The organism is Halomonas sp. C10-5, assembly GCF_057169305.1.
The window spans coordinates 2,141,119-2,196,356 of sequence record NZ_CP175665.1 but is presented as its reverse complement, the minus strand read 5'-3'; the positions used below and the strand labels follow the sequence as shown (position 1 = coordinate 2,196,356).

General features: G+C 67.2%; 51 protein-coding genes, 1 other RNA gene and 1 pseudogene (2 of these 53 only partly in view). 37 read left to right on the top strand and 16 right to left on the bottom strand.

All coding sequences use genetic code 11. From position 1 onward, the window contains the following. From zapE to ACJ7IV_RS10215, 8 genes are all read left to right on the top strand, one after another. Positions 1-514, top strand: partial view of a cell division protein ZapE gene (gene zapE / locus ACJ7IV_RS10250; RefSeq protein ID WP_483864296.1) — the 3' end only. Its footprint begins 656 nt before the window's first position; only the last 514 of its 1,170 coding nucleotides appear in the window; its start codon lies beyond the left edge, outside the window; it ends in the stop codon at positions 512-514. A gap of 262 nt (positions 515-776) precedes the next feature. Continuing rightward, positions 777-1,205 (top strand): 50S ribosomal protein L13, encoded by a 429-nt coding sequence (gene rplM, locus ACJ7IV_RS10245; protein ID WP_213313064.1) that lies wholly within the window; start codon positions 777-779, stop codon positions 1,203-1,205. A 13-nt stretch (positions 1,206-1,218) separates the two neighbouring features. Continuing rightward, entirely contained in the window at positions 1,219-1,608 is a 390-nt protein-coding gene (gene rpsI / locus ACJ7IV_RS10240) for a 30S ribosomal protein S9 (RefSeq protein ID WP_483864295.1), read from the top strand. Positions 1,609-1,825: 217 nt separating this feature from the next. Then, the gene (gene petA, locus ACJ7IV_RS10235) at positions 1,826-2,425 is read left to right on the top strand and encodes a ubiquinol-cytochrome c reductase iron-sulfur subunit (protein ID WP_483864294.1); all 600 of its coding nucleotides are present in this window, start codon (positions 1,826-1,828) and stop codon (positions 2,423-2,425) included. Continuing rightward, positions 2,425-3,684: a cytochrome b gene (locus ACJ7IV_RS10230; RefSeq protein ID WP_483864293.1), complete on the top strand. Its 1,260-nt coding sequence runs from the start codon at positions 2,425-2,427 to the stop codon at positions 3,682-3,684. The genes petA and ACJ7IV_RS10230 overlap by 1 nt, the downstream gene beginning before the upstream one ends. After that, positions 3,684-4,451, top strand: coding sequence for a cytochrome c1 (locus tag ACJ7IV_RS10225; RefSeq protein WP_483864292.1), 768 nt, complete (start codon positions 3,684-3,686; stop codon positions 4,449-4,451). The genes ACJ7IV_RS10230 and ACJ7IV_RS10225 overlap by 1 nt, the downstream gene beginning before the upstream one ends. Before the next feature lie 139 nt (positions 4,452-4,590). Beyond that, positions 4,591-5,217: a stringent starvation protein SspA gene (sspA, locus tag ACJ7IV_RS10220; protein WP_161432380.1), complete on the top strand. Its 627-nt coding sequence runs from the start codon at positions 4,591-4,593 to the stop codon at positions 5,215-5,217. A gap of 50 nt (positions 5,218-5,267) precedes the next feature. Then, positions 5,268-5,756, top strand: coding sequence for a ClpXP protease specificity-enhancing factor (locus ACJ7IV_RS10215; RefSeq protein ID WP_483864291.1), 489 nt, complete (start codon positions 5,268-5,270; stop codon positions 5,754-5,756). A gap of 79 nt (positions 5,757-5,835) precedes the next feature. Here the strand turns inward: ACJ7IV_RS10215 and ACJ7IV_RS10210 are convergent, their stop codons facing one another. From ACJ7IV_RS10210 to ACJ7IV_RS10195, 4 genes and pseudogenes are all read right to left on the bottom strand, one after another. Beyond that, the gene (locus ACJ7IV_RS10210; protein WP_483864290.1) at positions 5,836-6,417 is read right to left on the bottom strand and encodes a BON domain-containing protein; all 582 of its coding nucleotides are present in this window, start codon (positions 6,415-6,417) and stop codon (positions 5,836-5,838) included. Then, positions 6,414-7,007 carry a phosphoheptose isomerase gene (locus ACJ7IV_RS10205; RefSeq protein WP_110281837.1) on the bottom strand — a complete coding sequence of 198 codons (594 nt, stop codon included), beginning with the start codon at positions 7,005-7,007 and terminating at the stop codon, positions 6,414-6,416. The genes ACJ7IV_RS10210 and ACJ7IV_RS10205 overlap by 4 nt, the downstream gene beginning before the upstream one ends. Positions 7,008-7,031: 24 nt before the next feature. Further along, positions 7,032-7,401 (bottom strand): annotated as a pseudogene (locus ACJ7IV_RS10200) (YraN family protein). Then, entirely contained in the window at positions 7,385-9,136 is a 1,752-nt protein-coding gene (locus ACJ7IV_RS10195) for a penicillin-binding protein activator (RefSeq protein WP_483864289.1), read from the bottom strand. Before ACJ7IV_RS10195 ends, ACJ7IV_RS10200 begins: the two are co-directional and overlap by 17 nt. Positions 9,137-9,187: 51 nt before the next feature. On the opposite strand from ACJ7IV_RS10195, the gene rsmI reads away from it, so the two are divergent. From rsmI to lpxC, 17 genes are all read left to right on the top strand, one after another. Then, positions 9,188-10,051: a 16S rRNA (cytidine(1402)-2'-O)-methyltransferase gene (rsmI, locus tag ACJ7IV_RS10190; protein ID WP_483864288.1), complete on the top strand. Its 864-nt coding sequence runs from the start codon at positions 9,188-9,190 to the stop codon at positions 10,049-10,051. Positions 10,052-10,311: 260 nt separating this feature from the next. After that, positions 10,312-10,664: RNase P RNA component class A (gene rnpB, locus ACJ7IV_RS10185), an RNA gene on the top strand. 55 nt (positions 10,665-10,719) lie between these two features. Next, entirely contained in the window at positions 10,720-11,673 is a 954-nt protein-coding gene (gene rsmH, locus ACJ7IV_RS10180; RefSeq protein WP_483864287.1) for a 16S rRNA (cytosine(1402)-N(4))-methyltransferase RsmH, read from the top strand. Between the two features lie 36 nt (positions 11,674-11,709). Next, entirely contained in the window at positions 11,710-12,033 is a 324-nt protein-coding gene (ftsL, locus tag ACJ7IV_RS10175; RefSeq protein WP_161432373.1) for a cell division protein FtsL, read from the top strand. Further along, positions 12,030-13,751, top strand: a complete 1,722-nt coding sequence (locus ACJ7IV_RS10170) for a peptidoglycan D,D-transpeptidase FtsI family protein (protein WP_483864286.1) — start codon at positions 12,030-12,032, stop codon at positions 13,749-13,751. Before ftsL ends, ACJ7IV_RS10170 begins: the two co-directional genes overlap by 4 nt. 32 nt (positions 13,752-13,783) lie before the next feature. Next, positions 13,784-15,286: a UDP-N-acetylmuramoyl-L-alanyl-D-glutamate--2,6-diaminopimelate ligase gene (locus tag ACJ7IV_RS10165; RefSeq protein WP_483864285.1), complete on the top strand. Its 1,503-nt coding sequence runs from the start codon at positions 13,784-13,786 to the stop codon at positions 15,284-15,286. Next, a complete protein-coding gene (locus ACJ7IV_RS10160) occupies positions 15,286-16,653 on the top strand; it encodes a UDP-N-acetylmuramoyl-tripeptide--D-alanyl-D-alanine ligase (protein WP_483864284.1) in 1,368 nt (455 codons plus the stop codon). The genes ACJ7IV_RS10165 and ACJ7IV_RS10160 overlap by 1 nt, the downstream gene beginning before the upstream one ends. Positions 16,654-16,662: 9 nt before the next feature. Then, the gene (mraY, locus tag ACJ7IV_RS10155) at positions 16,663-17,745 is read left to right on the top strand and encodes a phospho-N-acetylmuramoyl-pentapeptide-transferase (RefSeq protein WP_483864283.1); all 1,083 of its coding nucleotides are present in this window, start codon (positions 16,663-16,665) and stop codon (positions 17,743-17,745) included. Beyond that, positions 17,745-19,157, top strand: a complete 1,413-nt coding sequence (gene murD / locus ACJ7IV_RS10150; protein WP_483864282.1) for a UDP-N-acetylmuramoyl-L-alanine--D-glutamate ligase — start codon at positions 17,745-17,747, stop codon at positions 19,155-19,157. The genes mraY and murD overlap by 1 nt, the downstream gene beginning before the upstream one ends. Then, positions 19,154-20,371, top strand: coding sequence for a putative lipid II flippase FtsW (gene ftsW / locus ACJ7IV_RS10145; RefSeq protein ID WP_483864281.1), 1,218 nt, complete (start codon positions 19,154-19,156; stop codon positions 20,369-20,371). Before murD ends, ftsW begins: the two co-directional genes overlap by 4 nt. Next, entirely contained in the window at positions 20,368-21,456 is a 1,089-nt protein-coding gene (murG, locus tag ACJ7IV_RS10140) for an undecaprenyldiphospho-muramoylpentapeptide beta-N-acetylglucosaminyltransferase (protein ID WP_483864280.1), read from the top strand. Before ftsW ends, murG begins: the two co-directional genes overlap by 4 nt. A gap of 13 nt (positions 21,457-21,469) precedes the next feature. After that, the gene (gene murC, locus ACJ7IV_RS10135; RefSeq protein ID WP_483866574.1) at positions 21,470-22,927 is read left to right on the top strand and encodes a UDP-N-acetylmuramate--L-alanine ligase; all 1,458 of its coding nucleotides are present in this window, start codon (positions 21,470-21,472) and stop codon (positions 22,925-22,927) included. Further along, positions 22,924-23,853, top strand: coding sequence for a D-alanine--D-alanine ligase (locus ACJ7IV_RS10130; protein ID WP_483864279.1), 930 nt, complete (start codon positions 22,924-22,926; stop codon positions 23,851-23,853). The genes murC and ACJ7IV_RS10130 overlap by 4 nt, the downstream gene beginning before the upstream one ends. Further along, complete coding sequence (locus ACJ7IV_RS10125) at positions 23,850-24,575, top strand: cell division protein FtsQ/DivIB (protein ID WP_483864278.1); 726 nt, start codon at positions 23,850-23,852, stop codon at positions 24,573-24,575. The genes ACJ7IV_RS10130 and ACJ7IV_RS10125 overlap by 4 nt, the downstream gene beginning before the upstream one ends. A gap of 194 nt (positions 24,576-24,769) precedes the next feature. After that, positions 24,770-26,059 carry a cell division protein FtsA gene (ftsA, locus tag ACJ7IV_RS10120; protein ID WP_483864277.1) on the top strand — a complete coding sequence of 430 codons (1,290 nt, stop codon included), beginning with the start codon at positions 24,770-24,772 and terminating at the stop codon, positions 26,057-26,059. Between the two features lie 35 nt (positions 26,060-26,094). Beyond that, positions 26,095-27,273 (top strand): cell division protein FtsZ, encoded by a 1,179-nt coding sequence (gene ftsZ, locus ACJ7IV_RS10115; RefSeq protein WP_483864276.1) that lies wholly within the window; start codon positions 26,095-26,097, stop codon positions 27,271-27,273. 112 nt (positions 27,274-27,385) lie between these two features. Further along, the gene (lpxC, locus tag ACJ7IV_RS10110) at positions 27,386-28,297 is read left to right on the top strand and encodes a UDP-3-O-acyl-N-acetylglucosamine deacetylase (RefSeq protein WP_483864275.1); all 912 of its coding nucleotides are present in this window, start codon (positions 27,386-27,388) and stop codon (positions 28,295-28,297) included. Positions 28,298-28,410: 113 nt separating this feature from the next. On the opposite strand, the gene ACJ7IV_RS10105 is transcribed toward lpxC, so the two are convergent. Continuing rightward, positions 28,411-28,878 (bottom strand): DciA family protein, encoded by a 468-nt coding sequence (locus ACJ7IV_RS10105; RefSeq protein WP_213313079.1) that lies wholly within the window; start codon positions 28,876-28,878, stop codon positions 28,411-28,413. A gap of 99 nt (positions 28,879-28,977) precedes the next feature. On the opposite strand from ACJ7IV_RS10105, the gene ACJ7IV_RS10100 reads away from it, so the two are divergent. The 4 genes from ACJ7IV_RS10100 (at position 28,978) to ACJ7IV_RS10085 (ending at position 34,428) form a co-directional block, all read left to right on the top strand. Continuing rightward, positions 28,978-29,340: a hypothetical protein gene (locus ACJ7IV_RS10100; protein WP_483864274.1), complete on the top strand. Its 363-nt coding sequence runs from the start codon at positions 28,978-28,980 to the stop codon at positions 29,338-29,340. Between the two features lie 66 nt (positions 29,341-29,406). Then, positions 29,407-32,136, top strand: a complete 2,730-nt coding sequence (secA, locus tag ACJ7IV_RS10095) for a preprotein translocase subunit SecA (RefSeq protein WP_483864273.1) — start codon at positions 29,407-29,409, stop codon at positions 32,134-32,136. Between the two features lie 36 nt (positions 32,137-32,172). Beyond that, complete coding sequence (gene argJ / locus ACJ7IV_RS10090) at positions 32,173-33,390, top strand: bifunctional glutamate N-acetyltransferase/amino-acid acetyltransferase ArgJ (RefSeq protein WP_483864272.1); 1,218 nt, start codon at positions 32,173-32,175, stop codon at positions 33,388-33,390. Positions 33,391-33,471: 81 nt separating this feature from the next. After that, positions 33,472-34,428 (top strand): Nudix family hydrolase, encoded by a 957-nt coding sequence (locus tag ACJ7IV_RS10085; protein ID WP_483864271.1) that lies wholly within the window; start codon positions 33,472-33,474, stop codon positions 34,426-34,428. An 84-nt stretch (positions 34,429-34,512) separates the two neighbouring features. Here ACJ7IV_RS10085 and ACJ7IV_RS10080 read toward each other — a convergent pair whose 3' ends face one another. The 3 genes from ACJ7IV_RS10080 to ACJ7IV_RS10070 form a co-directional block, all read right to left on the bottom strand. Next, positions 34,513-36,033, bottom strand: coding sequence for an NCS2 family permease (locus tag ACJ7IV_RS10080; RefSeq protein WP_483864270.1), 1,521 nt, complete (start codon positions 36,031-36,033; stop codon positions 34,513-34,515). Between the two features lie 217 nt (positions 36,034-36,250). Continuing rightward, positions 36,251-37,438 carry an amino acid aminotransferase gene (locus ACJ7IV_RS10075; RefSeq protein ID WP_483864269.1) on the bottom strand — a complete coding sequence of 396 codons (1,188 nt, stop codon included), beginning with the start codon at positions 37,436-37,438 and terminating at the stop codon, positions 36,251-36,253. Further along, on the bottom strand, positions 37,439-37,777 hold the full coding sequence (locus ACJ7IV_RS10070) for a 4a-hydroxytetrahydrobiopterin dehydratase (RefSeq protein WP_282040455.1): 339 nt from the start codon (positions 37,775-37,777) through the stop codon (positions 37,439-37,441). It lies immediately after the preceding gene. A 125-nt stretch (positions 37,778-37,902) separates the two neighbouring features. On the opposite strand from ACJ7IV_RS10070, the gene ACJ7IV_RS10065 reads away from it, so the two are divergent. Further along, positions 37,903-38,523 (top strand): hypothetical protein, encoded by a 621-nt coding sequence (locus ACJ7IV_RS10065; RefSeq protein ID WP_483864268.1) that lies wholly within the window; start codon positions 37,903-37,905, stop codon positions 38,521-38,523. Here ACJ7IV_RS10065 and ACJ7IV_RS10060 read toward each other — a convergent pair. From ACJ7IV_RS10060 to cfa, 3 genes are all read right to left on the bottom strand, one after another. Further along, positions 38,512-40,482, bottom strand: coding sequence for a RecQ family ATP-dependent DNA helicase (locus ACJ7IV_RS10060; protein WP_483864267.1), 1,971 nt, complete (start codon positions 40,480-40,482; stop codon positions 38,512-38,514). The genes ACJ7IV_RS10065 and ACJ7IV_RS10060 overlap by 12 nt on opposite strands. Before the next feature lie 67 nt (positions 40,483-40,549). After that, positions 40,550-41,449 carry a GGDEF domain-containing protein gene (locus ACJ7IV_RS10055; protein WP_483864266.1) on the bottom strand — a complete coding sequence of 300 codons (900 nt, stop codon included), beginning with the start codon at positions 41,447-41,449 and terminating at the stop codon, positions 40,550-40,552. 194 nt (positions 41,450-41,643) lie between these two features. Then, the gene (cfa, locus tag ACJ7IV_RS10050) at positions 41,644-42,795 is read right to left on the bottom strand and encodes a cyclopropane fatty acyl phospholipid synthase (protein WP_483864265.1); all 1,152 of its coding nucleotides are present in this window, start codon (positions 42,793-42,795) and stop codon (positions 41,644-41,646) included. A 133-nt stretch (positions 42,796-42,928) separates the two neighbouring features. Between cfa and ACJ7IV_RS10045 the strand changes: the two genes are divergently transcribed. Both ACJ7IV_RS10045 and cobA read left to right on the top strand, forming a co-directional pair. Beyond that, positions 42,929-44,413: a sodium-dependent transporter gene (locus ACJ7IV_RS10045; protein ID WP_483864264.1), complete on the top strand. Its 1,485-nt coding sequence runs from the start codon at positions 42,929-42,931 to the stop codon at positions 44,411-44,413. Further along, positions 44,410-45,243 (top strand): uroporphyrinogen-III C-methyltransferase, encoded by an 834-nt coding sequence (gene cobA, locus ACJ7IV_RS10040; protein WP_282040461.1) that lies wholly within the window; start codon positions 44,410-44,412, stop codon positions 45,241-45,243. The genes ACJ7IV_RS10045 and cobA overlap by 4 nt, the downstream gene beginning before the upstream one ends. On the opposite strand, the gene ACJ7IV_RS10035 is transcribed toward cobA, so the two are convergent. The 4 genes from ACJ7IV_RS10035 to ACJ7IV_RS10020 are packed head-to-tail and all read right to left on the bottom strand — an operon-like array spanning position 45,240 to position 48,968. Beyond that, positions 45,240-46,343, bottom strand: coding sequence for an ABC transporter substrate-binding protein (locus ACJ7IV_RS10035; RefSeq protein ID WP_483864263.1), 1,104 nt, complete (start codon positions 46,341-46,343; stop codon positions 45,240-45,242). The genes cobA and ACJ7IV_RS10035 overlap by 4 nt on opposite strands. Beyond that, entirely contained in the window at positions 46,340-47,713 is a 1,374-nt protein-coding gene (locus ACJ7IV_RS10030) for a sensor histidine kinase (protein WP_483864262.1), read from the bottom strand. Before ACJ7IV_RS10030 ends, ACJ7IV_RS10035 begins: the two co-directional genes overlap by 4 nt. Continuing rightward, positions 47,710-48,375, bottom strand: a complete 666-nt coding sequence (locus ACJ7IV_RS10025) for a response regulator transcription factor (protein WP_483864261.1) — start codon at positions 48,373-48,375, stop codon at positions 47,710-47,712. Before ACJ7IV_RS10025 ends, ACJ7IV_RS10030 begins: the two co-directional genes overlap by 4 nt. After that, positions 48,372-48,968: a helix-turn-helix domain-containing protein gene (locus ACJ7IV_RS10020; protein WP_483864260.1), complete on the bottom strand. Its 597-nt coding sequence runs from the start codon at positions 48,966-48,968 to the stop codon at positions 48,372-48,374. Before ACJ7IV_RS10020 ends, ACJ7IV_RS10025 begins: the two co-directional genes overlap by 4 nt. A gap of 206 nt (positions 48,969-49,174) precedes the next feature. Between ACJ7IV_RS10020 and ACJ7IV_RS10015 the strand changes: the two genes are divergently transcribed. From ACJ7IV_RS10015 to ACJ7IV_RS10000, 4 genes are all read left to right on the top strand, one after another. Further along, positions 49,175-50,161 carry a Bug family tripartite tricarboxylate transporter substrate binding protein gene (locus ACJ7IV_RS10015; RefSeq protein ID WP_161432348.1) on the top strand — a complete coding sequence of 329 codons (987 nt, stop codon included), beginning with the start codon at positions 49,175-49,177 and terminating at the stop codon, positions 50,159-50,161. 5 nt (positions 50,162-50,166) lie between these two features. Beyond that, on the top strand, positions 50,167-50,613 hold the full coding sequence (locus tag ACJ7IV_RS10010) for a tripartite tricarboxylate transporter TctB family protein (RefSeq protein ID WP_282040467.1): 447 nt from the start codon (positions 50,167-50,169) through the stop codon (positions 50,611-50,613). Beyond that, positions 50,613-52,139, top strand: a complete 1,527-nt coding sequence (locus ACJ7IV_RS10005) for a tripartite tricarboxylate transporter permease (RefSeq protein WP_483864259.1) — start codon at positions 50,613-50,615, stop codon at positions 52,137-52,139. Before ACJ7IV_RS10010 ends, ACJ7IV_RS10005 begins: the two co-directional genes overlap by 1 nt. Positions 52,140-52,275: 136 nt before the next feature. Further along, positions 52,276-53,727, top strand: coding sequence for a phospholipase D family protein (locus tag ACJ7IV_RS10000; protein WP_483864258.1), 1,452 nt, complete (start codon positions 52,276-52,278; stop codon positions 53,725-53,727). 31 nt (positions 53,728-53,758) lie between these two features. Here the strand turns inward: ACJ7IV_RS10000 and ACJ7IV_RS09995 are convergent, their stop codons facing one another. Next, entirely contained in the window at positions 53,759-54,685 is a 927-nt protein-coding gene (locus ACJ7IV_RS09995) for a YihY/virulence factor BrkB family protein (protein ID WP_232910918.1), read from the bottom strand. Positions 54,686-54,865: 180 nt separating this feature from the next. Here ACJ7IV_RS09995 and ACJ7IV_RS09990 point away from each other — a divergent pair, with 180 nt between their 5' ends. Then, on the top strand, positions 54,866-55,238 hold the 5' portion of the coding sequence (locus tag ACJ7IV_RS09990) for a spermine/spermidine synthase domain-containing protein (RefSeq protein WP_483864257.1). 302 nt of this gene lie beyond the right edge of the window; the window shows 373 of its 675 coding nt (coding positions 1-373); it begins with the start codon at positions 54,866-54,868; the stop codon falls past the right edge of the window.

The window sequence follows — 55,238 nt, the reverse complement described above, 5'->3', positions numbered from 1 at the left end:
CGTCAACGTCGATTCGGGCATCGACTACCGGCTGCGTGCCCTGGAGCGAGCCGAGATCTTCCACTCGCCCCTCGACGAGGCCGCCGAGGTGGAGCTGGCGCGTAGTTTTCGCGAGATCGCCGGCCATGACGGCGAGGTCGATGTGCCGCTGGAGGTCAACCATCGGGTGCTGCACGCCCGGCGGCTCCATGACGATGTGGTGTGGTTCGAGTTCCGTGAGCTGTGCGACGGCCCGCGCAGCCAGAACGACTATATCGAGCTGGCCCGGGAGTTCCACTCGGTGCTGGTTTCCAACGTGACCCGCATGAGTGGGGCCACCGACGACCAGGCGCGGCGCTTCATCAATATGGTCGATGAGTTCTACGACCGCGGGGTCAAGCTGCTGATGTCCGCCGAGGCGCCCGCCGAGGCGCTGTATGCCGATGGCCGCCTCGAGTTCGAGTTCCAGCGTACGCTGTCGCGATTGCAGGAGATGCAGTCCCACGACTACCTGGCGCTGCCCCACAAGCCCTGACCTGGCCCGGCTTCGCCGGGCCAGGAGTTTGAAGAGCGGCGCTCCGCGCCTGGAAGCCTGAAGCTTGAAGAAAAACCATGACCCCAGAGTTAGTGGGATCATGCTGCCTTCCAGCTGGCATTGCCTCGGGTGGGTCGATTCGTGTAGACTTCGCGCGCTCTACTCGTTGTCTTCGCCTGTTGAAGACAACCAAGAAGAATAGGGATGGTTCCATGCCGGCCCGCCGGCGGCAGAACCCAATACACTTGATTGGTGAGATTCCATGAAGACGTTCACTGCCAAACCGCAGTCCGTCGAGCGCGACTGGTACGTCGTCGACGCTACGGACAAGACGCTCGGCCGTCTGGCCACAGAGATCGCTCGTCGCCTGCGCGGCAAGCACAAGCCGGAGTTCACCCCGCACGTGGATACCGGCGACTACATCGTCGTGATCAACGCCGAGAAGGTGAAGGTCACCGGCAACAAGGCCGCGGCCAAGACCTATTATCGCCACACCGGCTACCCCGGTGGTCTGCGTTCCATGACCTTCGACAAGATGCTCGATCACGCCCCCGAGCGTATCATCGAGAGCGCCGTCAAGGGCATGCTGCCGAAGGGCCCCCTGGGCCGCGCCATGTACACCAAGCTCAAGGTCTACGCCGGCGCCGAGCACCCGCACGCCGCCCAGCAGCCGCAAGAACTGAACCTCTGAGGGAATCTTCGCCATGACACAGCAGTATTACGGTACCGGGCGCCGCAAGACCTCTACCGCCCGCGTCTTCCTGAAGCCGGGCACCGGCAAGATCACCGTCAACAATCGTGAGCTGGACCAGTACTTCGGCCGCGTCACCGGTCGCATGGTAGTGCGTCAGCCCCTCGAGCTGACCGACACCCTCGGCCAGTTCGACGTCTACGTCACCGTCAAGGGTGGCGGCGGCTCCGCCCAGGCCGGCGCGATCCGTCACGGTATCACTCGTGCGCTGATGGTCTACAACGAAGACTTCCGCGCCCCGCTGCGCGAAGCGGGTTACGTGACCCGTGACGCGCGTCAGGTCGAGCGCAAGAAGGTCGGCCTGCGCAAGGCACGCCGCCGTCCGCAGTTCTCCAAGCGCTGATCGCCAGCCATCTTGGAAGCTTCGACGCCCGGGTTTATCAACCCGGGCGTTTCTTGTTCTGGGTCAACAATTTGTGTGTGTCATGCCACCTTGGTCAAGGTCCTTTTCCTTGTGCGGGGCGGCTCGATTTCTTAACATGTACCGCATTTGGTGTCCGTGTTCGCGGGGATGATGCCCGTGATGGATCAACGGGTAAGCTGATGGGAGAAACCTTGAAATGGCAGATAACGGCGTGAACAAGGGTCGGCGCCGTTTCCTCGTGGGTGCCACCACCGTTGTAGGTGGGGTTGGTGCCGTCGGGGTTGCGGTCCCCTTTGTGGCTTCCTGGCAGCCGAGTGCCAGGGCGAGAGCGGCGGGCGCGCCGGTCAAGGCTGACGTGTCCAAGCTGGAGCCGGGTCAGCGCATGGTCGTGGAGTGGCGTGGCAAGCCGGTGTGGGTCGTCTACCGTACCCCGGAGATGATCGAGCGAACCGAGGGCTTCGACGCCTCGCGTCTGGCCGATCCCGATTCGGAGGTTCCTCAGCAGCCCGCCTATGTGACGGGTCCGCTGCGGGCGATCAAGCCCGAACTTGGCGTCTATATCGGGATCTGCACCCATCTGGGCTGCTCACCGCTGTTCCGTCCCGAGCCGGATGCCGACGACGTGGGCACCGACGACTGGCCGGGTGGCTACTTCTGCCCCTGTCACGGTTCGCGCTTCGACCTGGCGGGTCGGGTATTCCGCGGGGTGCCGGCGCCCACCAACCTGGAGGTGCCGCCTTACCGCTTCGAGTCCGACGATATCATTGTCGTTGGCGAAGATGAGGAGACTGCCTGATGGGTAACCCGAACAAGGCGATGGCGGAGAAGGGCATCATGCGCTGGGTGGATGAGCGCTTCCCCGCGACGCAGATGTGGCAGGAGCACCTGTCCAAGTACTACGCCCCCAAGAACTTCAACTTCTGGTACTTCTTCGGCTCGCTGGCGCTGCTGGTGCTGGTCAACCAGATCCTGACCGGTATCTGGCTGACCATGAGCTACAACCCCTCCGCGGAGGGCGCCTTCGCCTCCGTCGAGTACATCATGCGCGATGTGGAGTGGGGCTGGCTGATTCGCTATATGCACTCCACCGGCGCCACGGCGTTCTTCGTGGTGGTCTACCTGCACATGTTCCGCGGCCTGCTCTATGGTTCCTACAAGGCGCCCCGCGAACTGGTGTGGATCTTCGGCATGGCGATCTACCTGGCGTTGATGGCCGAGGCCTTCATGGGCTACCTGCTCCCCTGGGGTCAGATGTCCTACTGGGGTGCCCAGGTCATCATCTCGCTGTTCTCCGCCATCCCGGTGATCGGCCCCGACCTGACCCAGTGGGTGCGCGGCGACTTCCTGATCTCCGGTATCACGCTCAATCGCTTCTTCGCCCTGCACGTGGTGGCGCTGCCCATCGTGATCCTGGCGCTGGTGGTGCTGCACATCATTGCCCTGCATGAGGTCGGCTCCAACAACCCGGACGGCATCGACATCAAGCAGAAGAAGGACGAGACCGGCAAGCCGCTGGACGGCATCCCCTTCCACCCGTACTACACGGTGAAGGATATCGTCGGCGTGGCGGTGTTCCTGTTCGTCTTTGCGGTGGTGATCTTCTACTTCCCCGAGGGTGGCGGCTACTTCCTCGAGAAGCCCAACTTCGAGCCGGCGAACCCCATGGTGACCCCGGACCATATCGCGCCGGTGTGGTACTTCACGCCCTTCTACGCGATCCTGCGCGCCATCAACTTCTCGCTGTTCGGCCTCGACGCCAAGCTCCTCGGCGTGATCTGCATGGGGGGGGCCATCGCGGTGCTCTTCGTGCTGCCCTGGCTCGACCGCAGCCCGGTGCGCTCCATCCGCTACAAGGGCTGGATCTCCAAGGTGATGCTGGTGCTGTTTGCCATCAGCTTCGTGATCCTCGGGGTGCTGGGCGTGTTGCCCGCCACCGATGGTCGGACCCTGGTGGCCCAGATCTGCACCGCCATCTACTTCGCCTTCTTCCTGCTGATGCCGTTCTACACCCGGCTGGAGAAGACCAAACCCGTTCCGGAGAGGGTGACTGGCTAATGAAAAAGCAACTGTTCGCACTGCTCTTCGCGCTGGTGCCCCTGACGGCGATGGCCGCGGGGGGGGCGAGCGTGCCGTACTCCATGACGCCCGACCTGGACGACAAGGCGTCGTTACAGCGAGGCATGCAGCTCTACACCAACTACTGCATGGGCTGTCACTCCCTCGAGCACCAGCGCTTCGCGCGGGCCGCCGAGGACCTGAACATGCCCCAGGACCTGGTCGAGGAGAACCTGATCTTCTCCTCCGATCTGGCCTTCAACGACCAGATGCATATCGCCATGAGCCAGGATGACGGCGAGGCCTGGTTCGGGGCGGCGCCGCCCGACCTGACCCTGGAGTCGCGCCTGCGCGGCACCGACTGGGTGTACTCCTACCTGCTGTCGTTCTACAAGGATCCTAGCACCGGTACCGGAGTGAACAACGCCGTGTTCGACCTAGTGGCCATGCCCAACGTGCTGGAGCCGCTGCAGGGTGTGCAGGAGAAGGTGTGTGCCGAGACCGACCGCCCCGTGGATGGGGCCGAGCTCGATCCGCTGACCGGCAAGTACCAGTCCTGCGAGACCCTGCAGGTGACCCAGCCGGGTGAGATGGAGCCCGAGGAGTTCGAGGAAGCGGTCTACGACCTGACCAACTTCCTGGCCTATGTCGGCGAGCCCTCCAAGCTGCAGGCCCAGGCCCTGGCGCCCAAGGTGCTGATCTTCATCTTCATCTTCGGTGTCATCGCCTACCTGCTCAAGCGCGAGTACTGGCGCGACATCCACTGATCCACCGCGGGTGGACAATGCGGGGGCGCACGGCCATCGGCCATGCGCCCCCGCGACGTATGTGCCGGGCGAAACGCTCCCCCGCGGAGCGGGTCCCGCGTGCTATCATAGTCGTTCGATTTGATGCGAGGATTGTTTCATGGGTGTAGTGGCCAAGCGGTCGTCGATGATCTTCTACTCCGGTGGTACTGATCACTTCAGTCATCGGGTGCGTATCGTACTCGCCGAGAAGGGTGTGGCGGTGGACATCGTGGAAGTCACCCAGGACCAGCCCCCCGAGGAGCTCGCCGACCTCAACCCCTACAACAGCGTGCCGACCCTGCTGGATCGTGATCTGGTGCTGTACGAGTCCAAGGTGATGATGGAGTACCTGGACGAGCGCTTCCCGCATCCGCCGCTGCTGCCTGTCTATCCGGTGGCGCGTGCCCAGAGCCGCCTCTGGATGCATCGCATCGAGCGCGAGTGGTGCCCGCTGGTGGAGCAGATCGAGCAGGGGGCCAAGAAGGAGGCGGACAAGGCACGCAAGGAGCTGCGCGAGAGCTTGGTGGGTATCTCGCCCATCTTCGAGGACATGGCGTTCTTTATGAGCGAGGAGTTCACCCTGGTGGACTGCTGCCTGGCGCCGATCCTGTGGCGCCTGCCGGCACTGGGTATCGAGCTGCCCGAGAAGCAGGTGGGGCCGCTGCTCGGCTACATGGAGCGGGTCTTCGAGCGTGATGGCTTCAAGGCCTCGCTCAGTGAGCGCGAGCGCGAGATGCGTAGCTGATACACTTCCGGTCGCCTGCGGGCGGCCGTTCAACGGAGGAGGGCCAGACGATGGATTCCAGTCGTCCCAACCTATCCAGTCGCCCTTACCTGGCCAGGGCCCTGTTCCAGTGGTTGCTGGACAATGATCTCACGCCGCATATCGTTGTCGATGCGGAGCATCCCGACGTCGAGGTGCCGCGGCAGTTCGTGCAGAACGGCCAGATCGTTCTCAACCTGTCGCCGACTGCGGTACGCGATCTCTCCATGGAGAACGACGCGATCAGCTTCGGGGCCCGCTTCGGCGGTCAGCCCATGCGGGTGATGGTGCCGAGCGACGCCCTGGTGGCCATCTATGGTCGCGAGAATGGCGTGGGCATGGTCTTCGGCCATGAGCCGGTGATGCCGCAGCCCGCCGATGCCGCCGACGAGGAGGCGCCGACGTTGACCGAGGTGGAAAGCGACGGTGATGCCTCGGCAGGCGAGGAGCCTCCGGCCGAGGAGGGTGAAGGCAACCGTCGCCCGCCCAAGGGCAGGCCCTCGCTGCGCGTGATCAAGTAGTTCTCGGTCAGGTGTGGAAACGCAGGACGGCAGGCCCTCGGGCCTGCCGTCCTGCGTTTGGGCGCCTGTGCCAGAGCCGTCAGTCGATATAGTCGAATACCTTGACGATACGCTGCATGCCGCCCAGCTGCGAGACCGCCTGGACGATGCGCTCGGCCTCGGCACGGGTCACGATGCCCATCAGGTAGACGCTGGCATTCTCTGTGATCACCCGGATGCGGCTCGAGTCGATGCTCTCGTTGGCGGCCAGATGCGTGCGGATACGCGTGTTGAGCCAGGTATCCGAGAGCCGCTGGCTGGCGGGCAGGTTACCGGCGATGGTGAGCTCATTGTGAATGGTGCGCACGTTGCGCACGTCACTGGCCACTTCGTTGGCCAGGGTCTTGAGCTCCTCGCTGGGGACCTGGCCGGTAAGCAGTACCACGCCGTTGTAGCTGTCGACGTTGATCCGGGCATCGCCCAGGCGGGCGTCGGTGCGACCCAGGTTGTGAGAGATCTTGGTCTCGATGCTCTGATCCTCGACCTGGGCACCGGCGGTACGCTTGCCGTAGTTCTCGTCGATGGTGCCCCGGTGCGTCACGCTGGTTACTGTGGTACAGCCGGCGAGGCCCAGGACGGCGGATAACAGCAGCGCGCTGAGCAGGGGGGTACGTGTCGTCATTCGCTTGCTCCAAAGAGTTGTTCGTCGATCAGGTCGCAGAGGCAGTGGATCACCAGCAGGTGGACCTCCTGGATGCGCGCGGTGGAGGTTGCCGGGACGCGGATCTCGCAGTCGTCCTGGCCGAGCAGTGAGGCCATGTTGCCGCCGTCGCGTCCGGTCAGTGCGACCACCGTCATGTCGCGGTCATGGGCGGCCTGGATCGCCTGGATGACGTTGGCCGAGTTGCCGCTGGTGGAGATCGCCAACAGGATGTCGCCGGGCTGGCCCAGGGCGCGCACCTGCTTGGAGAAGACCTCGTTGTAGCTGTAGTCGTTGGCGATGGAGGTCAGGGTCGAGGTGTCGGTAGTCAGCGCCAGGGCGGGCAGGCTGGGGCGCTCGCGCTCGAAACGGTTGAGCAGCTCCGACGAGAAGTGCTGGCTGTCGCCGGCGCTGCCGCCGTTGCCGCAGGCCAGGATCTTGCCCTCGCTGACCAGGCACTGGACCATCATTTGGCTGGCCACCTCGATGAAGGGCGGCAGCACTTCACTGGCGTAGGTCTTGGTGTCGATGCTGGCGTTGAAGTGGCCGAGAATGCGCTGCTGGAAATCCATTCTGAGTCGGGTTCCTCTGGCGAGTTAGTAGGCATCGAAGGCGTTGACCACCCACTGGATGTCGAGTTCGGGGGGGCTGGCCCGTCACGGCCACCACATCGAAGCGGCAGGCACATGATAGCCGGTTGCGCTGGAGATAAAAACGCGCAGCCCGGACCAGGCGGCGCTGCTTGGTGGCGGTGATGGTCTCGAGGGGATGGCCGTGGCGGGTATCGGCCCGGTGACGCACCTCGACGAAGACCAGGGTCTCGCCGTCGCGCATCACCAGATCGAGTTCGCCACCCTTGGCGTGCTGGTTGGCGGCCACCGGCGTCAGGCCGCGTTCTGCCAGCCAGGCCGCGACGAGGCGTTCGATGGCCTCGCCGCGGGCCCGGGCATCACGGGGACTGCTCATCACCGAAGATCCCCGGGATCAGCACCGGCTGAGGGACGCCGTTGACAAAGCGTGCCCAGGGCAGCTGACGCTGGATACGGCCGTCGGGCCCCGGGCGCAGGGTGCCGGTGGCACCGAACACCTCGCTGCCCGACACCAGCTGGAACTGGGGCAGCCGCCGCGCCAGCTCGAAGGCGTCGACCCCCATGGCGTTCAGGCGGAACAGGTTGGGGTCCGCCTCCTCGCGCAGGGCGCGGTAGCTCGCGGAGAAGGGCAGGGCGTCCTCGCCGCCCACGGCGGCATCGGGAATCTGCCAGGGGATGTCGAGGAACAGCACGTCGTCCAGGTCGCCGTCGAGGCGCGGATTGAGCCGCCCGTTGAACAGGTGCGAGGTGGCATACACCGGCAGGTCGCCGGCGCCGTAATAGTCCAGGGTCGGCGGCACCTGGCGGGCGTAGTCGGGAAGCGCCAGCATGAACAGGGCGTCGGGGCGTGCCTCGGCGATGGCGCGGCGGGTGCTTTCGGTGGCGGCGGCGCCGGGGTTGTAGCGCACCGCCTTGGTGACCTCCCCGCCCTGGGCACGCCATTCATCCCAGAAGGCCTCGCCGACACGGCGCCCCCAGTCGTTGTCAGGTACCAGCAGGGCGGCGCGGCGATGCCCGTCGCGCCAGGCGCGCTGGGCGGCCTGGGTGGCCTCGTCCTCGGCGGAGAGGCCGTACTGGAAGAGCCCCTCGGCGTTATTGCTGCCGCCCCTGCCGTAGTTGAGCGCCAGGGTGGGCAGCGGCACCCGGTCGCGGCGCTCGAGCTCGCTGACCCGGTCCTTGTCGAGGGGGCCGATCACTACCTGGGCGCCGCGATTCTCGGCTTCCCGGTAGAGCGCCTCGAGGCTGCCGGAGGAGCCGTCGATGAAGCTCAGGCGGACATCGGCATCATTCGACAGGCGGTGCTGGGTACGAATGCCCTCGGCGACGGCCTCGGCGATTCGTGACAGGGGGCCGGATTCGGGCAGCAGCACGGCGATATGCTGTACCTCCTGGCCGCTCAGCTCGCGCAGGGCGAGCAGGTCCGCCGGCAGTCGGCGTGCCGCCGGGTGGCGCTGATTGCGGCTGCGCCAGTCATCCAGGCGCTGGAACAGGCGCTCGATATCGCCACCGCCGCTGCGCACCGTCTCGCTCAGCTCGACCCAGCCGCGGGTCAGGGCATCACCCTGCTCGCCGAGCCGGGTCAGCCGGCGCCCATCGAGCCCCCCCAGGGCGCGCCAGATGGGGTCGTTGAGGGCCTCGTCATCGGACTCTGCCTGCACTGCCAGCAGGGCCTCGGCGGCGGCAAGGGGTTCATCGACCTCGAGCAGGGCCAGGCCCCGCTGTTCGCGCAGGGCTAGTGCCTGGCCGCGATTCAGCTCCAGGCCGTCGAGGTCCTGGGTCGCGCGGATCACCGCCTGGGGGTCGCCCTGGCTCTCGCCGAGATCGGCCAGCAGCAGCGCCCAGCGCGCCCGCTGGTCGCCGGCCAGGCGAGCATCGTCGATATTGCGGGCGATCTCGAGTGCCTGGGTGCGCTCCCCCTGGCGTGCTAGGATGTCCGCCGCATCCAGCCGCGTGCGCGCCGCCTGGTCCGGTTCCTGTTGCTGGGCCTGCTCGAGCAGGCTCGCGGGGTCATCATCGGTGACGCGCTCGACGATGCCCGGCTGGTAGGCGCAGCCGGCCAGCAGCAGCGCGAGTAGCGCGGTGGCCAGCAGGCCGCGTGTGAGTGTGAGCATGCATCCTTCCTTTCTTCATCCGTCGTATCGGGAGCCCGCCGAGGAGGCGACGTGTCAGAACCGAACTCTGCTTCATTGTACGTGGTCGCCACGCCGATTGGGAATCTGGCCGACCTGAGCCCGCGTGCCGCCGAGGTGCTGGCCGAGGTGGCGCTGGTCGCCGCCGAGGACACCCGGCACACCGCACGCCTGTTGCGCCACCTGGGGGTGCAGGTGCCCATGCTCTCGCTGCATGAGCACAATGAGGCAGCGCGGGTCGAGCAGCTGGACGCCCGCCTGGCCGCCGGCGAATCCATTGCCCTGGTCTCCGATGCCGGCACGCCGCTGATCAGCGACCCCGGCTTCGTGCTGGTGCGCGAGTTGCGCGCCCGGGGGCGGCGCATCGTGCCGGTACCCGGTGCCTGTGCGCTGGTCGCCGCCCTCTCGGCCGCGGGCTTGCCTACCGACCGCTTCACCTTTCATGGCTTCCTGCCGGCCAAGGGCGGGGCGCGTCGCGCGCAGCTCGAGGAGCTGGCGACACGCAGCGAGACCTTGGTCTTCTATGAGTCGCCGCATCGCATTCGCGACACCCTGACTGATATCGGGACGGTATTCGGCGAGCGTCGCCTGGTGCTGGCGCGGGAGCTGACCAAGGCCTTCGAGACCTTTCTGGAGGGCAGCGCCGCCGTGTTGTCTCGGCGCATGGAGGAGGACCCCAACCAGGCCCGCGGCGAGTTCGTGGTGATGGTGGCCGGTGCGCCGCCGCGCGAGAAGGGCGCCGGCGGCGAAGTGGAGGGGGAGGCGCTGCTCGCGGCGCTGCTGGCCGAGGGTGCCGGCGTCAAGCAGGCCGCCGCGGTGGCGTCGCGTGTGCTGGGGGGCGCCAAGAAGGCGTGGTATGCCCACGCCCAGACCCTCAAAGACCAGGCGTCCCCCTGAGGCAAGGTCGCTTGGGGCTGTTCCGTCGGCTAGCCTGCGAGGGGGCGCTGTAAACCCGTCCCTGGGCGTACCGATGCCCTGCTTCGCTCTCGCGTCCCGCTCCGCTTGCAGGTCCGGTGCTAGCCATCCATGGCCAGCCCGTTCGGAGCACTGCTCCTCACCCTGGCATAGGATCCCCTCTTCGGCTTGCCCCCGGCGCCCCTCGCGTTGGAATGCACTGCTTGTTGAGGGGGTGTCGGGGCACTGGTATCCTTGCCGCGGGAGTCGGCCAGACAGTCGCCGCCGGAGTGATCCGGGGGAGGAAAGTCCGGGCTCCACAGGGCAGAGTGCCAGGTAACGCCTGGGCGGCGTGAGCCGACGGAAAGTGCAGCAGAGAGCAGACCGCCTACGTCTCCCTCGGGAGGCCGGTAAGGGTGAAAGGGTGCGGTAAGAGCGCACCGCGCGCCTGGTAACAGTGCGTGGCACGGTAAACCCCACTCGGAGCAAGACCAAATAGGAACCCGCTGGCGTGGCCCGCGCCGGGTTCGGGTAGGTTGCTCGAGGGTCGTGGTGACGCGACCCCTAGATGAATGACTGTCCTCGACAGAACCCGGCTTATCGGCCGGCTCCCCCCTGTTTTCAGTCCGGCGGCGGAACCCTCCGTCGCCCCACCGTGGATCGAGAAGCGCATGCAGTCCGCCCCTGATACACCCCCGCGGGGTTTTCGCCACGCCAGCGTTCTGCTCGACGGTGCGGTCGATGCCCTGGTCCACGATCTCGATGGTGCCTATCTCGACGGTACCTTCGGTCGCGGCGGCCACTCGCGGGAGATCCTTTCGCGCCTCTCGCCCCGGGGCAGGCTACTGGCCATCGATCGTGACCCCCAGGCGATCGCCGAGGCAGCCGCCATCGATGACCCGCGCTTCACCATCGAGCGTGCCGAGTTCGCCCGCCTCGACGAGGTCGCCCGTGCCCATGAGCTGCACGGTCGCCTGGCCGGGGTGCTGCTCGATATCGGCGTCTCCTCGCCTCAGCTCGACGATCCCGAGCGCGGCTTCAGCTTCCTGCGCGACGGCCCGCTGGACATGCGCATGGACCCGACCCGGGGCGAGAGCGCGGCGGGCTTCATCGCCCGCGCAGGCGAGGCCGAGCTGGTGCGGGTGTTCAAGGAGTACGGCGAGGAGCGCTATGCCCGGCGCCTGGCCAGGGCGATCCTCGCGCGCCGTGCCGAGCGGCGTTTCGAGCGCACCGCCGACCTCGCCGAGGTGGTCAAGACCGCTCATCCCGCCTGGGAGAAGCACAAGCATCCCGCGACGCGGGTCTTCCAGGCCCTGCGCATCCAGGTCAACGGCGAGCTCGAGCAGCTCGATGCGGCGCTGGAGGCGGCCCTGGAGGCCCTCGCCCCGGGAGGCCAGCTGGTGGTGATCAGCTTTCACTCCCTGGAGGATCGGCGGGTCAAGCGCTTCATCCGGCACCATGTACGGGGTGACACCCACCTGCCCCGGGGCATACCGATTCGCGACGAGCAGCTCGAGCGCCGCCTCGAGGCGGTGGGCAAGGCCCGGCGCCCCGGGGAGGCGGAGGTCAAGGAGAACCCTCGTGCGCGCAGTGCGGTGATGCGGGTGGCGCGCAAGCGCTATTGAGCATGTGACATTTCATGGGTCATTGAAGGAGTCGGCATGACACAGGGAAGGTCGTTTACCGCTCGTCTCGCCTGGCCCTCGGCGCTGCGCCTGAACCCGCGCGCGCTGCTGGTGCTTCTGCTGCTGGCCGGCTGTCTGGCCAGCGCCCTGGCGGTGATCGCCATCAGCCACCTGACCCGTGAGGAGTACGCCGCTCTGCAGCAGCTCGAACGCGAGCAGCAGCAGCTGCAGACCGAGTGGGGTCAGCTGCTCCTCGAGGAGAGTGCCTGGTCGTCGCCGGCCCGCATCGAGCGCCTGGCCGTGGAGCGCCTGGAGATGCGCCTGCCCGGCGTGGACGAGGTGGAGGTGATCCGGCGATGAGTACCGAAGTTCGTAGCGGTGTGTCGCCGCGTCGTCGACCGCCCGGCGTGCCCATGGGGCGGCTGCGCTATGTCGTGATGCTGGGACTGGTGCTGCTCGGCCTGGGGCTGCTGGTGGGGCGCGTGGTCATCCTGCACGTGGTCGATCGCCCCTTCCTGCAGGGGCAGGGCGATGCCCGTACCCTGCGCACTGACTCGCTGCCTGCTCACCGCGGCATGATCGCCGACCGTCACGGCGAACCGCTGGCCATCTCCACCCCGGTGGTGACCCTGTGGGCCAACCCCCAGGATGTGCCCGATGACCCCATCCAGCGTGTCCAGCTGGCTTCGGCGCTGGGCATGGAGCTGGAGGCTCTCAACGAGCGGCTGGCGCGTTATGCCGAGCGCGAGTTCATGTACCTGCGCCGTCAGCTGACCCCAGAAGCGGCTCAGCGGGTTCTCGACCTGCGCGTGCCCGGCGTCTACGGTCAGGACGAGTACAAGCGCTACTATCCGGCCGGCGAGGTGGCCGCCCAGCTGCTGGGGGTGACCAACGTCGATGATGTGGGCCAGGAGGGGCTCGAGCTGGCCTATCAGCCCTACCTGGCGGGTACTCCCGGGCTGCGCCGCGTGCTCAAGGACCGCCGCGGGCGTCTGGTGCGTGACCTCGAGGTGCTGCGCGAGGCCAAGCCCGGCGGCGAGCTGACGCTTGCCATCGACCAGCGCCTCCAGTACATGGCCTACCGCGAGCTCAAGGCCGCGGTGGCCGAACACGATGCCGACGGTGGCGTGGTGGTGATGCTGGATGCGCGCACCGGCGAGGTGCTGGCCATGGCCAACCAGCCCTCCTACAACCCCAACAACCGTGCCGGGCTCGATCCCCAAGGGCTGCGCAACCGCGCCATCGTCGACCCCTACGAGCCCGGCTCGGTGGTCAAGCCGCTGGCCATGGCGGCGATGCTCGATGCCGGCGGCCTGTCCCCCAGCACCGTGGTGGATACCTCCCCCGGCTGGATGCGCATCGACCGCTTCACCATCCGCGACATACGCAACTATGGTGAGCTCGACCTCGCCGGTATCCTCGAGAAGTCCTCCAATATCGGCATGTCCAAGCTGGTGCTGCGCTATGACGAGCCGGTGGTGCCCCAGCTCTACCGACGCCTGGGCTTCGGCCAGGCAGCGGGTACCGGCTTTCCCGGCGAGGCGACCGGGGAGGTGCCGGCACCGGTGCGCTGGTCCAGCAGCCAGTGGGCGGCGCTCTCCTACGGCTACGGACTCTCGGTCACGCCGCTCCAGCTGGCCAGTGCCTTTACCGCCATTGCCAACCAGGGGCGTCTGCTGCCGCCGTCACTGCTGCGCCTTGACGAGCCCGTCACGGGGGAGCAGGTCATCTCGCCCGAGGTCGCCCGCCAGGTCCTGGAAATGATGGATAAGGTCGTCGAACCGGATACCGGTGCCCGGCGAGCCGAGGTGCCGGGCTATCGGGTCGCCGGCAAGACCGGCACGGTACGCAAGACAGGCGCCGGGGGCTACCAGGAGAACGCCTATCGCGGCTTCTTCGTGGGCATCGCCCCGGTCAGCAACCCGCGCATCGTGGCGGTGGTGATGATCGACCATCCGCGTGGTGACTCCTACTACGGTGGTGCGGTGGCGGCGCCGGTGTTCTCGCGCGTCGCCGGCAGTGCCCTGCGCCTGCTCGATGTGCCGCCTGACCAGCGTGACCTGCCGGAGGCCGAATGACCGCCAACCGACCGCCCCAAGCGAGCCCTGCCATGTCGATAACGCTCTCCCGCCTCGATGCCACCCTGTCACGGCTGTGGCCCGACCACTCGTTTGCTCCTTCGACCGAGGGGGAGACTCGCCTGGAGACCGACAGCCGGCGGGTGGCGGCGGGTGATGTCTTCGTCGCGGTGCCCGGGGTGACGGTGGATGGGCGTGACTTCATTGGCCAGGCTCTGGCCGGCGGTGCGCTACGGGTGCTGTGCCACTCGGGAGGCGGCCGCGGATGCCCCGATGATCCGCGGGTGGTGCCGCTAGAAGGCCTGCGCGAACGCCTGGGAGAGCTCGGCCGCCTGCTCTACGGCGTGCCCGACTCCCTCGAGCTGGTCGGTGTCACCGGCACCAACGGCAAGAGCTCGGTGACCCATTACATCGCCGAGCTGAGCCGGTCGCTGGGCGTCGATGCCGCGGTGATCGGCACCCTCGGCAATGGCCGCCCTGGTCAACTGGTCGACGCCGGATTGACGACCCCGGGGCCCCTGGCACTGCAGGCCTCACTCGCCGATCTCGCCGACGACGGCGTCACGCGGGTGGCCATGGAGGTCTCCTCACATGCCCTGGAGCAGGGCCGCCTCGATGGCTGCCGGGTGCAGGCCGCGGTCTTCACCAACCTCAGCCGTGACCATCTCGACTACCACGGCAGCATGGCCGCCTATGCCGCCGCCAAGGCGCGGCTGTTTCGCAGGCCCGAGCTCGAGCTCGCCGTGGTCAATGGCGATGACCCCCTGGCCCGGCTGATGCTGGCCGGCCTGCCCGCCGGCGTGCGGGTACTCGCCACCGGACATGACGAGGCGGTGACCCTGCGCGTGCTGGAGCGCTTCCCCCATGCCACCGGTCAGCGCGCCCTGATCGCCACACCCCAGGGCGAGCGCGAGCTGGCGCTGCCGCTGGTGGGGCGCTTCAACCTCGACAACGTGCTGCTGGCCATGGCCACGCTGCTCGGGCTGGGGCACGACCTCGAGGCGCTGTGCGAGGCGGTGGGGCATCTCGCACCGGTGCCCGGGCGCATGGAGATCCTGGCACGGCCCGGGATGCCCACGGTGGTGATCGACTATGCGCATACCCCGGACGCCCTGGACAACGCCCTGTCGGCGTTGCACGACCACCTGCCCGGCCAGGGCCGGCTCTGGTGCCTGTTCGGCTGCGGCGGCGATCGCGATCCCGGCAAGCGGGCACCCATGGCCGCCGCCGCCGAGCGCCACGCCGACCGCCTGGTGGTGACCGACGACAACCCCCGCAGCGAGGCGCCGGCCTCCATCCGCGAGCAGATGCTGGCCGGTCTGAGCGAGGCGGTCCGTCGGCGGGCCTGGGATATCGCCGGGCGCGCGGCGGCCATCCGTCGCACCCTGGCCGAAGCGGGTCCCGACGATGTGGTGCTGATCGCCGGCAAGGGCCACGAGAACTACCAGGAGATCGCCGGCGTGCGCCACCCCTTCGACGACCGTGAGGTGGCCGAGCAGGCGCTGGAGGCTCGCGGCAACCGGGAGGGTGCGTGATGAACCGCTGCGGGCTGTCCAGCCTGGCCGAGGTGGCCGAGGCCCTGGGGATCGCACTCCCGGCCGAGGACCTGCCGGTGGACGCGATCGTCACCGATACCCGCAAGGTCGCGGCGGGCGCGCTCTTTATCGCGCTGCGCGGCGAGCGCTTCGATGCCCATGACCTCCTGGCCGAGGCCCGCGAGGCGGGGGCCGTGGCCGCCGTGGTCGAGCGGGCAGTGGATGACCCGCTGCCCCAACTGATGGTGGCCGATACCCGCCTCGCCCTGGGCCTGTTGGGCCGTGCCCGTCGTCGCGCATGGGGTGGCCCGCTGGCGGCGGTGACGGGCAACAGCGGCAAGACCACCGTCAAGGAGCTGCTGGCGGCAATCCTCAACCGCCACGGGACAACGCTGGCCACGCGCGGCAACCTCAACAACGACTTCGGCGCGCCGTTGACCCTGCTCGAGCTGACCCCGGCCCACCGCCAGGCGGTGGTGGAGCTGGGGGCCAATCATCTGGGCGAGATCGCCTGGACGGTAGGCCTGGCCGAGCCGCGGGTGGCGCTGATCACCAACGTTACCGGTGCCCATGTCGGCGAGTTCGGAGGCATGGGGCAGATCGCCCAGGCCAAGGCGGAGATCCTCGCCGGCCTGCCCCCAGACGGCGTGGCGGTGCTCAACCGCGACGATGCCTACTTCGCCACCTGGAGCCGGCTGGCCGCCCCGCGCGAGGTGCTCGACTTCGGGCTTGCCGAAGGCGCCAGGGTCACGGCGCGCTCACTGGTCGCCGACGCTCTCGGACGCTATGCTTTCACGCTTGTCGTCGACGGCCATGAGCTTGGCGATGTCAGGCTGCGACTGATGGGGCGCCACAGCGTGGCCAATGCCTTGGCCGCGGCGGCGGCGGCCCTGGCCATGGGGGCCACCCCCGGCGACGTGGTGGCGGGGCTCGCGGCGGTCGAGCCGATGGCCGGCCGTCAGGCCGTGGTGGCGGGCATCCGCGCTACCCGAATCATCGATGACAGCTATAACGCCAACCCCGGTGCGGTGAAGGCCGCACTCGAGCTCCTGGGCAGCCTGCCAGGGCCGCGCTGGTGCCTGCTGGGCGCCATGGGAGAGTTGGGAGAGGCGTCCGCGGCGTTGCACGCCGAGATCGGACGCCACGCACGGGAACTGGGGATCGATTTCCTGGGCACTCTGGGCGAGGCGGCACGCCCCGCCAGCCATGCCTTCGGTGAAGGCGGGTGCCATTTCGACGGCCGCGAGGCGCTGGTGCGCCACGCGCTGGATCATCTTCCCCCCGGCGCCAGCGTGCTGGTCAAGGGGTCGCGGAGTGTCGCCATGGAGCAGGTGGTGGCGGCACTGCGCGAGGACACAACACGGTGAACGTGATACATGCTTCTCTATCTGGCTGAACTCCTGGCGCAGTACTTCAGCGCCTTCAATGTCTTCGAATACCTCACGCTGAGGATGATCCTCGCCACCATCACTGCCCTGGTGCTCTGCCTTTGGCTCGGCCCGGTGATGATCCGCCGGCTGGTCGAAGGGCAGATCGGCCAGGCGGTGCGGGACGATGGTCCCCAGTCGCATCTCTCCAAGGCGGGCACCCCGACTATGGGCGGCGCCATGATCCTGATGGCCATCGCCGTCAGTACCCTGCTGTGGGGAGACCTGGCCAACCATTATGTGTGGGTCGTGCTGGCCGTGACCCTGGGCTTCGGTGCCATCGGGTGGGTCGATGATTACCGCAAGGTCGTGGAGAAGAATCCGCGCGGCCTGCCGGCTCGCTGGAAATACCTGTGGCAGTCGGTGATCGGCCTGGCGGCGGCGGTGCTGCTCTATGCCACCGCCGCCTCGCCGGTGGAGACCAGCCTGATCGTGCCGCTGTTCAAGGAGTTCGTGCTGCCGCTGGGGCTCTTCTACGTGGTGCTGGCCTACCTGGTGATCGTCGGCAGTTCCAACGCCGTCAACCTTACCGACGGCCTCGATGGCCTGGCGATCATGCCCACCGTGCTGGTGGCCATGGGGCTGGGGATCTTCGCCTATGCCAGCGGCAATGCGGTGTTTGCCGAGTACCTGCAGATTCCGGGGATTCCCGGGGCGGGTGAGCTCGCCGTGTTCTGTGCCACCATCGCCGGCGCCGGCCTGGGCTTCCTGTGGTTCAACACCTATCCGGCACAGGTGTTCATGGGCGACGTGGGGGCGCTGGCCCTGGGCGCGGCCCTCGGCGTGGTGGCAGTGATCGTGCGCCAGGAGATCGTGCTCTTCATCATGGGCGGTATCTTCGTGATGGAGACCGTCTCGGTGATCCTGCAGGTGGCTTCCTACAAGCTCACCGGTCGGCGCATCTTTCGCATGGCGCCGCTGCACCACCATTACGAGCTCAAGGGCTGGCCGGAGCCGCGGGTCATCGTGCGCTTCTGGATCATCACCGTGGTGCTGGTGCTGATCGGGCTGGCCACCCTCAAGGTGCGCTGATGGTACACGACGCGACCGCCACGCATGATGCCGTCATCCCGGTGCCCCCCGGCACCACCCTGGTGGTGGGGCTGGGGCTCTCCGGTCGCGCGATCTGTCGCCATCTGGCGCGGTTTGGCGTGCCCTTCATGGTCGCCGACACCCGCGAGGCGCCGCCCGGAGTGGATGACTTCCGGGCCGCCCATCCCGGGGTCGCGTTACACCTCGGCCCCCTCGATGCACTCGACCTCGAGGCGGTCGAGGAGGTGGTGCTGAGCCCCGGCATCGATCCGCACACGGCGGGGCTCGAGACGCTGTCCGGGCGGATCAATCCCGCCACCGGCGAGCCGCGACTGATCGGCGAGATCGCGCTCTTCGTGCGCGCGGCCCGAGCGCCAATCGCCGCCATCACCGGCTCCAATGCCAAGTCCACCGTGACGACGCTGGTCGGTGAGATGGCCCGTGAGGCGGGGGTGCGGGTGGCCGTGGGAGGCAACCTCGGTACCCCGGCTCTCGATCTGCTCGCCGAGGTGCCCGATGCCGGGCTCTACGTGCTGGAGCTTTCCAGCTTCCAGCTCGAGACCACGCCGCACCTGGGCGCCGAGAGCGCCGCCTTCCTCAACCTCTCCGAGGACCACCTGGACCGCCATGGCGACATGGCCGGCTATCGTGCCGCCAAGCTCGCCATCTTCCGGGGCGCACGCCACGCCGTGGTCAATGCCGACGATCCCCTGACCTGGCCTTCGAGCGATCTGCCCGTGGTCGATCGCTTCACCACCGGGCAGCCGCAGGGCGACGACTGGGGCGTGGCCAGCCGTGACGATGGTGACTGGCTGATGCATGGCGAGTTGGCGCTGATGCCTGTCGCCGCCATGCGCCTGGCAGGTCGTCACCACCAGGCCAATGCCTTGGCGGCCCTGGCCATGGGTCATCGGCTCGGCTTTCCGCTGGACGCCATGCGGGCGGTGCTCGAACGCTTCCCGGGGCTGCCCCACCGCAGCGAGCTGGTCGCCGAGGCGGGCGGCGTGCGCTGGATCAATGACTCCAAGGGCACCAACGTGGGTGCGACCCTGGCGGCCATCGCCGGGCTCGGACCCACCCTCGATGGCCGACTGATCCTGCTGGCCGGTGGCGTGGGCAAGGGCGCCGACTTCACGCCCCTGGCCGAGCCACTGGCGCGTTTCGGCCGCGAGGCGATCCTGTTCGGCGCCGATGCCGGGCGCCTCGAGGCGGCTCTCGCCGGGCACTTGCCGTTGACCCGGGTCGCCGACCTGGCTACGGCCCTGGCGCGGGCCGCGAGCCTTGCCGCCCCTGGAGATGCCGTGCTGCTCTCGCCGGCCTGCGCCAGCCTCGATCAGTTCCCCAACTATCTGGTGCGTGGCGATGCCTTTCGTGACTGGGTCCAACATCATCTGGCGCAGGAGGGGGCATGAGCCGTCTGGAAAGACTCCGTGAGGGCCTCTCGACCCGCGATCACCCCTTCGACGGCTGGCTGCTGGTGGCCGCCCTGGCGCTGCTGCTGATCGGCTGGGTGATGGTGACCTCCGCCTCCACCGGGGTGGCGGCGAGCCTGACCGGTAACCCCTGGTACTTCAGCATTCGTCACGGCATCTTCCTGCTGTTGGCGGTGGCGGTGGCGACCGGCGTGCTGCGCGTGCCGCTGGGCTGGTGGAGGGCCAACGGGCCTCTGCTGCTGCTGCTGGGGGTGCTGCTGCTAGCGCTGGTCCTATTGGTGGGTCGAGAGGTCAACGGCAGCAAGCGCTGGCTGTCGATTCCCGGTGTGCCCTTCAACCTGCAGGCCTCGGAACTCGCCAAGCTTTTCCTCATCGTCTACCTGGCAGGCTACCTGGAGCGTTTCCTGCCCCAGGTGCGTCGCCACTGGGGGGCCTTCCTGCGCCCGCTGGTAGTGCTTGGCCTGTATGGGGTCCTGCTGATCATGGAGCCCGACTACGGCGCCGTGGTGGTGTTGACCGGCTGCGTGATGGGCATGCTGCTGATGGCCGGTGCGCCCTGGGGGCGCTTCCTGCTGCTGGCGCTGCTGGTGGCCGCCGGAGGCGCCCTGCTGGCCATCGCCGAGCCCTACCGTTTGGCGCGACTGACCAGCTTCGTCGATCCCTGGGCCGACCAGTTCGCCAGCGGCTACCAGCTGACCCAGGCGCTCATCGCCTTCGGTCGCGGTGGGTGGCTGGGCGTGGGTCTGGGCAACAGCGTCCAGAAGCTCTTCTACCTGCCCGAGGCGCATACCGACTTCGTCTTTGCGGTGCTGGCCGAGGAGCTCGGGCTGCTGGGTGCGGTCTGCGTCATCGGGCTCTTCGCTCTGCTGGTGTGGCGTGCCATGGCGGTGGGGCGGCGTGCCGAGCTGGCGGGTCGAGCATTTTCCGCGTACCTCAGCTATGGCATCGCACTGGTGATCGGCGCCCAGGCATTCATCAATATCGCGGTGAGCAGCGGCATGCTGCCCACCAAGGGGCTGACCCTGCCGCTGCTCAGCTACGGCGGGTCCAGTCTGCTGGTATGTACCTGCATGGTGGCGATGCTGCTGCGCGTGGATATCGAGACGCGGCGTGAACAGCGGCGCCGCTCCCCAGCGGCCCCGCGTGTGGCTGCCGGCGCGCCCTCCCTGGCCAGACAAGGAGTCGAGCCATGAGCGAATCCATTCCCCGTCGGGCCCTGATCATGGCCGGGGGGACCGGCGGTCATGTGATCCCCGCGCTCTCCCTGGCCCGTGGCCTGCAGGCGCGCGGCGTGGAGGTGGCCTGGTTGGGTAGCCCGCGGGGCATCGAAAACCGCCTGGTGCCCGAGGCAGGCATTCCCCTCCATCGCATCGCCGTGGCCGGGTTGCGCGGCAACGGCGCGGCTGGCTGGCTGCTGGCGCCCTTCAACCTGAGCCGAGCGGTATGGCAGGCGTGGCGGGTGATCCGTGCCTTCGACCCCCAGCTGGTGGTAGGACTGGGCGGCTTCGCCAGCGGCCCCGGCGGGCTCGCCGCCTGGCTGTCGCGTCGCCCGCTGGTGATCCACGAACAGAACGCCGTGGCCGGGCTTACCAATCGCACCCTCGCGCGGCTGGCGCGGCGGGTCTATGCGGCCTTTCCCCAGGCATTCCAGGGCCGCGGTGAGGTGATCGGCAACCCGGTGCGCGACGAGATCGCGCGCCTGGGCGATGCGCCTCGCGGCAGTGACGAGATGGCCGGGCGTCCCCTGCGTCTGCTGGTGGTCGGCGGCTCGCTGGGCGCCCAGGCGTTGAACGAGGGCCTGCCGGCGGCCCTGGCTCGGCTGCCCGAGGAGCTCAGACCCGATGTTCACCACCAGGCCGGTCGTGACAAGGATGCCGCCACCCGTGATGCCTACGCACGGTTGGGCGTCGTCGCGCAGGTCACCGCCTTTATCGATGACATGGCTTCCGCGTACGCCTGGGCCGACCTGGTGGTGTGCCGGGCCGGGGCACTGACCGTGGCGGAGCTCGCCGCTGCGGCCAAGCCGGCGCTGTTCGTGCCCTTCCCGCACGCCGTGGACGACCACCAGACCGCCAATGCCAGGGCGCTGGTGGAGGAGGGCGCCGCTGAGCTGCTGCCCCAGAGAGAACTCAGTGCAGCGTCGCTGGCCGACCGGCTGGCGGCACTGCTCGACCCCGATACCCTCGCCACCATGGCGTCGCGGGCTCGCGCCTGCGCCCATCTCGACGCCGTCGAGCGCCTGGTGGCCGGCTGCATGGAGACAGGCTTTGAGCGATAGCAGATCACATCCGATGCCCGGCCAGGCCGAGCCCGCCCGCCATGGTCGCGGTCTGGGCATGCGCCGTATCCGCAACATCCACTTCGTGGGCATCGGCGGTGCCGGCATGTGCGGCATCGCCGAGGTGCTGGCCAACCAGGGCTACACCGTCAGCGGCAGCGACCTGCGCGAGTCGCCGGTGGTCGCGAGGCTGCGCCGCTGCGGGATCCGCGTGGCGATCGGTCATGCCGCCGAGCACGTTGCCGGCGCCGACGTGGTGGTGGTCTCCACCGCGGTGGACGATACCAACCCGGAAATCATCTGGGCCCATGAGCATCGTGTACCGGTGGTGCGGCGTGCCGAGATGCTTGCCGAGCTGATGCGCTTCCGCCATGGCATCGCCGTGGCCGGTACCCACGGCAAGACCACTACCACCAGCCTGACCGCGACGCTGCTCGGCGAGGGTGGGCTCGACCCCACCTTCGTGATCGGCGGTCGGCTGACCAGCGCCGGGACCAACGCACGGTTGGGGGAGGGCGACTACCTGGTGGCCGAGGCCGACGAGTCCGACGCCTCCTTCCTGCACCTGCAGCCCATGGTCTCCATCGTCACCAATATCGACGCCGACCACATGAGCACCTACGGCGGCGACTTCGAGCGACTCAAGGGCACCTTCATCGAGTTCCTGCACAACCTGCCCTTCTACGGACTGGCCATCCTGTGCATCGACGATGAGCATGTGCGCGGGCTGCTCGACCGCGTCAGCCGCCAGTTCGTCACCTACGGCTTCAGCGAGGATGCCGACTACCGTGTCGAGGACTTCGTCCAGGCAGAGGGTGAGGCGCGCTTCACCGCCCGCCGTCCCGGCGAACTGGCTCCCCTCGAGGTGAGGCTGGCCATGCCCGGCCGCCACAACGCCCTGAATGCCCTGGCCGCCATTGTCGTGGCCAGCGATGCTGGCGTGGATGACGCCGCCATCCTGCGTGGTCTGGCCGGCTTCCAGGGGGTAGGGCGCCGCTTCCAGGTCCATGGCCACTTCCCGGCTCCCGGTGGGGAAGGAGAGGTGATGCTGGTGGACGACTACGGCCACCATCCGCGCGAGGTGGAGATGGTGATCGAGGCGGTGCGTGCCGGCTGGCCCGAGCGGCGCCTGGTGATGCTCTATCAGCCCCACCGCTATACCCGCACCCGCGATCTCTACGAGGATTTCGTGCGGGTGCTGGGTGGGGTCGACACCCTGCTGCTGCTCGATGTCTACAGTGCCGGCGAAGCGACCATTCCTGGTGCCGAGGGGCGTACCCTGGCCGGCTCGATCCGCCAGCGCGGCGCCGTCGACCCGATCTTCGTTCAGGACAAGGCGGAGCTGCCCGAGCTGCTCAGACGCGTGCTCAGGCCCGGCGATATCCTGATCACCCAGGGGGCCGGTGATATCGGTGGCATCTCCCTGGCGCTGGCCGAGGCGGCGCTGGCATTCGAGGAGGTAACGCTATGAGTCTGGTAGCAGATCTGGGGCGCGTGGCGGTGCTCTTCGGTGGCAACTCCGCCGAGCGTGAGGTGTCGCTGAAGAGTGGACAGGCGGTACTTTCGGCGCTTACCCGCGCCGGTGTCGACGCCGTCGGCTACGATCCCGCCGATGGCGGACTGGTGGGGCTCGAGGCGCTGGCCCCAGATCGCGTGTTCATCGCCCTGCACGGGCGTGGCGGCGAGGACGGCACCCTGCAGGGAGCGCTCGAACTCCTGGGCATTCCCTATACCGGCAGCGGCGTGCTGGCGTCGGCGCTGGGCATGGACAAGCAGCGCACCAAGCTGGTGTGGCAGGCACTCGGCATGCCCACCCCCGAGGCGGAGATGCTGGGACCGGAAGCTGACTGGCAGGCCGTGGTCGGGCGCCTGGGGTTGCCGCTGATCGTCAAGCCGGTTCACGAAGGCTCGACACTGGGCATCAGTGTGGTGGAAAGCGCCGAGGCGCTGGCCGAGGCCTACCACGAGGCGGCGCGTTTCGATGCCCGGGTGATGGCTGAACGCTTCGTGAAGGGTGAGGAGTACACGGTGTCGCTGCTCGGCGACGAGGTGTTGCCGGCGATCCGCGTGGAGGCCGCCGGTGGTTTCTACGATTACGAGGCCAAGTACCTTTCCGACGAGACCCTCTACCACCTGCCCTGCGGGCTGGGGGAGAGCGACGAGGCCGAGCTGGGTGAGCTCTGCCGCCAGGCCTTCGCCGCGGTGGGTGGCGAGGGCTGGGGGCGTGTCGACGTGATGCGCGATGCCCAGGGACGCTTCTGGCTGATCGAGGTCAACACCTCCCCGGGCATGACCGACCATAGCCTGGTTCCCCAGGCCGCGGCCCATGTCGGCATCGACTTCGAGGCACTGGTGCTGCGTATCCTCGCCGCTACCCTGGAGAGTCGTTCGGCATGAGCCAGCGCGGTGGATGGCTAGGCGTGCTGCTGCTGGTGGTGCTGTTCGGTGCAGGCGGTAGGGCGCTTTGGTTATGGCTCGACCGCCCCCTCGAGCGCGTCTCGATCGGCGGTGACCTGGAGCACGTCAGCGCCGAATACCTGCGCAGCGAGCTGACGCCGCTGTTACGTGGTCACACTTGGCTGTCGGTGGATGTCGCCGAGCTGCGAGAGCAGGCTCTGGCGGTGGAGTGGATCGCCGAGGCACGCGTCAGTCGCGAATGGCCCAATGCCCTGACCCTGGAGCTGGTGGAACAGGTGCCCGTGGCACGCTGGAACGACGACTATTTGCTCAATCCAGAGGGGGAGCCCTTCGCCCTCGGCCCGGTGTCGCCTCCCGGCGACCTTCCCGATCTCGCCGGTCCCCGCGGGAGCGGTGCCGAGGTGCTCGCCTACCATGAGCGCCTCGCCACTCGCTTCGCCGAACTGGGGCTCGAGCTGACCCAACTGCGCCTGGAGCCGCGTGGCGCCTGGCGCTTCCAGCTCGATGACGGCGTCTGGGTCATGCTGGGACGCAGCGACCGCGAGGGGCGCCTGGCGCGCCTGACCGCTGCCTGGCGTCGACAGCTGGAGGAGCAGGCGTCGCATATCCGCTACATCGACCTTCGATACCCCAACGGGGTGGCTGTGGCATGGCACGGCGAAAGCGATCCTCTCGAGCAGGATGGCAAGGAGGAGGGCTGAGCTCATTTTCCGGTGAAACACGCATGGCAAAGGGCATACGCCTGTTTCTTTCACGACAAAATCGCCGTATCGTGGGAGGGCTTTTTCGTTCCGGGGTGGAGGAATACGCTCAGTTGTTCCTATAATTGGCCCCAGGTTCATTTTCGTGATGCAGGCCCGGCAAGCGGGCCAGGTTCGAGGAGACTCCCCGACTCATGGCAGGTCCATCCAATGCGTCCAATATGGTAGTCGGGCTGGATATCGGAACGTCCAAGGTGGTGGCGATCGTGGGGCAGCCCACCGATGACGGTGGCATCGAGATCGCCGGTATCGGCTCGCATCCCTCCCGTGGCATGAAGAAGGGAGTGGTGATCAATATCGAATCCACGGTGCAGTCGATTCAGCGTGCCGTGGAAGAAGCGGAACTGATGGCCGGCTGCGACATCCACTCGGTCTATGTGGGGGTCGCGGGCAGCCATATCAGTTCCATGAACTCCGATGGCGTGGTGGCGATCAAGGAGCGCGAGGTCACCCCTTCGGATATCGACCGCGTGATCGACTCGGCCCGCGCCCGGGCCATCTCCGAAGGGCAGCGGGTGCTGCACGTGCTCCCCCAGGAGTTCGCCATCGATGCCCAGGGAGGCATCCGCGAGCCGCTGGGCATGTCTGGTGTGCGCCTGGAGGCGCGAGTCCATCTGGTCACCGCGGCACTCAATGCGGTACAGAACATCGAGAAGTGTGTGCGCCGCTGCGGACTGGAGGTCGACGCCATCATTCTCGAGCAGCTCGCCTCCAGCATGGCGGTGCTTACCGAGGATGAGCGCGAGCTCGGGGTTTGCATGGTCGATATCGGTGGTGGTACCACCGATATCGCGGTGTTCACCGAGGGTGCCATTCGCTACACCGCGGTGATCCCCATCGCCGGCGACCAGGTCACCAACGACATCGCCATGGCGCTGCGCACACCGACCCAGCATGCGGAAGAGATCAAGGTCAAGTATGCCTGTGCGCTGACCCAGCTGGCCGCTAGCGACGAGATGATCAAGGTGCCCAGCGTCGGCGACCGTCCGGCGCGCGACCTCTCGCGCCAGGCTCTCGCCGAGGTAGTCGAGCCGCGCTACGAGGAGCTCTTTACCCTGGTTCGCGACGAGCTGCGCCGCAGCGGTTACGAGGACCTGGTGGCCGCCGGTGTGGTGCTGACCGGTGGTACCGCCCGCATGGAGGGTGTAGTGGAGCTGGCCGAGGAGATCTTTCACATGCCGGTGCGCATCGCCTGCCCGCAGAACGTGCGCGGGCTGGCCGATGTGGTGCGCAACCCGATTTATTCGACCGGAGTCGGTTTGTTACATTACGCTCTACAAGAGACACGGCAGGGGCACGGTCGACAGGCACAGGGCAGCATGATGTCCGCACAGTCCCGGCGCGAGGACACCGCACGTCGCGGTGACAGGGAAGGACTCTCGGCGCTGACGAGGCTGAAGGGCTGGTTGAAAGGAAATTTCTGACAGGATCGCCAGCGGCGGTTCAGGAGACGGGGCAAATGTTTGAACTGGTAGATAGCGCACCCTCAAGCAGCGCGGTCATCAAGGTGATCGGCGTGGGCGGCGGCGGCGGCAATGCCGTCAACCACATGGTCGAGAGCAGCATCGAGGGCGTGGAGTTCATCTGCGCCAATACCGATGCCCAGGCCCTCAAGCGAGTGGCGGCCAAGACCGTGCTCCAGCTCGGCAACGAGATCACCAAGGGGCTGGGAGCCGGTGCCAACCCCGAGGTGGGGCGCCAGGCCGCCATGGAGGATCGCGAGCGCATCGCCGAGCTGCTCGAGGGTGCCGACATGGTGTTCATCACTGCCGGCATGGGCGGCGGCACCGGTACCGGGGGAGCCCCGGTAGTGGCCCAGGTGGCCAAGGAGCTGGGCATCCTTACCGTGGCTGTGGTGACCCGCCCCTTCCCCTTCGAGGGACCCAAGCGCATGCGCGCCGCCGAGGAGGGCATGCGCGAGCTCTCGGAGCACGTCGATTCGCTGATCACCATCCCCAACGAGAAGCTGCTATCGGTGCTGGGCAAGAGCGCCAGTCTGCTCTCCGCCTTCAGTGCCGCTAATGATGTCCTGCTGGGGGCCGTGCAGGGGATCGCCGAGCTGATCACCAGCCCCGGCATCATCAACGTCGACTTCGCCGACGTACGCACCGTGATGTCCGAGATGGGCATGGCGATGATGGGCACGGGCAGTGCCACCGGCGAGAACCGCGCCCGCGAGGCCGCCGAGAAGGCCATCCGCAGCCCGCTGCTGGAGGACATCGACCTCCACGGCGCCCGCGGTATCCTGGTCAATATCACCGCCGGCCCGGACCTCTCCATCGGCGAGTTCAACGATGTGGGTGCCACCGTCCAGGAGTTCGCCTCCCAGGATGCCACCATCGTGGTGGGTACCTCCATCGATATGGAGCTGACCGACGAGCTGCGCGTCACCGTGGTGGCCGCCGGTCTCGAGGGTGCCCAGAAGAAGGCATCGAGCCGCGAGAGTGCCAAGCGGGTCGAGGCGGGCGGCGACTACCGTCGCAGTGCCCAGCCGGGTATCGCTGCACGGCAGTCCTCCGCCGCGGCGGCCCGTACCGAGCCCGAGGAGGCCCCCAAGCCGCGCCCCGAGAAGCGCCGCTCCCAGGAGCTCGATGACTACCTCGATATTCCGGCGTTCCTGCGTCGTCAGGCCGATTGAGGCAGGCTATCGGGGCCATGTGCCGCACCGAACGAGCTTTCTTTGTTGAAACGCTCGTTTGGTGCTATAGTGAACACTGTTTGATAATCCGATAACCGCCTGGCCACTGCCCATGATCAGACAACGCACCCTGAAGAACGTCATCCGCGCCACCGGCGTCGGCCTGCATTCCGGCAAGAAGGTCTACATGACCTTGAGGCCGGCGCCCGTGGATAGCGGCATCATCTTCGTGCGCACCGACCTGAATCCCGAGGTGCAGATTCCGGCCCGTGCGGAACTGGTGACCGATACCACCCTGTGCACAGCCCTGACCCATGCCGGCGCTAAAGTCGCCACCGTGGAGCACCTGATGTCGGCGCTGGCCGGGCTGGGTATCGACAACGCCTATGTGGATCTCAGTGCCGCTGAGGTGCCGATCATGGATGGCAGCGCCGGCCCCTTCGTGTTCCTGATCCAGTCAGCGGGGATCAGCGAGCAGAACGCCCCCAAGAAGTTCATGCGAATCAAGCGCGAGCTGACGGTGCGTGATGGCGACAAGGAAGCCACCTTCCGCCCCCACAAGGGCTTCAAGGTAGGCTTCTCCATCGACTTCGACCATCCGGTGTTCGAGAGCCAGACCCAGACCGCCGCCGTGGACTTCTCCACCACCTCCTTCGTCAAGGAGGTGTCGCGGGCGCGCACCTTCGGCTTCATGCGTGACCTGGAGTATCTGCGCTCCAACAACCTGGCGCTGGGTGGCAGCCTGGACAACGCCATCGTCGTGGACGACTACCGTATCGTCAACGAGGGCGGGTTGCGCTACGACGACGAGTTCGTCAAGCACAAGGTGCTCGATGCCATCGGTGATCTCTACCAGCTGGGCTACAGCCTGATCGGCGAATTCCATGGCGTGAAGTCCGGACATGCCCTGAACAATCAGCTGTGTCGCGCCCTGATGGCCCAGCCCGATGCCTACGAGATCGTCACCTTCGAAGACGAGAGCGAGGTCGCCCCGATTTCCTATGCCGCTCCCGCCATGGCCTGACCGCATGGACTGCGTCCGTGAGCTGTAAGTCATAAGCTTTAAGCTGTAAGAGAACCGCCCCCGTGGTCATGCCACGGGGGCGGTTTGCTTTATGCCGCGCTCCAGCTGACAGCTTACGGCTCGTCCTTGCGTTCGGCATGGGAGGCGAGCCGCTCCAGGGCTTCCCTGAGCCTTGGGTCCTCGGTATCGGCGGCGCAGCTGGAGATCTCGTCGGCGGCCCGTGTCGGCAGGTGGCGGACCTGGCGTAGCGGTGCCTTGGGTGGGCGCACGGGCCTGACCTTTAGGTTGAACCCCTGGACCGCCTCGAAACCGGGCAACTCGTGCAGCAGTTCCAGCAGGCGAGGCTGTTCATAGCGCAGTCGGGTCAACCAGGCGGCACCATCGGCGATCAGGGTCAGCTTGCCGTCGCGAAAGCCGCCGACGTGCAGATGCTCGGCAAGCTCCTCGGGCAGGTGGGCGCGCAGGTGTGCCTGGGCGAGGTCGATCAGTCGCGCCATCCGCATCAGCGAGCCGAGTTCGCCGCGCCCTGCCAGCAGCCGGGACATGGGCTGGGCGCGAAAGCGCTTAACCTTTATACTCATGGGCTTGACTCTCTCGTCCCGCGCCAGGCGGGCCAGACGATGAACGCGATGGGCCTTCAGCGCCCGTCAGACTAGCACGCCCGGGAGCCCCTCGACAGCATGGCCGTGACCCTCAGCCACTCGCCAGCCCCCCCCGCCAGGCCCGCGCCATCGCGGCGTCATGCGCGCTGGTGGCTGGCCGGCCTGCTGGTGAGCTGCCTGCTCCCTGCTGGCCTTGCCCAGGGTGACCTGACGCGGCAGGCCGAGCGGCTGGTTCAGGTGTGCATCCTGGCCCCGGCGCTGATTCGAGCCAGCTCGCGGCTCAAGGCGCGCCGTCGGATGCGGGGCTGGCCGCTGCTGCGGCGGGCCAGCGTGACACCTAGTGGCGGCATGCCCGCACTTCCACGTGTGGCCATCCTGCAGGCCACCGCCGCCCATGACGTCCTGACCCGCCGCGGTCCTCCCCCTGCGTGGGCAAGCTGAACCCCTGACCATGGCCGGCCGCCCCGGGCGGCCGGCGCTATGCCATACGCAGATGACGGACACTTCATGATCAATTCCCTGTTACGCAAGGTCGTCGGCTCCAAGAACGACCGCGAAGTCAAACGCATGAGCCGCCAGGTCGAACGCGTCAATGTGCTCGAGAATGAGCTCGAAGGACTCGACGATGCGGCCCTCGCGTCGCGCACCGATGCCTTCCGCGAACGCCTGGCGGGAGGCGAGGCACTGGATGCCCTGCTGCCCGAGGCCTTCGCCACGGTGCGCGAGGCCAGCAAGCGGGTCATGGGTATGCGCCACTTCGATGTCCAGATGGTCGGCGGGATGACCCTGCACAATGGCCGCATCGCCGAGATGAAGACCGGCGAGGGCAAGACCCTGGTGGCGACCCTGGCGGTCTATCTCAACGCCCTGCCCGGCAAGGGCGTGCATGTGGTGACCGTCAACGATTACCTGGCGCGGCGAGACGCCCAGTGGATGCGCCCCCTCTACGAGTTCGTCGGGCTCAGCGTCGGTGTCATCTACGCCGGCCAGACACCCGAGGAGAAGCGTGCCGCCTACGCCTGCGACATCACCTACGGCACCAACAACGAGTTCGGTTTCGACTACCTGCGTGACAACATGGCCTTCTCCCTGGAGGACAAAGTCCAGCGTGGCCTCCACTACGCCATCGTCGACGAGGTGGACTCGATCCTGATCGACGAGGCGCGTACCCCGTTGATCATCTCCGGGGCGGTCGACGAGAATACCGAGCTTTACCGTGTGGTGGACCGCCTGGCTACCCACCTGGTCCCCTGCGAGGATCCGGAGGATCCCGCCAGCGGTGACTTCACCCTGGACGAGCAGCACAAGCAGGTGGAGATCACCGAGAACGGCCACCATCGGGTGGAGGGGCTGATGCGCGAGCAGGGGTTGCTGGGCGAGGAGGATTCCCTCTACGCCGCCCAGAACCTCAATCTGCTGCAGCATATGCACTCGGCGCTGCGCGCCCGCCATCTCTACCACAAGGATGTCGACTATATCGTCAGCGACGGTCAGGTGGTGATCGTCGACGAGCACACCGGCCGTACCATGCCCGGCCGGCGCTGGTCCGAGGGCCTGCACCAGGCGGTGGAGGCCAAGGAGGGTGTGACCGTCCAGCGCGAGAGCCAGACCCTGGCCTCCACTACCTTCCAGAACTATTTCCGCCTCTACGAGAAGCTGGCGGGGATGACCGGTACCGCCGACACCGAGGCCTTCGAGTTCCGCCAGATCTACGGTCTGGACGTGGTGGTGATCCCCACTAACAAGCCGCTGATCCGCCGCGACCTCAATGATCTGGTCTACCTCACCGCCGAGGAGAAGTACGAGGCGATCATCGAGGACGTCAAGGCCGAGACCGAGGCGGGTAGGCCGGTGCTGGTGGGTACCGCCTCCATCGAGACCTCAGAGTACCTGGCCAACCTGATGAAGAAGGGCGGCCTCAAGTTCAACGTACTCAATGCCAAGCAGCACCAGAGCGAGGCCGAGATCATCGCCCAGGCCGGCCGCCCGGGGGCCGTCACCATTGCCACCAACATGGCCGGTCGTGGTACCGATATCGTGCTGGGCGGCAACTGGGAAGCCGAGGCGGCGAAGCTGGAGGACCCCAGTGCCGCGCAGATCGAGCAGCTCAAGGCCGAGTGGCAGGCCCGCCACGAGGCGGTACTCGAGGCCGGCGGCCTGCACGTGATCGGTTCCGAGCGCCACGAGTCGCGGCGCATCGACAACCAGCTGCGCGGTCGCGCCGGGCGCCAGGGTGATCCGGGCTCGACCCGCTTCTTCCTGTCGCTGGAAGACAACCTGATGCGTCTGTTCGGCTCTGACCGGGTGCAGCGCATGATGAAGGCGCTGGGTCTCGAGCACGGCGAGGCGATCGAGCACAAGATGGTGTCGAATGCCGTGGAGCGCGCCCAGAAGAAGGTCGAGAGTCGCAACTTCGATATCCGCAAGCAGCTGCTCGAGTATGACGACGTGGCCAACGACCAGCGTCGCGTGATCTACGAGCAGCGCAACGAGGTGCTCGCCGCCGAAGAGGTATCCGCCGCGGTGGCCGGCATCCGTGAGGAGGTCATGGACCTCGCCATCAGTGACTATGTGCCGCCCCAGAGCCTGCCCGAGCAATGGGACCTGCCCGGGCTTCAGGACTACCTCAAGTCCGAATTCAACCTGGATGCGCCGGTGGTGCAGTGGTCCAAGGAGGATGAGCGTTTTCATGAGGAGCAGCTGCGCGAGCGCCTGCAGACCCTTCACCGCGAGGCCTACGAGGCCAAGGTGGAGCAGGCCGGCGCCGAGCTGATGCGTCGCTTCGAGAAGCAGGTGATGCTGCAGGTGCTGGATACCCGCTGGAAGGAGCACCTGCAGTCCATGGATCACCTGCGTCGTGGGATCCACCTGCGCGGCTATGCCCAGAAGAATCCCAAGCAGGAGTACAAGCGCGAGGCCTTCGAGCTGTTCCAGAACCTGCTGGCCAATATCAAGGCCGACGTGACGCGCATCCTCAGCCATGTACAGGTGCGGCGTCCGGAGGAGGTCGAGGAGCTGGAGCGCCAGCGTCGCGAGGCTCTGGAGCGCGAGAAGGCTACCGCGGCGAGTCGCCACGATGCGCCCGAAGCTGCCCGGGATGACGATGACGAGGCACCGGTGGCACCGGGGGCCGATGGTCGTCCGCTGCGCCGCGAAGGGCCCAAGGTGGGACGCAATGATCCCTGTCCCTGCGGCTCCGGCAAGAAGTACAAGCAGTGCTGCGGCAAGCTGAGCTGAACATGGCCTTTGGCCCATGCAAGAGGAGACGAGACGATGGCAGTGGGTGACGCAAGCTTTCCCGCGATGCCGGCGATTCCCGGCATTCGGCTGGGCACCGCCATGGCGGGCATCAAGAAGCCTGGCCGCCGGGACCTGGTGGTGATCGAGAGTCCCGAGGGGGCCCGCATGGCGGGGGCCTTCACCCGCAATGCCTTCTGCGCGGCTCCGGTGACGGTAGCCCGGGAGCACCTGGCGAGCGGCGAGGCACCACGCTATCTGGTGATCAATACCGGCAACGCCAATGCCGGTACCGGTGAGATCGGGCTGCGCGACGCCCGCGCCAGCTGTGCCGAACTGGCCAGGCTGGCCGGAGTGAACGCGCAGAGCGTGTTGCCGTTCTCCACCGGGGTGATCGGTGAGCCGCTGCCCATGGAGCGGCTGCTGGCCGGCCTGCCTGCGGCGCTGGACAGCCTCGACGAAGGTGCCGAGGCGTGGCATCAGGCCGGAGAGGGGATCCTGACCACCGATACCCGTGCCAAGGGCGCCAGCGTGACCCTGGAGATCGCCGGGGAGCGAGTGGTCATCAATGGCATCGCCAAGGGTTCGGGGATGATCCAGCCCAACATGGCCACCATGCTGAGCTTCGTGGCCACCGATGCCAGCCTCGAGCAGGAGCTCCTCGACGGGCTGCTGCGCGAGACCGTCGAGCGCTCCTTCAACTGCATCACCGTGGATGGTGACACCTCCACCAACGACGCCTGCGTGCTGATCAGCACCCAGCGCGGCCCGCAGGTGGAAGGCGAGGAGGCGATCGCCATCTTCCGCAATGGCCTGCAGCGGGTGATGACCGAGCTGGCCCAGGCGATCATTCGTGACGGTGAAGGCGCCACCAAGTTCGTGACCCTTCAGGTCGATGGTGCTACCAGTCGGCAGGAGGCACTCGACGTGGCCTTCACGGTGGCCAACTCGCCGCTGGTCAAGACGGCACTGTACGCCTCGGATGCCAACTGGGGGCGGATACTCGCCGCGGTGGGGCGTGCGCCGGTGGCCGACTTTGACGTGTCGCGGGTTACCATTGACCTGGGCGAGGTGCGCCTGGTGGAAGGTGGCGGGCGTGCCCCGGGCTATACCGAGGAGGCCGGCAGCGCGGTGATGGCGCGCGAGGAGATACCTATCCGCATCGCGCTCGACCGCGGAGGGGAGAGTGCCACGGTGTGGACAACCGACCTCTCCCATGACTATGTCAGCATCAATGCCGACTACCGCAGCTGAGCGTCGGCATACTGCCAGATCCGGGCTATCCGGTCAGACACAGACCCCGCGCCGCGGTGCGCGGAAACGTTGGAAGGGTTAATGAACGCAATGGTCAAGAGAAGGGTGCACGTGGCGGCGGCGGCCATCATCAGTGCCGACGGGCGCGAAGTGCTGATCGCTCGGCGGCCCAGTAACGTCGATCACGGTGGGCTCTGGGAGTTTCCTGGTGGCAAGCTGGCCCCCTACGAGACGGGCCTGGGTGGGCTAAAGCGTGAGCTCCACGAGGAGCTGGGCGTGGAGATCCAGCGTGCCCAGCCGCTGATCCGCATCCACCACGAGTATCCCGACAAGCATATCCTGCTCGATGTATGGCAGGTCCATGAATTCTCCGGTGAACCCTTCGGTCGCGAGGGTCAGGCGGTGCGTTGGGTGCCGATGAAGGACCTGGTCAACTACCCCTTCCCTGCGGCCAACCTGCCGATCCTTCGCGCGGTGATGCTGCCCACCGAGTACCTCATCTCCGGCGAGGAGGAGGACGATGCTCTGTTTGCCCAGCGCCTCGAGCGCGCCCTGGTGGAGGATGGCGTACGCCTGGTGCAACTGCGCGCCAAGACGCTGGAGGAGGTCGCCTATCGGGAGCGTGCACAGGCGGCGCTCTCGCTCTGCCGGGAGCATGGCGCCCGCCTGCTGCTCAACGGCGAGCCGGAGCTTCTCGAGGCGGTCGACGCCGACGGCATCCACCTCACCAGTGAGCGGCTGATGCAACTGGAACGTCGTCCGATCGCCGAGGGGAAGTGGCTTTCCGCCTCCACCCATGACCGCCGCCAGCTCGACCAGGCCGGCCGGCTGGGCTGTGACTTCGTGACTCTCTCTCCGCTGCGCACCACGCCGTCGCATCCCGACGTGCCGCCCGTGGGCTGGCACGACTTCCAGGAGCTGGTAGAGCGCGCCGCCATGCCGGTCTTCGCGCTGGGTGGCATGACCCGTCATGACGCCAACCACGCCCGTGCCGTGGGCGCCCAGGGGGTCGCCTCGATCCGCGACTTCTGGAAGTGATGCCTCGCCGAGCCACTCGGCAGCCCTGAACGACTCGCCCCGCCAAATGGCGGGGCGAGTCGCGTGTGGCGCTCGAGATGCCGCTCAGCGCGGACGGGAGATGGGGGCGCCTACTGCCTGGCGGCTCTCCTGCCAGGCGAAGTAGAGGAACAGCGCGCCCATCACCAGGTAGCCGAGGGTGTAGTCGCCGGCGGCATTGAAGGCGAGTTTAGGCGCGTGCATCAGCCCCACGAAGGAGAATCCGGCCGCGACGGCGGCAAAGGCGGCGGCACGTCGGAACTGGTGATCGATCACCGCCACCGTCATGGCCCCGAGGAAGATCGCCGTGAACATGGCTCCTTGGCCCAGGGGCACCACCCCGCTGGAGATGCCGGCCACGGTCTCTTCGGCGGCGCGGTTGAAGCGGGTCATCACGTAGTTGGCGAAATAGGGCAGCATGGCCAGGGCCACCGCCGGATAGTAGCGGGTATCGTTGGACTGGAAGGCGGTGGCGATCATCGACATGCCGACGAACACCAGGATCGGCGCTACCACCGAGACCGGTATGATGGCGGCGAGTGCCGCGATCAGGCCGAACATGGTGGCCAGGGCATAGACCGCGCCGTTGAGGATGCTGTAGCCGCGACCCGCGCCCATCCACTTGGCGCCCACGGTGGCGATATAGACGGTGGTCGGGAAGACGCCGCCGAACAGGGCGCCGAGCATGGTGCCCACGCCGTCCACGGCCTGGCACTCGCGAACGTCGTACTTGTCGCCGGCGGCCTCCATGGCCTCGACGTTGTTCATGGTCTCGATGGCGTTGTACAGCGTGATCGGCAGCACCACGGTAAGTACCGCCAGCATGCCGGTGAACAGCAGCCCCAGGCCCTCGAACCAGGCCAGGTTGGGCAGCAGCGGGTAGAAGCCCAGGTGGGTGAAGGCATCGCTGAAGCGCTCGCCACCGGCGTCGCCGATCAGGTAGGCCATGGCGGTGCCCACCACGATGGCGAACAGCGAGGCGGGCAGGCGGAAGGGCATCGCCACCCGGGCCACCAGGCCGACGATGATGATCGCCAGCACCAGCAGGCCGATCACCGGCATCTCCAGGGTCTTGAACAGCATCTCGCCGGCGATAAAGGTCAAGGCAACACCAGCGACTGCCCCCAGCATCGCCGCCCGCGGCAGGTGGTACTGCACCCAGCGGCCGATCAGGCTTATTACCGCCTCGATGGCACCGCTGATGAAGCAGGCGGCCACCGCAACCTTCCAGGCCAGCTCGGCATCGCCGGTGAGCTGCTTGGCCGGCAGCAGCACGCCGAACAGGAAGACGAACATCACCGGGGTCGAGATGCCGTAGGAGAGGGCGGTGACGTCGGCACGGTTCTCCTTGCGGGCCAGGCGCGCCGCACTCCAGGCGTAGTAGAAGTTGCCCACCATCACAGCCACGGCGGCACCGGGCAGCACCTGGCCGAAGACGATCGATGCCGGGAACTCCATGCCCAGCATGGTGATGGCGATGATCACGAAGTTGGCGATGTTGTTCTGGAACAGGGCGAAGAAGGCGTCGGTGTCCTCCTTCTTGAACCAGGGATAGTGCACTGGGGAGTGTGCAGGGGAAGCCGCCATGGGAAAGCCTCTTGGTTGTAGGGTAGTTGGAACAAGGCCGAGAGGCAGTCTGGTCGATACCTGACTGATCGGTCAATCAGCGCTGTTCCACGGGCGCCACGCGGCGCCCCGGGCCCCGGCGGCAATGGACTCGATGGGTCTGGAAGGCGGGGATTCTACCCCAAACGCAGACGCCCGGGCAGGGCCCGGGCGTCTTGACTGGCTTGCATGGCGGCGATCAGTTGACCGCGGCGACCGCCTTGGCCAGGTAGGGCAGGTTCTCGTGGGAGAAGCCCGCCACGTTGGCGCGGCCGGAGCGCACCATGTAGATGCCGAACTCGTCGCGCAGGCGGTCGACCTGCTCCGGCGTCAGACCGGTGTAGCTGAACATGCCGCGCTGCTCGGCGATATGTGCATACTTCTGGTCCAGGCCGTAGGGCTTGAGGGCCTCGACGAAGTCGCGACGCAGGGTGTTGATGCGGTCGCGCATCTCGGTGAGCTCCTCGCGCCAGATGGCGGCGAGCTCGGCGGAGTTCAGGATCTCGCTGACGATGGCCCCGCCGTGGGCCGGCGGGTTGGAGTAGTTCTCGCGGGCCACGATGGCAATCTGGGAGCGCACGTTCTCCATCTGCTCGGCGTCCTTCGCCACCATGATCAGGCAGCCGGTGCGCTCGCAGTAGATGCCGAAGTTCTTTGAGCAGGAGCTGGTGATGATCACCTCGTCGAGATTCTCGGCCAGCAGGCGCACCCCGTAGGCGTCCTCGTCCAGGCCTTCGCCGAAGCCCTGGTAGGCAAAGTCCACCAGCGGCAGCAGGCGACGCTCACGCAGCACCTCGAGCACGGTCTGCCACTGCTCACGGGACAGGTCGAAACCGGTGGGGTTGTGGCAGCAGGCGTGCAGCACCACGACATCGCCCTCGGGGATCTGCTTGAGGGCCGCGAGCATGCCGTCGAAGTCGAGGCGGTTGTCGGCGTCCACATAGGGGTACTTGTGCAGCTCGATGCCGGCGGCAGTAAAGATGCCGTGATGGTTGGGCCAGGTGGGGTCGGAGACCCAGATACCCTTGCCGGGCAGCTTCTTGGCTATGAAGTCTGCCGCCAGACGCAGGGCGCCGGTGCCGCCGGGCGACTGGGTGGCGCTGGCGCGACCGGCCTCGAGTACCGGAGAGGCCTCGCCCAGGACCATGGGCAGGATCACCGCGCCATACTCCGGCGCCCCGTGGGAGCCGATGTAGGTCTTGGTGGTCTCGTTCTTGAGCAGCAGGGCCTCGGCTTCCTTGACGGCGCGCATTACAGGGGTGTTGCCCTGGGCGTCCTTGTAGACCCCGACGCCGAGATCGACCTTCTGAGGATTGGTGTCCTTCTTGAAGGCCTCGATCAGACCGAGGATGGCATCCCCGGGAACCCGCTCAATGTGTTCGAACATTTATTTCGCTACCTCGTCGGTTCTGGCGGCAAGAATGAAGTCGTTCCTGTGCAGGCCCTTGATCTTGTGTGACCACCAGGTCACGGTGACCTTTCCCCATTCGGTCAGCAGGGCCGGGTGATGATCCGCCTGCTCGGCGAGCTCACCGACGCGTTGGGTGAAGGCCAGCGCCTGCCGGAAGTCGGGGAAGGTGAAGACCCGCTCGAGCTTCATGATGCCATCGCGCTCGACGATCTGCCACTCGGGCACCTCGGCGCCGAGTGCCTTGACCTCCTCCTCGGTGACCGTCGGGGCGCCGACGCGGCAGGCCTCGCAGGACTCTCTGGAAAGCTGGCTCATGGTCGTCTCCTAGTCGGGGATTCACTCCGAAAGGTCGTGCAGGCGGCGCGAGGCGTCAAGCGTTGCAGCGTATGCCAGCCGCTGTCACTCTCAAGAGGCATGCCTTATGCCTGAAGGGAGTTGGAATGCCCGACACTGCAAGCGACTCACTTCCCCTCTGGCTCAAGTTCGCCTTCACCGCCTGGATCGTCGCCTGGGCGCCCACCTTCTGGCTCTTGTTGGGGCCCCAGAACTACTTCTGGCTGTGCAACCTGGCCAACTTCCTGATCCTGGTGGGGCTGTGGCGTGAGAGCCGCCTGCTGCTCTCCATGCAGTGGCTGGCGGTGGCCTTGGTCGGGACGCTGTGGGCGCTGGACGTGGGGACCGCGGCGCTGATCGGCTGGCACCCCATCGGCGGCACCGAGTACATGTTTGACGGCGAGGAGCCGCTGCTGACCCGGCTGCTATCGCTCTATCACCTGATCCTGCCGGCGGTTGCGGGGCTCTCGGCCTGGCAGCTGGGCTATGAGCCACGCGCCCTGGTCTGGCAGACGGGGCTCACCTGGCTGGTGATCCCGGCCAGCTTCCTGCTCACCGACCCCTCGCGCAACGTCAACTGGACCCGAGGCCCCTTCGGCAGCGAGCCCCAGACCCTGGTGGACCCGCTGCTCTACCTTGTCGCCCTGATGGGCCTCTGGCCACTGCTGCTCTTCCTGCCCGTTCACCTGCTGATGCGCGCCCTGCAGCGCCGGGGGCTACTGCGCTGAATCACTCGCGCCATGCACGGCCAGCCACTCGCGCACCTCGGCGTAGGGGGTTCCCTCCAGAGCGCCGAAGCCTGCCAGCCGGCGTGCCTTGAGACGGGTGAACAGTGGCGTGGTTATACCGCACAGGAAGCGTGCCAGCAGGTCCGGAGTGTCTGGGTGTCCGTCGCCCTGGTCGGCCAGACGCGTGCGGAACTCGCCGAGGAGTTCGTCGGGATGGCGACCCGTCAGCGGGGCACGTTCGGCGGCCGGCGGCAACCGGGCGGGCTGCCCACGACAGGCCGAGCAGTGGCCGCATTGTTCCGGTGCGCGGTCATCGCCGAACCACTCGGCCAGGCGGCGGCTCAGGCAGCGCTCGCTTTCGAAGAGTTCGAGCATGGCATGCAGGCGAGTGATCTCGGCGCCCTCCTTGTCGCGAAAATAGCCGTGGAGCTCGTCGCTCAATGCCTGAGGGTCGAGCTCGGGCTGCTCGACCTCATAAACCTCGGTGAGCTGGCGACTCTGCAGCTCGAGCCAGCCCTTGTCGACGAAGTAGTCCAGCGCGGTGATCACCCGGCTGCGAGTGGTGTCCAGGCCACGCTCCCGGCCCAGGGCCTCCAGGCTGGCGAAATCCAGTTCGTGCCAGGTGCGTGCCTTGCGGGAGGCGTCGAGGATTGTCTGGACGAAGGCCTGACGCTCGCCCTGGAAGCGGGCGACCAGGCTCTCGGGTTCGCACAGCAGCTTGAAGCGGTAGTCGGCGAAGTAGGCGTGGTGCGGGCGCAGGATGCCGCGCAGCTCGAGCTGCACCAGCAGGGTCTTGAGCGGCAGCGGCCGGATGTTGGCATGCTGCGAAAGTGCGTTGAGGGTCAGCTCCCAGCGCGGCCCGGCGGCGCGTAGCTCGTCGATCACCCGGCGGATACCGTGCTGCTCCGGGGTGTCGCCGTAGATGAAGGTCTCCAGCACACCGAGGGTGTCGCGGCCGGCCAGCATCAGGCACTCGGAGGGCTTGCCGTCGCGCCCGGCACGGCCGATCTCCTGGCTGTAGTTCTCGATGGACTTGGGCAGGTCGAAGTGGACCACGGCGCGGATATTGGCCTTGTCGATGCCCATGCCGAAGGCGATGGTGGCGACGATGCAGTCACTGTGGCCAGCCATGAAGTCGCGCTGGATCGCCTCGCGCCGCTCGGCGTCGAGGCCTGCATGGTAGGCGGTGGCGGTGATGCCGGCCTTGCCCAGGTAGCCGGCGAGTCGCTCGGCGGTCTGCTGCAGGGTGACGTAGACGATGGTGGGGAAGGGGGCATCGCCCCGGCGCTCCTTGAGCCAGGTGGCCAGGGCGCGGGGGCGGGTGTCGGCGGGCACCGGTGCCACCGTCAGGTCGAGGTTCTCTCGGTAGAAGCCGGTGGCGGTGACATCGGAGGCCTCGATGGAGAAGCGTTCGCGCATGTCGTCGATCACCCGCGGGGTGGCGGTGGCGGTGAGCAACAGCGCCTGGGGGATACCGAACTCGCGCTGGTAGTCGGGGAGCTTGAGGTAGTCGGGGCGGAAGTTGTGGCCCCATTCGGAGATGCAGTGGGCCTCGTCGACCACCATCAGCGAGATCGGCACCCGGCGGATGAAGGCGCGGAAGCGCTCGTTCTTGAGGCGCTCCACCGAGATCATCAGGATGCGGATCTCGCCCCGCTCGACGCCGGCCATGACCGCGGCGGCCTCCTCGCGGCTCTGCCCGGAGTCGATGCTGGCCGCGGGGATGCCGTGGCGCGCAAGAAAGGCGAGCTGGTCCTGCATCAGCGCCAGCAACGGCGAGATTACCAGGGTCAGGTGGGGTAGATGCAGGGCGGGCAGCTGGTAGCAGAGCGACTTCCCGGAGCCCGTGGGGAAGATCGCCGCCGCCGAGCGCCCGGCCACCACGGCTTCGATCACCGGGCGTTGACCGGGGCGAAAATCGGGGTAGCCGAAGACGCGCTGGAGGGTCTCGTCGATCATGATGCGATCAGTTTTTCATGGATGTATGTCCAGTATAGCCGATCCCGACCGGGAATGTCCTCACCGCTCAGGCATCGGCCATGGCCTGGTTTCGCCCATCGCCCTTGGCCGCGTAGAGCTGGCGGTCGGCGCGCTCGATGAGCTGGCGATGATCCTCGCCGATGCGATGTTCGGCGACGCCGATGCTTACCGTGATACCGTTCTCCACGTCGAAATCATGCGCCGCGATGACGCCGCACAGGCGTTTAGCCAGCGTCAGCGCCCGGTGTCGAGACGACATTGGTAACAGCAGGGCGAACTCCTCGCCGCCCATGCGGGCTACCATATCCTCTTCCCTCAGGGTTTCCCGGCACAGGTGCGCCACTTCACGCAGTACCTCATCGCCCTGCAGATGGCCGTGGTTGTCATTGATGGCCTTGAAGTGGTCGATGTCGAGGATCATCAGCGACAGAGGAGTGGCGTGGCGGTTGCTCAGCGACACCGCCTCCTCCAGGCGCGCCATCAGTCGGCGGCGGTTGGCCACCCCGGTCAGGTCGTCGGTGTCGGAGAGCCGGCGCAGGCGGGCCTCTTCGCTGACCTGCTCGGAGATATCCATCATCATGCCGTGCCACAGCACGCCGTCTGGCGTGGGTGTGGGTTGGGCGCGCAGGGCGACCCAGCGGGTGCCACGACCCTTGAGGGGCAGGCGGAAGCGGGTGCTGAGTGGCGTCAGCCAGCGCATGGAGCGCTCCAGCGCCACCATCAGGCGCGGATAATCCTCATCCGACAGGCGGTTCAGGGCGGGGCGGGCGTCCATGGCGAGGTGTTCCGGAGCTATGCCGATCAGGCGGACGCCGGCCCCCGCCAGGTAGGGGAAGTGCATCTCCCCAGCGTGGCTGCGGTGCAGCTGAAAGATGACTCCGGGCAGCCGGTCGACCGGTGCCGTGTCAAGCTCTCTCCCGCCCGGCATGACAGTCGTTGACGTCATGCGGGGTTCCTTTTTCAGTGTCCTGCTGCGTACAGGAAGTGATGTCGTTATGGTGCCTGCCGTCGAGGTGCGGCCAGGTCATGGCACAGTTTACCCCGATTCAGCGAGGCTATGCCCCCCGGAACTCCTTCATAGGATGTAAGCGATTGCCGACAATGCGAGTGATGCCTGACCGGAGTCACGAGTCGCTGGAATTATCTGGGGGCATCGTAGCGTTGCAGGCGGTCGCGGGAGAAGGCCACCTGCCACAGCTGCAGATGGCGTGCCCGGAAGGCGCCGGCACACACGGTGAGGTAGTAGCGGAACATGCGCCGGGTGCGTTCGTTGTAGCGATGGGCGATCTCGGGCCAGTGAGTGTCGAAATTCGCCAGCCAGGCCATCAGGGTGCGGTCGTAGTCGGGGCCGAAGTTCTGCCAATCCTCCATCAGCAGGTGCGGCTCACTGGCACGGGCGATCTGCATTGCCGAGGGGAGCACGCCGTTGGGAAAGATGTACTTGTTGATCCAGGGGTCGGCGGTGATCTCGGAGTGGTTGGAGCCGATGGTATGCAGCAGGAAGAGGCTTTCGGCTTCCAGCAGCCGCTCCACGGTGGCGAAGTAGGTGGGGTAGTTGCGATGACCGACATGCTCGAACATGCCGATGGAGACGATGCGGTCGAAGCGGCCGGTTAGGTCGCGATAATCCATCAGCTCGATGGTCACCGGCAGGCCGGCGCAACGCTCGCGGGCCAGCGCCGCCTGTTCCCGGGAGATGGTGATGCCGGTCACCTCGACCCCGTGGTGGCGCGCGGCGTGTTCGGCAAAGCTGCCCCAACCGCAGCCGATATCCAGTACGCGCATGCCCGGTGCCAGTGCGAGCTTGCGACAGGCGAGCTCCAGCTTGGCGACCTGGGCCTCGTGCAGGGTATCGGCCTCCTTCCAGTAGCCACAGGAGTAGCACATGGTGGGGTCGAGCATGCGCTCGAAGAGGTCGTTGCCCAGATCGTAGTGGGCCTCGCCGACGATATAGGCCCGTGCCCGGCTCTGCAGGTTGAAGAAGCCGGCCTGCAGACGGTACATCAAGCGCTCCGATGGGGTATGGGCGCGCTCGGCGAGGCCGTGGCGCAGTAGCCGGCAGGCCATCTCGTCGATGCGCTCGCACTCCCACCAGCCGTCCATGTAGGACTCGCCGAGACCCAGGGTCCCCTGATGCAGTACCCGCGAGAAGAAGTCGGGGTGGTAGATACGCAGATCCTGTGGGGCATCGCCGTTGAGGGTGACGCCGGACCCCTCGAGCAGTTCCTGGAAGACGCGGCGCGCTCGTGTGTCGGGCAGGGCGATGGGTCCGATCCGAGGGTTGCTGGTCATGACAGGCTCCGAGTCCAGAGATCTCGTCCATTGAGCATAGTCGAGCCTGTCAGCGAGGGAAAAATCCGGCACAATATGCGCCTTTAGTATTGCCACGCGGCGTGGCAGCGACTCCTCAACCGACGGGCACAAGATGACGACGACGCAACCCCGTATCCAGTGGCTGGGCCGCTGGGGCTTCGTGCTGGCGGCTACCGGCTCGGCGGTGGGCCTGGGCAATATCTGGAAGTTTCCCTACATGACCGGCGAGTATGGCGGCGGCGCCTTTGTGCTGGTCTATCTCGCCTGCATCCTGGCGGTGGGGGTGCCGGTGATGATGGCCGAGATCGCCCTGGGGCGACGCGGACGCGGCAGTCCCATCGATGCGGTACGCCGAGTGGCCGCCGAATCCGGGCGCTCGTCGGCCTGGTCGCTGCTGGGCTGGATGGCGATGCTCTGTGGCTTCCTGATCCTGTGCTTCTATGTGGTGGTGGCCGGCTGGTCCTTCTCCTACCTGTGGAAGATGCTCAGCGGTGGCCTGGCGGGTGGCAGTGTCGATGACATGGTGGCGATCTTTGCGGCCAACAACGCCAGTCCGCTGAACCTCGGCCTGTGGAGCACCCTGGTGACGGTGGTCACCATGCTCATCGTCGGCAAGGGGGTACAGGGCGGCATCGAGAAGAGTGTCGGCTGGATGATGCCCGGCATGGTGGTGATGCTGCTGGTGCTGATCCTGTATGGCGTGTTCTCCGGTGGCTTCGCCGACGCCCTGCGCTTCCTGTTCGTCTTCGATGCGGGCTCACTCTCCAGCGAGGGCCTGCTGGCGGCTCTGGGACACGCCTTCTTCACCCTGTCGCTGGCCTCCGGCGCCATCCTCACCTATGGCAGTTACCTGCCGGCAGGGGCCTCCATCGCCCGCACCACCCTGACGGTGGCGGTAGCCGATACCCTGGTGGCGCTGATGGCAGGTCTGGCGATCTTTCCGGCGATCTTCGCCAATGGCATGGATCCCGGCGAGGGCCCGGGTCTGATCTTCATGAGTCTGCCGCTGGCCTTCCAGGCCATGCCTCTGGGCACCCTGTTCGGCGTGCTGTTCTTCGCCATGCTCTCCATGGCGGCGCTGACCTCGTCGATCTCCATGGTCGAGGCCACCGTCTCCTGGTTATGCGACCGCCAGGGGCTCTCGCGCCGCGCCGCTGCCTGGGTGGCGGGCGGTGTGCTGTGGGTGATCAGCACCCTGGCCATGCTCTCCTTCAATGTCGGTGCCGACTGGACCCTGGCCGGTCGCCACCTGTTCGACTGGCTCGACTACCTCACCTCGCGCTGGATGATGCCGTTGGGCGGCCTGGGCACGGCGCTGCTCATCGGTTTCGTGCTGCGTGCGGCGCCAATGCGCGAGGAGCTGGGGCTGTCTTCGGCCTGGCATGCCCTGTGGCTTTACATGGTGCGCTATGTCAGTCCACTGGGGATCCTGGTGATCTTCGTCGATGCCCTGGGCATCGTATCCGTGGAGTTCGCCACGCACTGGCCCTTCCTGCTGGGACTGCTGCTGGTCATCAGCCTGGCGGGAGAGCTGGCAAGCCCGCGGTTACGGCGTACCCTGTCTGACAGCACCCCAACACGGGAGGGCGTCGAATGAGTGTCGAGAGAGACCCGCAAGAAGGGGGGGCGGGGCAAGCCGAGCCACATGGCATCGTCAGTCTGGTGGGTGCCGGCCCCGGCGACCCTGAGTTGCTCACCCTCAAGGCACTGCGGCGCCTTGAGGCGGCCGAGGTCATCCTGCATGATCGCCTGGTAAGTCCCGAGGTGCTGGCCATGGCCAATCCCGCCGCCCGGCGGCTGTATGTCGGCAAGGCACGCTCCGACCACAGCCTGCCTCAGGCCGAGATCAACCAGGCCCTGGTCGACTGGGCGCGCCAGGGCAAGCGGGTGGTGCGCCTCAAGGGGGGCGATCCATTCATCTTCGGGCGCGGTGGCGAGGAGCTCGAGACCCTGGCCGAGGCCGGTGTCGACTTCGAGGTGATCCCCGGCATCACCGCCGCCTCGGGCTGTGCCGCCTACGCCGGCATCCCGCTTACCCACCGCGACCACGCCCAGTCGGTGCGTTTCATCACCGGTCATCTGCGCAACGGGAGTGCCGACCTCGACTGGCCCGCGCTGGCGAGCCGAGGACAGACCCTGGTGTTCTACATGGGGCTGCACGGCCTGCCCGAGATCTGTCGCCAGCTGGTCGCCCACGGTCTGCCGGGCGAGACCCCGGTAGCGCTTATCGAACAGGGCTCCACGGCCCGCCAGCGAGTGCACCGGGCGAGCCTTGCGAGCCTGCCGGGAGAACTCGCCGGGGTCAGCGTCAAGCCGCCCACCCTGATCATCGTCGGTGGGGTAGTGGCGCTGCATGACCGCCTGGCCTGGTTCGAGGCGACTCGGGCCGGCACCGCCGGCTGGGAGACCGCCGAGCGCTGCGGCTAGTCCGCCGCGACGCTGTCGTCAGTGGCGACCTCGCGGCGAAATTCGCGCTGCCAGCGAGCCAGTAACGCCTGGCGCTTGAGTCGGTCGAGACCGGCAAGCAGCCCCGGCCCCAGGCCTGGTGGACGCAGGGCGTCGCCGAGTCGCTCGCGCAGTTGGGTGGCGGTTCCCGGGCCCGTCAAGGCGGGGTGGATGGCGCCTAGCGAGGTTTCCTCGGCCAGGGTGCGTTGCCCCTCCAGGCTCAGCAGGTAGTTCATGAACAGCTCCGCACTTTGCGGGTTGGGCGCCTGGCGGGGCACCAAAGCCAGGCGCTGGGTGACCAGGGCGTAGTCATTGGGGATGATCATCTCGAGGTCCGGAGCCGCCGCTACCCAGGGGGCAGCGTAGCTGCCCAGCAAGTTGTAACCGATCAGGAAGTGCCCCTCCTTCAGGCCGTCGAGCATCGCCCCGGTGGTCTCCACCAGCTCGGCCTCGACGCCGCCCAGCGCAGCCACCAGGTCCCAGTAGCGCGGCGAGAGCTGCGACTCCTGCATGGCATAGGCATAGCCTGCCCCGCTGCGTACCGGGTCATAGCTGGCCACCCGTCCCGCGAGTGCCTGGCGATGGGTATTCAGCATCGCCAGCAGTTCTGCATGGTTGCGTGGTGGCTCGGCAATGTCTGCCAGTTCGCGGTGAACCACCATGACGATGGGCTCGAAGGTGAAGGCGATCAGTTCATCGCGCCAGCGTGCCCAGGCCGGCCAGGCCTCGAGGTGCGGACTGTCGAGCGGTCGGGCATGACCATCGTTGGCCAGCGCGAACTGCCAGGGCATGGCCGAGGAGATCAGCACGTCGACCTCGTCGGGATGGTCGAGGAAACGCTCGTGAAGCTCGAGGGTGGTGAGGTTGCGATAGATCAGGTCGATGCCGGGGTGACGGCGATGGAAGTCTTCCAGCAGCGGGCGCGCCTGGGGCAGGTCCAGGGCGGCATGAATCACCAGCGGGCGGGCGGGCCCGGCATCCGTGTCGGCGGGCAGCCGTAGTAGCTGCTCGGCGCAGGCGACCACCGGCAGCAGGCAGAGGGCGCCGAGAAGCGCCAGGCGGGCGAGGGCGGAGCACTTCATGTCGGGACCTCCGGGAAACGCATCTCCACCCGCAGCCCGCGCCCCGAGTCGCTCTCGGCGAGATCCAGTCGAGCGCCGTGGTTGCGGGCGATACCGTCGACGATGGCGAGCCCCAGCCCCGAGCCTTCGCCGTCGTCGCGTCCGCGATGAAAGGGGCGCAGGACCAGCAGGCGTCGCTCGGCCGGGATGCCTGGCCCGTCATCCTCGACGAAGAGACGCGGAGGGTCGCTGAGGACGCCCAGGGTGATGCGGCGAGCGCCATAGCGGCGTGAATTGTCGATAAGGTTGGCCAGGGCCTCCTGGAGTTGCCACTCGCTCGCCGCTATAGGCAGCGGCGATGCCAGGCAGTCGGCGCCCAGGTCGATCCCGGCCTGATGACAGGCCACCCAGTGGTCGCGCACCGCCTGGCGTACGCAGTCATTGAGATCGACGGGATGCAACTTCGGTCGGTATTCGGGATTGTCGAGTCGGGTCAGCGAGAGCAGCTGCATGGCCAGGCGGGCGGTCCTCTCGCTAGTGGAGTGAACCGTTTCCAGGGCGGTACGCCACTCCTCGGGTTCCTGGCGACGCAGGGCCAGCTCGGCACGCGCGGTGATGCCCGCCAGGGGCGTGCGCAGCTGATGCGAGGCGTCGCCGATGAAGCGCTCCTGGTTGGCTCGCACCCGGCGCATGCGCGCGAGCAGTTCGTTGAGCGCCTCGCGCAGCTCGGCGAGCTCCCGGGGCAGCTCCAGGTCAAGCGACTTCAGGGTGCGCGGGTCCCGGGCGCGGATGGCGTGGCGCAGTCGGGTCAGCGGTTTCAGCGCCGCTCGCACCGCCAGCAGCAGGGTAGCGACCGCCAGCGCTCCCATGGCCAGGATGCCGGCCAGGTTGCTGCGCAACAGCTCGAGGCGCAGCGCATCGCGCCCTTCACGGGTGTGGGCAACCCGTACCTCGAAAGGCTCCCCGCTGCGCCAGTCCTCGAGACGCGTGCGACGGATGCCCTGGCGTAGGGCCATGCCATGCCGCTCGATATCGCGGTAGAGCAGGGTGTCGCCGCTGGTAGCGCTGGCGCCGGGATGCTCCGGCAGCCTGGCGTTGCCGGTGATGTGGCGGCCCTGCTGGTCCACCAGGGAGTAGAAGACCCGCTCCTGGGCGTCACCCGCGAGCATCTCTAGGGCGGCTGGCGGCAGATCGAGCCAGAGACGCTCATCTTGCCATTGCACCTGCTCGGCGATCGCCAGGGTGGCGGCGTCGAGCAGGCGATCATAGGCACGGTCGGCGGTGGCGCGGGCCTCGAGCCAGGCCTGCAGCAGCAGCAGGGCACCCAGCGTCAGCAGCGGCAGGGTCAGCCAGGCCAGCAGGCGACCGTAGAGGCTGCCGGCAGGGTTCACGGCCCGGTTTCCAGCAGGTAGCCCAGGCCGCGAACGGTCCTGAGTGCCAGTCGCTCTGCGGGCAGGCGCTTGCGCAGCCGGTGTACGTAGACCTCGATGGCGTTGTCGCCCAGTGGTTCGCCACCGAAGGCTTCCTCGGCGAGGCGCGCTTTCTCCACAGGTTCGCCGGCGTGGCGCAGCAGGCAGGCCAGCAGACGCTGTTCGCGGGGGGGGAGGGGAAAGGGCGCACCGTCGATGGTGAAGCCGAGGGTGGTGGCGTCGAACTCGAGCGGCCCCAGGGTCAGACGGGTGGCGCGCGCGTGGCGCCTGAGCAGGGCGCGGACCCGGGCCTCCAGCTCGTCCAGGGCGAAGGGCTTGGCCAGATAGTCGTCGGCCCCCAGGTCCAGGCCGCGCACGCGATCCTCCACGGCGCCACGCGCGGTCAGCACCAGCACCGGGGTCTCACGGTCGTGTCGGCGCAGCGCCTCCAGCACCTCGAGGCCACCGGCGCCGGGCAGGTTGAGATCGAGCAATACCAGGTCGATGCCGTGCTCGTGATCCGCGAGCCGCGCCAGCGCCGCGTCGCCGCGGGCCAGGTGTTCGACCCGGTGGCCGTGGTCGTGCAGCAGTGCCAGCAGCGATTCGGCCAGCAGGGCATCGTCTTCCACCAGCAGCAGTGTCATTTCACCGGCTCCTCTGCGGACGGTGCTTCCAGGCCAGCGCTGGCGTCGGCCAGGGCCCGGGTCGCATCGGCGAGGACCAGGCGCCCCTCGGGGCCGGAGAGTGCCAGCCAGCGTGGGGGGGATCCCGGCAGCAGGTGGGCGACCATGACGCCACCGGCAATGGCCGGGCAGGGCGAATCTCGGGTGATGGTCTGCCAGGTGGCGCCGGGTCGCAAGTCGTGGCGCAGCGCGCTGGCAGGCAGTGCCACCAGCCGGCACTCGATCTGTCCTCCCGCCTGCTCCAGCAGTGAGGCGGTTTCGCCAAGTCCGCTTGCCAGTCGGTCGAGCACCGGCTGGACACGTGCGGCGAGCAGGCGAAGGGGATCCTGGCGCCGCGCCAGGCGGCCAGGCGTCTCGCCCAGCTGCCAGAGGCCATCGGCGTCGCGGCGCACATAGTCGAAGCGCGAAAGCGATCCCAGCAGTCGCAGCAGGGTGCTCTTGTAGAAACCGGTGGCATTGGCCAGCTCGGCGAGACTCATGACGGGGCGGTCGGCGTCGAACGCCTCCAGCACCGTCAGCGCGCGTTCGACGGCCTCCACACGATCCTGGGCCATACTCAAACGACTCCTCGGGGAAAACCCCCTTCTCAAACTTTGGTCGTAATTTGTCCGCGCAGCGTTGACGGCCTGCGTGACGCCCTCTAGCTTTCTACCCTGAAGAACGTAGTTCTGCCTTACAGAATTGTAAGCCAGTTGAAAGCACTCGGCAAGGCCGCCGGGATTGTCCTTCAACACCATCCAACAAACCCGAGGACATCACCATGTCGATCAAGACGCCTCTCAAGCTGGTTGCCGTTGCCGCGCTCACCGTAAGTGCCGGCAGCGTCATGGCCTTCGAGCCCAAGGGCAAGGTGGAATGCATTGCCCCGTCGGACCCCGGCGGTGGCTGGGACTTCACCTGCCGCAGTGTGGGTAACGTGTTGCAGGAGCTGGATCTTGTTCCCGGCAATGTCCAGACCATCAACATGGCCGGCGCCGGCGGTGGGGTGGCCTACGCCCATGTGGTGAGCAAGCGCGCCGGAGATGAACAGCTGCTGGTCGCCGCCTCGACCGCCACCACCACGCGTCTGGCCCAGGGCCAGTTTCCTGGCATGAATGCCGACATGGTCAACTGGATCGGGGCGCTGGGTGCCGACTATGGCGTGATTGCCGTGTCTGCCGACTCCGAGTACCAGGACCTGCCGGCGCTCATGGAGGCCATCGATGAGGACCCGCGCAGCGTCAAGTTCGCCGGTGGCAGTGCCAAGGGCGGCTGGGACCACCTCAAGGTACTGATCACCGCCGATGCGGCCGGGGTCGACGAGCTGCCGCGGATCCCCTACCTCTCCTACAACAATGGCGGCGAGGCCATGACCCAGGTCGTCGGTGGCCACGTCGATGCATTCACCGGCGATATCTCCGAGGCTCAGGGCTTCATGGAGTCGGGGGATCTCCGGGTGCTCGCGGTGCTTTCCGAGGAGCGTCTGCCTGGTGAGTTCGACGACATTCCCACCGCCATGGAGCAGGGTATCGATGCCGTGGGACCCAACTGGCGCGGCTTCTACATGCCCACCGATATCTCCGACGAGTCGCGTCAGTACTGGATCGACGCCATGGATACCGTCTATGCCAGCGATGAGTGGAAGGAGCTGATGGTCAGCAACGGCCTGATGCCGTTCCACATGACTGCCGGTGAGTTCGAGACCTTCGTCAAGGAGCAGATCGCCGATATCGAGCAGCTTTCCAAGGACATCGGACTGATCCAGTGACAACCATGAATGATCGTATCTTCGGCATCCTGCTGATCGTCCTGGCCGTCGCGTACGGCTGGGGCGCCACTCAGCTCCCCGCTCCCTTCGGCGGTAGCGAAGCGGTGGGTCCCGAGACCTTCCCCCTGCTGCTGTCGGTGGTGCTGGGCCTCTCCAGCCTCTACATGATCGTGCGTCCCGACCCCGACAACGCCTGGCCCTGGAGCCGCACCGGCATCGAGCTGGTGATCGCCGTGGTGGTGCTGGTGCTCTACGCGGCGCTGCTGCAGCCGCTGGGTTTCATCCTCAGCACCACCCTGGCGGTCGGCACGCTCTGCTGGCGCATGGGGTCGGCGCCCGTGCGGGCCTACCTGACCGGTGCGGCATCGGGCGTGGTGGTATTCCTGCTGTTCAATTTCGCCCTTGATCTGGCCTTGCCGCTGGGCGTGCTTTCCTTCCTGGAGGTGAGCTGATGGAGACCCTCAGCTTCCTGATCGACGGCTTTGGGGTGGCCCTGGCGCCCCATAACCTGATGTTTGCGCTGCTGGGTGCTTTCCTGGGTACCCTGATCGGCGCGCTCCCGGGCCTGGGCCCGGCCAACGGGGTGGCGATCCTCATTCCTCTGGCCTTCACCCTGGGCCTCGCCCCGGAAACCGCCCTCATCATGCTCACCTCGGTCTATGCCGGGGCCATGTATGGCGGGCGGATCTCGTCGATCCTGCTCAATATCCCTGGTGATGAGCCGGCCATGATGACCTGCCTGGACGGTTATCCCATGGCCCAGCAGGGCAAGGCGGCGGAGGCCCTGGCGATCTCCGCCGTGGCGTCCTTTATCGGCAGCCTGGTGGCGACCGTCGGACTGATCCTGCTCGCTCCGGTGCTGGCAAAGTTCGCCTTGACCTTCGGCCCCGCCGAGTACTTCGCGCTCTTCCTGCTGGCCTTCGCCACCCTGGGCGGGATCACTGGCAAGAATCCCATGAAGACCGTGGTGGCGGCCTGCATCGGCCTGATGATCGCCACCGTGGGCATCGACAACACCGGGGTGCAGCGTTACACCTTCGGCGTGCTGGAGCTCTACGAGGGGGTGGACTTCATCATCGCCATCGTCGGCCTGTTCGCCATCTCCGAACTGCTGTTCTTCATCGAGGAGAAGGCCGGTGGCGGCAAGGAGAAGATGACCGTCAACAAGCTGTCGCTGAAGTGGGCCGATATCCGTAATATCCTGCCTTCCAGCCTGCGCGGTGGGGTGCTTGGCTTCATCGCTGGCGTGCTGCCCGGTGCCGGCGCTTCCCTGGGCAGCTTTATCGGCTATACCCTCGAGAAGAAGGTGGTGGGCAAGAAGGGCTATTTCGGCCAGGGCGATCCGCGCGGCGTGGCGGGCCCCGAAGCCGGCAACAATGGTGCCTCCAGTGGCGCGCTGGTGCCCATGCTGACGCTGGGTGTGCCAGGCAGCGGCACCACCGCGGTGCTGCTGGCGCTGCTGATCTCGCTCAACATCACCCCCGGCCCGTTGATGTTCACCCAGAACGCCGACATCGTCTGGGGCGTGATCGCGGCTCTGCTCATCGGCAACTTCCTGCTGCTGCTGTTGAACATCCCGCTGGTGGGGATCTTCGTCAAGCTGCTGTCGGTGCCACCGATGTTCCTGCTGCCGATCGTGACCATGATCGCCTTCGTGGGCATCTACTCGATCAGCAATACCACCTTCGATCTCTATTTCATGGTCGCCTTCGGCGTCGCCGGCTATATCTTCCGCAAGCTGGAGATCCCGCTGGTGCCGGTCATCCTCGGCCTGCTGCTGGGGCCAGAGATGGAGAAGAACCTGCGCCATGCCATGGACATCTCCGACGGTGACTGGACCATCCTGTGGGACAGCGGCCTGGCCATCGGCCTGTGGGTGTTCGCCGGCCTGGGGCTGATCCTGCCCTACATCGTCGGCCCGCTGCTGCGTCGACGCATGAAGGTCACCACCGGTACGGGCGGCCCCGAGGGAGACTGAACCACGGGTTCGAGGTGCTGCCCAGCGGGGGCGTCGACCGGGTCGGCGCCCCCGCTTTCGCTTCGTCCGCGCTGCATCCCTGTGGCCCGCGGCGTATGCTGGACTGGCTAGGGAGCTCGGGCAGGGAGGGCGAGAGATGGCCAGGCGAGGGAGAGGGCGTGTGGTGGGGATCATCCTGATGGTAGCGCTGCTGGCGTGGGGTGGCATGGGGGCCTGGCAGCGCTTCAAGCCACTTCCCGCGGGGATTGGTGTGGCCTTTCCCGAGCGGCCTGCCGAGCAGGCTCGCTTCGTGGCCGACAGTACCTGGTACGACGTCGCCGGAAAGCGCCACCTCGACCAGGCGATCTTCGATGAGATGCTCGCCATGATCGCCCAGGCAAGGCGTATGGTGGTGGCGGACATGTTCCTGTTCAATGACTTCGCCGGCAGTGCCGAGGGCGAAGATTTCCGCCCGCTCTCCCGGCAGCTGACTGAGGCTCTGCTCGAGCAGAAGCGCCGCCATCCCGGGCTCCAGGCGGTGCTGATCACCGATCCGCTCAATACCCTCTACGGTGGCCTCGAACTCGACCACCTCCAGCGTCTGCGCGGGGCGGGCGTTGCCGTGGTGGAGAGCGACCTGACCCGGCTGCGCGCCTCCAATCCTCTCTGGTCGGGCTTGTGGCACCTGGGCCCGCGCTGGTTCGGCAATGACAGCGACGGGGGCTGGCTGCCCAATGCCCTGGGGCCGGGGCGGGTCACCCTGCGCAGCTACCTGTCGCTGCTCAACTTCAACGCCAATCACCGCAAGACCCTGGTGGTGGATCAGGGCGATGGCTGGGCGGGCCTGGTGACCTCCGCCAACCCCCACGATGCCAGCAGCCGGCATGGCAACGTGGCTCTGCGTTTCCAGGGAGCGGCGGCGCTGGACCTGCTTGCCAGCGAGCGGCCCGTGGCGGCCTGGTCCGGCGTGGCGTTGCCCGGCCCCGAGCCTGCTCCGGTAAAGGAGCCGGAGCCCGAAGGCACCAGACTGCAGCTGCTGACCGAGGGGGCAATCCGCGATGCCCTGGTGGCGGCCATTGCCGCCAGCGGCGCTGGTGACCGCCTCGACATGGCGGTGTTCTACCTGGCCCACCGTGGCGTGATCGAGGCACTCGAGCAGGCCCGGGCACGTGGCGCCATGGTGAGGGTGCTGCTCGATCCCAACCGCGATGCCTTCGGCCTCGAGAAGAGCGGCATTCCCAACCGGCCGGTGGCACACGAGCTGCATTCAGCGGGTATCGAGGTTCGCTGGTGCATCACCCGCGGCGAGCAGTGCCACAGCAAGCTGTTGTTGCGCCGCCCGGCCGATGCCGGCGAGGCCGAGATGATCCTCGGCTCGGCCAACTTCACTCGCCGCAACCTCGACGATCTCAACCTCGAAACCAGCGTGCGCATGGTGGGCCCGACGGACACCCCGGCCCTCCAGGAGGCGGCGGCCTTCTTCGAGGAGCGCTGGAACAGCACTCCCGAGCGAAACACCAGTGCGCCCTTTGCGGCATTCGACGACACCACCCTCTGGCAGCGGATGCGCTATCGGCTGATGGAGGCGACGGGGCTATCGACTTTCTAGCCAGTGGGCAAGGCTCATGCCTTTCGGGGCATCAGTCCACGTGGGTGACGGCCTGATGCCGCGGATCGATGTGCCAGCGCAGGCCGAGGCGGGCATTGCGCTCCAGTTCGGCGATCACCTGGGCACCCAGCAGCAGGATGATGGCGCCCACCTCCAGGCTCAGCAGCACCACGATCAGGGTCGCCAGTGACCCGTAGACGGCGTTGACGAAGGAGAGGTTGGCGAAGTAGTAGACCAGCAGCAGGCGGACGCCTTCCCACAGCAGGGCGGCCACGAAGCCGCCCACCAGGGCGCGCCGCAGGGCGATGCGCACCACCGGCAGCACCTTGTAGATGGCGCTGAACAGCAGGAAGACCCCGACGAAGCTGGTCAGGTTGAGCAGCGGCTCGGAGAGTCCGGACAGCGGCAGCTCGCGCCCCGCCAGGGCGATCGAGAGGGCGTTGAGGCCGCTCAGCAGGCTGACCACCAGGGTCAGCGCCAGCAGGCCCGCGCCCAGCACCACCATGAAGGCGTAGGGCAGCAGTACCGATACCCACAGGCTGCGTCCCTGGTGCTGGGCATCCGGCGCATGGAAGATGATTGCCAGGGCATCCTCGAGCATGCGGAAGGCAAAGGAGCTGAACAGCAGCAGAACCGGGAAACCCAGCAGGCCGATCACCTCCCGCGACTCGAGCAGGGCGCGCACCGCCTCGAGCAGCACCTCGGCATGGGCCGGCGCCAGGTGACGGGCCTGAACCGAGAGCACCTCGAGCAGGCGCGTCTCATCGACCACGCCCGCCAGCAGGACCACCAGCAGCGCAAACAGCGGCACGATGGAGAGCAGGATGTTGTAGCCGACCCCGCCGGCGAGCAGGATCCCCCGGTTGCGCAGGAACGCGCAGATCACCCGCCACAGAAAGCGCGCCATGCGCGGCAGCAGGGTAAGGGCAAGGTGGCGCGCAGGGTAAGGAGATGTCATCGGCCTGGCCATCCATGGGCGTTCCTGCATCATACGCCCGTGCTGGCGCCGGGCGTCAACGCAGGCGGCAACTATCCGCGTGCTGCGCCATGGCTGCATGGCAACCCCCCGCCGGGACCCGCATAATACGGCGAACCGTCTGTCCGATGCCTCCCCACCTTACTTCCGATAAGAGACTCCATGGCCAAGTTCGAAACGATCGGTACCGCAAGCATTCCCGGCAAGGGCAGCGAGCTGCGGCTGTTGCAACGCAACGATGAGTTCTCCATCCGCATCGCCGGGACCCCCGGCGAGCTGATGAATACCCGCCTGCATGGCTCCGAGGATGCCCTCGCCGAGCTGGCCTGTCGGCGAATCGCCGACCGCCCACAGGCCCGGGTGCTGGTGGGTGGGCTGGGCATGGGCTTCACCCTGGCCGCGGCGCTCAAGGCCCTGGGGGCGGATGCCGAGGTGGTGGTCGCCGAGCTGGTGCCGGGCGTGGTGGAGTGGAACCGTGGCCCGCTGGGTACCGCTGCGGGCAACCCTCTGGCCGACCCTCGCACACGGGTCAGCG

Coding starts and splice junctions, on each gene's coding strand:
- rplM (WP_213313064.1), top strand. CDS start 777: ATGAAGACGTTCACTGCCAAACCGCAGTCCGTCGAGCGCGACTGGTAC.
- rpsI (WP_483864295.1), top strand. CDS start 1,219: ATGACACAGCAGTATTACGGTACCGGGCGCCGCAAGACCTCTACCGCC.
- petA (WP_483864294.1), top strand. CDS start 1,826: ATGGCAGATAACGGCGTGAACAAGGGTCGGCGCCGTTTCCTCGTGGGT.
- ACJ7IV_RS10230 (WP_483864293.1), top strand. CDS start 2,425: ATGGGTAACCCGAACAAGGCGATGGCGGAGAAGGGCATCATGCGCTGG.
- ACJ7IV_RS10225 (WP_483864292.1), top strand. CDS start 3,684: ATGAAAAAGCAACTGTTCGCACTGCTCTTCGCGCTGGTGCCCCTGACG.
- sspA (WP_161432380.1), top strand. CDS start 4,591: ATGGGTGTAGTGGCCAAGCGGTCGTCGATGATCTTCTACTCCGGTGGT.
- ACJ7IV_RS10215 (WP_483864291.1), top strand. CDS start 5,268: ATGGATTCCAGTCGTCCCAACCTATCCAGTCGCCCTTACCTGGCCAGG.
- ACJ7IV_RS10210 (WP_483864290.1), bottom strand. CDS start 6,417: ATGACGACACGTACCCCCCTGCTCAGCGCGCTGCTGTTATCCGCCGTC.
- ACJ7IV_RS10205 (WP_110281837.1), bottom strand. CDS start 7,007: ATGGATTTCCAGCAGCGCATTCTCGGCCACTTCAACGCCAGCATCGAC.
- ACJ7IV_RS10195 (WP_483864289.1), bottom strand. CDS start 9,136: ATGCTCACACTCACACGCGGCCTGCTGGCCACCGCGCTACTCGCGCTG.
- rsmH (WP_483864287.1), top strand. CDS start 10,720: ATGCAGTCCGCCCCTGATACACCCCCGCGGGGTTTTCGCCACGCCAGC.
- ftsL (WP_161432373.1), top strand. CDS start 11,710: ATGACACAGGGAAGGTCGTTTACCGCTCGTCTCGCCTGGCCCTCGGCG.
- ACJ7IV_RS10170 (WP_483864286.1), top strand. CDS start 12,030: ATGAGTACCGAAGTTCGTAGCGGTGTGTCGCCGCGTCGTCGACCGCCC.
- ACJ7IV_RS10165 (WP_483864285.1), top strand. CDS start 13,784: ATGTCGATAACGCTCTCCCGCCTCGATGCCACCCTGTCACGGCTGTGG.
- ACJ7IV_RS10160 (WP_483864284.1), top strand. CDS start 15,286: ATGAACCGCTGCGGGCTGTCCAGCCTGGCCGAGGTGGCCGAGGCCCTG.
- mraY (WP_483864283.1), top strand. CDS start 16,663: ATGCTTCTCTATCTGGCTGAACTCCTGGCGCAGTACTTCAGCGCCTTC.
- murD (WP_483864282.1), top strand. CDS start 17,745: ATGGTACACGACGCGACCGCCACGCATGATGCCGTCATCCCGGTGCCC.
- ftsW (WP_483864281.1), top strand. CDS start 19,154: ATGAGCCGTCTGGAAAGACTCCGTGAGGGCCTCTCGACCCGCGATCAC.
- murG (WP_483864280.1), top strand. CDS start 20,368: ATGAGCGAATCCATTCCCCGTCGGGCCCTGATCATGGCCGGGGGGACC.
- murC (WP_483866574.1), top strand. CDS start 21,470: ATGCCCGGCCAGGCCGAGCCCGCCCGCCATGGTCGCGGTCTGGGCATG.
- ACJ7IV_RS10130 (WP_483864279.1), top strand. CDS start 22,924: ATGAGTCTGGTAGCAGATCTGGGGCGCGTGGCGGTGCTCTTCGGTGGC.
- ACJ7IV_RS10125 (WP_483864278.1), top strand. CDS start 23,850: ATGAGCCAGCGCGGTGGATGGCTAGGCGTGCTGCTGCTGGTGGTGCTG.
- ftsA (WP_483864277.1), top strand. CDS start 24,770: ATGGCAGGTCCATCCAATGCGTCCAATATGGTAGTCGGGCTGGATATC.
- ftsZ (WP_483864276.1), top strand. CDS start 26,095: ATGTTTGAACTGGTAGATAGCGCACCCTCAAGCAGCGCGGTCATCAAG.
- lpxC (WP_483864275.1), top strand. CDS start 27,386: ATGATCAGACAACGCACCCTGAAGAACGTCATCCGCGCCACCGGCGTC.
- ACJ7IV_RS10105 (WP_213313079.1), bottom strand. CDS start 28,878: ATGAGTATAAAGGTTAAGCGCTTTCGCGCCCAGCCCATGTCCCGGCTG.
- ACJ7IV_RS10100 (WP_483864274.1), top strand. CDS start 28,978: ATGGCCGTGACCCTCAGCCACTCGCCAGCCCCCCCCGCCAGGCCCGCG.
- secA (WP_483864273.1), top strand. CDS start 29,407: ATGATCAATTCCCTGTTACGCAAGGTCGTCGGCTCCAAGAACGACCGC.
- argJ (WP_483864272.1), top strand. CDS start 32,173: ATGGCAGTGGGTGACGCAAGCTTTCCCGCGATGCCGGCGATTCCCGGC.
- ACJ7IV_RS10085 (WP_483864271.1), top strand. CDS start 33,472: ATGAACGCAATGGTCAAGAGAAGGGTGCACGTGGCGGCGGCGGCCATC.
- ACJ7IV_RS10080 (WP_483864270.1), bottom strand. CDS start 36,033: ATGGCGGCTTCCCCTGCACACTCCCCAGTGCACTATCCCTGGTTCAAG.
- ACJ7IV_RS10075 (WP_483864269.1), bottom strand. CDS start 37,438: ATGTTCGAACACATTGAGCGGGTTCCCGGGGATGCCATCCTCGGTCTG.
- ACJ7IV_RS10070 (WP_282040455.1), bottom strand. CDS start 37,777: ATGAGCCAGCTTTCCAGAGAGTCCTGCGAGGCCTGCCGCGTCGGCGCC.
- ACJ7IV_RS10065 (WP_483864268.1), top strand. CDS start 37,903: ATGCCCGACACTGCAAGCGACTCACTTCCCCTCTGGCTCAAGTTCGCC.
- ACJ7IV_RS10060 (WP_483864267.1), bottom strand. CDS start 40,482: ATGATCGACGAGACCCTCCAGCGCGTCTTCGGCTACCCCGATTTTCGC.
- ACJ7IV_RS10055 (WP_483864266.1), bottom strand. CDS start 41,449: ATGACGTCAACGACTGTCATGCCGGGCGGGAGAGAGCTTGACACGGCA.
- cfa (WP_483864265.1), bottom strand. CDS start 42,795: ATGACCAGCAACCCTCGGATCGGACCCATCGCCCTGCCCGACACACGA.
- ACJ7IV_RS10045 (WP_483864264.1), top strand. CDS start 42,929: ATGACGACGACGCAACCCCGTATCCAGTGGCTGGGCCGCTGGGGCTTC.
- cobA (WP_282040461.1), top strand. CDS start 44,410: ATGAGTGTCGAGAGAGACCCGCAAGAAGGGGGGGCGGGGCAAGCCGAG.
- ACJ7IV_RS10035 (WP_483864263.1), bottom strand. CDS start 46,343: ATGAAGTGCTCCGCCCTCGCCCGCCTGGCGCTTCTCGGCGCCCTCTGC.
- ACJ7IV_RS10025 (WP_483864261.1), bottom strand. CDS start 48,375: ATGACACTGCTGCTGGTGGAAGACGATGCCCTGCTGGCCGAATCGCTG.
- ACJ7IV_RS10020 (WP_483864260.1), bottom strand. CDS start 48,968: ATGGCCCAGGATCGTGTGGAGGCCGTCGAACGCGCGCTGACGGTGCTG.
- ACJ7IV_RS10015 (WP_161432348.1), top strand. CDS start 49,175: ATGTCGATCAAGACGCCTCTCAAGCTGGTTGCCGTTGCCGCGCTCACC.
- ACJ7IV_RS10010 (WP_282040467.1), top strand. CDS start 50,167: ATGAATGATCGTATCTTCGGCATCCTGCTGATCGTCCTGGCCGTCGCG.
- ACJ7IV_RS10005 (WP_483864259.1), top strand. CDS start 50,613: ATGGAGACCCTCAGCTTCCTGATCGACGGCTTTGGGGTGGCCCTGGCG.
- ACJ7IV_RS10000 (WP_483864258.1), top strand. CDS start 52,276: ATGGCCAGGCGAGGGAGAGGGCGTGTGGTGGGGATCATCCTGATGGTA.
- ACJ7IV_RS09995 (WP_232910918.1), bottom strand. CDS start 54,685: ATGACATCTCCTTACCCTGCGCGCCACCTTGCCCTTACCCTGCTGCCG.